The 46,612-nt window shown below is 36.9% G+C and carries 61 protein-coding genes and 1 pseudogene; 40 read left to right on the top strand and 22 right to left on the bottom strand.

Annotated elements, in window-relative coordinates:
• Positions 1–57 precede the first annotated feature (57 nt).
• The 17 genes from AAKU52_RS13020 to AAKU52_RS12940 all read right to left on the bottom strand — a co-directional run bounded on the left by AAKU52_RS13020 (position 58) and on the right by AAKU52_RS12940 (position 13,546).
• A complete protein-coding gene (locus AAKU52_RS13020; protein ID WP_354334157.1) occupies positions 58–282 on the bottom strand; it encodes a putative periplasmic lipoprotein in 225 nt (74 codons plus the stop codon).
• Between the two features lie 11 nt (positions 283–293).
• Positions 294–875: a conjugal transfer protein TraO gene (locus AAKU52_RS13015; protein WP_354334154.1), complete on the bottom strand. Its 582-nt coding sequence runs from the start codon at positions 873–875 to the stop codon at positions 294–296.
• A 4-nt stretch (positions 876–879) separates the two neighbouring features.
• Positions 880–1,797, bottom strand: coding sequence for a conjugative transposon protein TraN (traN, locus tag AAKU52_RS13010; protein WP_354334151.1), 918 nt, complete (start codon positions 1,795–1,797; stop codon positions 880–882).
• 18 nt (positions 1,798–1,815) lie between these two features.
• Positions 1,816–3,210 carry a conjugative transposon protein TraM gene (gene traM, locus AAKU52_RS13005; RefSeq protein ID WP_354334149.1) on the bottom strand — a complete coding sequence of 465 codons (1,395 nt, stop codon included), beginning with the start codon at positions 3,208–3,210 and terminating at the stop codon, positions 1,816–1,818.
• A gap of 10 nt (positions 3,211–3,220) precedes the next feature.
• Complete coding sequence (locus tag AAKU52_RS13000; protein ID WP_354334146.1) at positions 3,221–3,718, bottom strand: hypothetical protein; 498 nt, start codon at positions 3,716–3,718, stop codon at positions 3,221–3,223.
• Between the two features lie 3 nt (positions 3,719–3,721).
• Positions 3,722–4,339, bottom strand: a complete 618-nt coding sequence (gene traK / locus AAKU52_RS12995; RefSeq protein ID WP_354334144.1) for a conjugative transposon protein TraK — start codon at positions 4,337–4,339, stop codon at positions 3,722–3,724.
• A 17-nt stretch (positions 4,340–4,356) separates the two neighbouring features.
• Positions 4,357–5,604 carry a conjugative transposon protein TraJ gene (traJ, locus tag AAKU52_RS12990; RefSeq protein ID WP_354334142.1) on the bottom strand — a complete coding sequence of 416 codons (1,248 nt, stop codon included), beginning with the start codon at positions 5,602–5,604 and terminating at the stop codon, positions 4,357–4,359.
• Between the two features lie 12 nt (positions 5,605–5,616).
• Positions 5,617–6,258, bottom strand: a complete 642-nt coding sequence (locus AAKU52_RS12985) for a TerB family tellurite resistance protein (RefSeq protein ID WP_354334140.1) — start codon at positions 6,256–6,258, stop codon at positions 5,617–5,619.
• 10 nt (positions 6,259–6,268) lie between these two features.
• On the bottom strand, positions 6,269–6,904 hold the full coding sequence (locus AAKU52_RS12980; protein WP_354334138.1) for a hypothetical protein: 636 nt from the start codon (positions 6,902–6,904) through the stop codon (positions 6,269–6,271).
• A gap of 6 nt (positions 6,905–6,910) precedes the next feature.
• The gene (locus AAKU52_RS12975; RefSeq protein ID WP_354334136.1) at positions 6,911–7,600 is read right to left on the bottom strand and encodes a conjugal transfer protein TraI; all 690 of its coding nucleotides are present in this window, start codon (positions 7,598–7,600) and stop codon (positions 6,911–6,913) included.
• Between the two features lie 2 nt (positions 7,601–7,602).
• Positions 7,603–8,013, bottom strand: coding sequence for a hypothetical protein (locus tag AAKU52_RS12970; protein ID WP_354334135.1), 411 nt, complete (start codon positions 8,011–8,013; stop codon positions 7,603–7,605).
• 13 nt (positions 8,014–8,026) lie between these two features.
• Positions 8,027–10,552, bottom strand: a complete 2,526-nt coding sequence (locus AAKU52_RS12965; protein ID WP_354334133.1) for a TraG family conjugative transposon ATPase — start codon at positions 10,550–10,552, stop codon at positions 8,027–8,029.
• The gene (locus AAKU52_RS12960; RefSeq protein WP_354334131.1) at positions 10,545–10,880 is read right to left on the bottom strand and encodes a DUF4133 domain-containing protein; all 336 of its coding nucleotides are present in this window, start codon (positions 10,878–10,880) and stop codon (positions 10,545–10,547) included. The genes AAKU52_RS12965 and AAKU52_RS12960 overlap by 8 nt, the downstream gene beginning before the upstream one ends.
• Before the next feature lie 9 nt (positions 10,881–10,889).
• A complete protein-coding gene (locus AAKU52_RS12955) occupies positions 10,890–11,252 on the bottom strand; it encodes a DUF4134 domain-containing protein (protein ID WP_354334129.1) in 363 nt (120 codons plus the stop codon).
• A gap of 33 nt (positions 11,253–11,285) precedes the next feature.
• Complete coding sequence (locus AAKU52_RS12950; RefSeq protein WP_354334127.1) at positions 11,286–11,969, bottom strand: hypothetical protein; 684 nt, start codon at positions 11,967–11,969, stop codon at positions 11,286–11,288.
• A gap of 85 nt (positions 11,970–12,054) precedes the next feature.
• Positions 12,055–12,771: a DUF3408 domain-containing protein gene (locus tag AAKU52_RS12945; protein ID WP_354334125.1), complete on the bottom strand. Its 717-nt coding sequence runs from the start codon at positions 12,769–12,771 to the stop codon at positions 12,055–12,057.
• Positions 12,772–12,823: 52 nt separating this feature from the next.
• On the bottom strand, positions 12,824–13,546 hold the full coding sequence (locus AAKU52_RS12940; RefSeq protein WP_354334123.1) for a ParA family protein: 723 nt from the start codon (positions 13,544–13,546) through the stop codon (positions 12,824–12,826).
• A 781-nt stretch (positions 13,547–14,327) separates the two neighbouring features.
• Here AAKU52_RS12940 and AAKU52_RS12935 point away from each other — a divergent pair.
• From AAKU52_RS12935 to AAKU52_RS12915, 5 genes are read left to right on the top strand one after another with little or no spacing between them, the layout of a single operon-like run.
• On the top strand, positions 14,328–14,771 hold the full coding sequence (locus AAKU52_RS12935) for a plasmid mobilization protein (RefSeq protein ID WP_354334121.1): 444 nt from the start codon (positions 14,328–14,330) through the stop codon (positions 14,769–14,771).
• Complete coding sequence (locus tag AAKU52_RS12930) at positions 14,756–17,077, top strand: relaxase/mobilization nuclease domain-containing protein (protein WP_354334119.1); 2,322 nt, start codon at positions 14,756–14,758, stop codon at positions 17,075–17,077. Before AAKU52_RS12935 ends, AAKU52_RS12930 begins: the two co-directional genes overlap by 16 nt.
• Before the next feature lie 5 nt (positions 17,078–17,082).
• Entirely contained in the window at positions 17,083–17,541 is a 459-nt protein-coding gene (locus tag AAKU52_RS12925; protein WP_354334116.1) for a hypothetical protein, read from the top strand.
• An 11-nt stretch (positions 17,542–17,552) separates the two neighbouring features.
• Complete coding sequence (gene mobC, locus AAKU52_RS12920; RefSeq protein ID WP_354334113.1) at positions 17,553–19,538, top strand: conjugal transfer protein MobC; 1,986 nt, start codon at positions 17,553–17,555, stop codon at positions 19,536–19,538.
• 37 nt (positions 19,539–19,575) lie between these two features.
• Positions 19,576–20,139, top strand: a complete 564-nt coding sequence (locus AAKU52_RS12915) for a hypothetical protein (RefSeq protein ID WP_354334111.1) — start codon at positions 19,576–19,578, stop codon at positions 20,137–20,139.
• On the opposite strand, the gene AAKU52_RS12910 is transcribed toward AAKU52_RS12915, so the two are convergent.
• On the bottom strand, positions 20,136–20,882 hold the full coding sequence (locus AAKU52_RS12910) for a M23 family metallopeptidase (RefSeq protein ID WP_354334108.1): 747 nt from the start codon (positions 20,880–20,882) through the stop codon (positions 20,136–20,138). The genes AAKU52_RS12915 and AAKU52_RS12910 overlap by 4 nt on opposite strands.
• Positions 20,883–20,999: 117 nt before the next feature.
• Between AAKU52_RS12910 and AAKU52_RS12905 the strand changes: the two genes are divergently transcribed.
• The 16 genes and pseudogenes from AAKU52_RS12905 to AAKU52_RS12830 all read left to right on the top strand — a co-directional run bounded on the left by AAKU52_RS12905 (position 21,000) and on the right by AAKU52_RS12830 (position 33,064).
• A complete protein-coding gene (locus tag AAKU52_RS12905; protein ID WP_354334106.1) occupies positions 21,000–22,526 on the top strand; it encodes a DUF4099 domain-containing protein in 1,527 nt (508 codons plus the stop codon).
• 19 nt (positions 22,527–22,545) lie between these two features.
• Positions 22,546–23,166, top strand: coding sequence for a hypothetical protein (locus AAKU52_RS12900; protein ID WP_354334104.1), 621 nt, complete (start codon positions 22,546–22,548; stop codon positions 23,164–23,166).
• 28 nt (positions 23,167–23,194) lie between these two features.
• Positions 23,195–24,637, top strand: a complete 1,443-nt coding sequence (locus tag AAKU52_RS12895; RefSeq protein WP_354334101.1) for a toprim domain-containing protein — start codon at positions 23,195–23,197, stop codon at positions 24,635–24,637.
• A 319-nt stretch (positions 24,638–24,956) separates the two neighbouring features.
• Positions 24,957–25,328, top strand: a complete 372-nt coding sequence (locus AAKU52_RS12890; RefSeq protein ID WP_354334099.1) for a single-stranded DNA-binding protein — start codon at positions 24,957–24,959, stop codon at positions 25,326–25,328.
• Positions 25,329–25,375: 47 nt separating this feature from the next.
• Positions 25,376–25,915 (top strand): restriction endonuclease, encoded by a 540-nt coding sequence (locus AAKU52_RS12885; protein ID WP_354334097.1) that lies wholly within the window; start codon positions 25,376–25,378, stop codon positions 25,913–25,915.
• 171 nt (positions 25,916–26,086) lie between these two features.
• Positions 26,087–27,040 (top strand): ArdC family protein, encoded by a 954-nt coding sequence (locus AAKU52_RS12880; RefSeq protein WP_354334095.1) that lies wholly within the window; start codon positions 26,087–26,089, stop codon positions 27,038–27,040.
• A 579-nt stretch (positions 27,041–27,619) separates the two neighbouring features.
• A complete protein-coding gene (locus AAKU52_RS12875) occupies positions 27,620–27,955 on the top strand; it encodes a hypothetical protein (protein ID WP_354334093.1) in 336 nt (111 codons plus the stop codon).
• A gap of 52 nt (positions 27,956–28,007) precedes the next feature.
• On the top strand, positions 28,008–28,493 hold the full coding sequence (locus AAKU52_RS12870; protein ID WP_354334091.1) for a helix-turn-helix domain-containing protein: 486 nt from the start codon (positions 28,008–28,010) through the stop codon (positions 28,491–28,493).
• A gap of 18 nt (positions 28,494–28,511) precedes the next feature.
• A complete protein-coding gene (locus tag AAKU52_RS12865; RefSeq protein ID WP_354334089.1) occupies positions 28,512–28,736 on the top strand; it encodes a hypothetical protein in 225 nt (74 codons plus the stop codon).
• Between the two features lie 31 nt (positions 28,737–28,767).
• Positions 28,768–29,112, top strand: a complete 345-nt coding sequence (locus tag AAKU52_RS12860; RefSeq protein WP_354334088.1) for a hypothetical protein — start codon at positions 28,768–28,770, stop codon at positions 29,110–29,112.
• Positions 29,113–29,119: 7 nt separating this feature from the next.
• Complete coding sequence (locus AAKU52_RS12855) at positions 29,120–29,524, top strand: hypothetical protein (RefSeq protein ID WP_354334086.1); 405 nt, start codon at positions 29,120–29,122, stop codon at positions 29,522–29,524.
• A 10-nt stretch (positions 29,525–29,534) separates the two neighbouring features.
• Positions 29,535–31,201: pseudogene (gene topB / locus AAKU52_RS12850) on the top strand (DNA topoisomerase III); the annotation flags it as partial.
• Between the two features lie 120 nt (positions 31,202–31,321).
• Positions 31,322–31,645: a topoisomerase C-terminal repeat-containing protein gene (locus AAKU52_RS12845; RefSeq protein WP_354334159.1), complete on the top strand. Its 324-nt coding sequence runs from the start codon at positions 31,322–31,324 to the stop codon at positions 31,643–31,645.
• Positions 31,646–31,818: 173 nt separating this feature from the next.
• Complete coding sequence (locus tag AAKU52_RS12840) at positions 31,819–32,220, top strand: hypothetical protein (protein ID WP_354334084.1); 402 nt, start codon at positions 31,819–31,821, stop codon at positions 32,218–32,220.
• A gap of 2 nt (positions 32,221–32,222) precedes the next feature.
• Entirely contained in the window at positions 32,223–32,768 is a 546-nt protein-coding gene (locus tag AAKU52_RS12835) for a hypothetical protein (RefSeq protein ID WP_354334082.1), read from the top strand.
• A 38-nt stretch (positions 32,769–32,806) separates the two neighbouring features.
• Complete coding sequence (locus tag AAKU52_RS12830; protein ID WP_354334080.1) at positions 32,807–33,064, top strand: hypothetical protein; 258 nt, start codon at positions 32,807–32,809, stop codon at positions 33,062–33,064.
• Here the strand turns inward: AAKU52_RS12830 and AAKU52_RS12825 are convergent.
• A complete protein-coding gene (locus AAKU52_RS12825; protein WP_354334077.1) occupies positions 33,051–34,307 on the bottom strand; it encodes a Y-family DNA polymerase in 1,257 nt (418 codons plus the stop codon). The genes AAKU52_RS12830 and AAKU52_RS12825 overlap by 14 nt on opposite strands.
• On the bottom strand, positions 34,304–34,780 hold the full coding sequence (locus tag AAKU52_RS12820) for a LexA family protein (protein WP_354334075.1): 477 nt from the start codon (positions 34,778–34,780) through the stop codon (positions 34,304–34,306). The genes AAKU52_RS12825 and AAKU52_RS12820 overlap by 4 nt, the downstream gene beginning before the upstream one ends.
• A gap of 126 nt (positions 34,781–34,906) precedes the next feature.
• On the opposite strand from AAKU52_RS12820, the gene AAKU52_RS12815 reads away from it, so the two are divergent.
• The 19 genes from AAKU52_RS12815 to AAKU52_RS12725 all read left to right on the top strand — a co-directional run bounded on the left by AAKU52_RS12815 (position 34,907) and on the right by AAKU52_RS12725 (position 44,328).
• Entirely contained in the window at positions 34,907–35,134 is a 228-nt protein-coding gene (locus tag AAKU52_RS12815; protein ID WP_354334073.1) for a hypothetical protein, read from the top strand.
• Positions 35,131–35,364, top strand: a complete 234-nt coding sequence (locus AAKU52_RS12810) for a hypothetical protein (protein ID WP_354334071.1) — start codon at positions 35,131–35,133, stop codon at positions 35,362–35,364. The genes AAKU52_RS12815 and AAKU52_RS12810 overlap by 4 nt, the downstream gene beginning before the upstream one ends.
• A complete protein-coding gene (locus tag AAKU52_RS12805; RefSeq protein ID WP_354334069.1) occupies positions 35,365–35,643 on the top strand; it encodes a HigA family addiction module antitoxin in 279 nt (92 codons plus the stop codon).
• 1 nt (position 35,644) lies between these two features.
• On the top strand, positions 35,645–36,013 hold the full coding sequence (locus AAKU52_RS12800; protein ID WP_354334067.1) for a hypothetical protein: 369 nt from the start codon (positions 35,645–35,647) through the stop codon (positions 36,011–36,013).
• Positions 36,014–36,032: 19 nt separating this feature from the next.
• Complete coding sequence (locus AAKU52_RS12795; protein WP_354334066.1) at positions 36,033–36,389, top strand: hypothetical protein; 357 nt, start codon at positions 36,033–36,035, stop codon at positions 36,387–36,389.
• Between the two features lie 2 nt (positions 36,390–36,391).
• Complete coding sequence (locus AAKU52_RS12790; RefSeq protein ID WP_354334063.1) at positions 36,392–37,033, top strand: ATPase; 642 nt, start codon at positions 36,392–36,394, stop codon at positions 37,031–37,033.
• Positions 37,034–37,076: 43 nt separating this feature from the next.
• A complete protein-coding gene (locus AAKU52_RS12785) occupies positions 37,077–37,481 on the top strand; it encodes a hypothetical protein (RefSeq protein ID WP_354334061.1) in 405 nt (134 codons plus the stop codon).
• Positions 37,482–37,578: 97 nt separating this feature from the next.
• A complete protein-coding gene (locus AAKU52_RS12780) occupies positions 37,579–37,986 on the top strand; it encodes a hypothetical protein (protein WP_354334059.1) in 408 nt (135 codons plus the stop codon).
• A 4-nt stretch (positions 37,987–37,990) separates the two neighbouring features.
• On the top strand, positions 37,991–38,188 hold the full coding sequence (locus AAKU52_RS12775) for a hypothetical protein (RefSeq protein WP_354334057.1): 198 nt from the start codon (positions 37,991–37,993) through the stop codon (positions 38,186–38,188).
• A gap of 5 nt (positions 38,189–38,193) precedes the next feature.
• Positions 38,194–38,442: a hypothetical protein gene (locus AAKU52_RS12770; RefSeq protein WP_354334055.1), complete on the top strand. Its 249-nt coding sequence runs from the start codon at positions 38,194–38,196 to the stop codon at positions 38,440–38,442.
• Positions 38,439–38,933 (top strand): hypothetical protein, encoded by a 495-nt coding sequence (locus tag AAKU52_RS12765; protein WP_354334053.1) that lies wholly within the window; start codon positions 38,439–38,441, stop codon positions 38,931–38,933. The genes AAKU52_RS12770 and AAKU52_RS12765 overlap by 4 nt, the downstream gene beginning before the upstream one ends.
• 124 nt (positions 38,934–39,057) lie before the next feature.
• The gene (locus AAKU52_RS12760; RefSeq protein WP_354334051.1) at positions 39,058–39,246 is read left to right on the top strand and encodes a hypothetical protein; all 189 of its coding nucleotides are present in this window, start codon (positions 39,058–39,060) and stop codon (positions 39,244–39,246) included.
• Between the two features lie 170 nt (positions 39,247–39,416).
• A complete protein-coding gene (locus AAKU52_RS12755; RefSeq protein WP_354334049.1) occupies positions 39,417–39,593 on the top strand; it encodes a hypothetical protein in 177 nt (58 codons plus the stop codon).
• Between the two features lie 254 nt (positions 39,594–39,847).
• Entirely contained in the window at positions 39,848–40,342 is a 495-nt protein-coding gene (locus AAKU52_RS12750; protein ID WP_354334046.1) for a thermonuclease family protein, read from the top strand.
• A 20-nt stretch (positions 40,343–40,362) separates the two neighbouring features.
• Positions 40,363–40,989 (top strand): recombinase family protein, encoded by a 627-nt coding sequence (locus AAKU52_RS12745; protein WP_354334044.1) that lies wholly within the window; start codon positions 40,363–40,365, stop codon positions 40,987–40,989.
• Between the two features lie 355 nt (positions 40,990–41,344).
• Positions 41,345–41,923 carry a hypothetical protein gene (locus AAKU52_RS12740; RefSeq protein ID WP_354334042.1) on the top strand — a complete coding sequence of 193 codons (579 nt, stop codon included), beginning with the start codon at positions 41,345–41,347 and terminating at the stop codon, positions 41,921–41,923.
• 437 nt (positions 41,924–42,360) lie between these two features.
• Positions 42,361–42,726, top strand: coding sequence for a DUF6876 family protein (locus AAKU52_RS12735; protein ID WP_354334040.1), 366 nt, complete (start codon positions 42,361–42,363; stop codon positions 42,724–42,726).
• A gap of 123 nt (positions 42,727–42,849) precedes the next feature.
• A complete protein-coding gene (locus AAKU52_RS12730; RefSeq protein WP_354334038.1) occupies positions 42,850–43,116 on the top strand; it encodes a hypothetical protein in 267 nt (88 codons plus the stop codon).
• A 60-nt stretch (positions 43,117–43,176) separates the two neighbouring features.
• Positions 43,177–44,328, top strand: a complete 1,152-nt coding sequence (locus AAKU52_RS12725; RefSeq protein WP_354334036.1) for a hypothetical protein — start codon at positions 43,177–43,179, stop codon at positions 44,326–44,328.
• A gap of 1,328 nt (positions 44,329–45,656) precedes the next feature.
• On the opposite strand, the gene AAKU52_RS12720 is transcribed toward AAKU52_RS12725, so the two are convergent.
• Together AAKU52_RS12720 and AAKU52_RS12715 are read right to left on the bottom strand one after the other, a co-directional pair.
• A complete protein-coding gene (locus AAKU52_RS12720) occupies positions 45,657–46,067 on the bottom strand; it encodes a hypothetical protein (protein WP_354334034.1) in 411 nt (136 codons plus the stop codon).
• 162 nt (positions 46,068–46,229) lie between these two features.
• Positions 46,230–46,436: a hypothetical protein gene (locus AAKU52_RS12715; RefSeq protein ID WP_354334031.1), complete on the bottom strand. Its 207-nt coding sequence runs from the start codon at positions 46,434–46,436 to the stop codon at positions 46,230–46,232.
• Positions 46,437–46,612 lie beyond the last annotated feature (176 nt).

The raw sequence follows: 46,612 nt of genomic DNA, 5'->3' as shown, positions 1-46,612 counted from the left end.
TTGAACATTTTTTCTGCTTTGGTCATATTGATTGTTTTTTAAAAAGCAAATGTAGAGTCAAGTTGCCTTTAAAAAAATATGGACTTTGTGGGGCGCATACACCTGATAGGTCACCGGTTGATTTAAAGCAACACTATCTTTGCCGGCCTGGTCCTGCACATCGAATGTATAAACCGGTGTCTTTTCTGACTGGTTAACCGAATCATCGACACTAAGAAAATCGTTTTTTTTACAACCCAACAAGGTCATGGCTGCAATTAATAATATGAGTAAATTTTTCATAAATGGACAGATTAACGAGTTATAAGAATAAATTTAACCCCTATGCCTGCATTGAAATTAAACTTAGATACATCGCTTGATGGATACCAACGCTGTGTTGCTTTTGCCAGTAGTACAAAACGATCAGTAAGATAAAATTCAGTATCAAGGCCAATTAAAGCCCCATAAAGAAACTTATTATCCTGAGTGAGGGAAATGCCAGGGGCAACGGTGCGAACACCGTTGTTTATCTGCTCATAACCTACAGAAGCACCACCACCAAGATTGAAATATACATCAGAACCCTTATTGCTAAAAATTTCACCGAAATAAGAGAGATCACCAACGTATTGTTGAACGTTAACAAGTTTCAGGTCAGGGTCTGGACGGTAGTAACGCAAGGTTTGGGTATACCCATACTTCCAGTAATTACCTTTTTGATTAAATTTTGACAAGGCAATAGAGCCAAAATAACCTGCTTTATCTGTTTTTTCAAACTTAAAACGATCTAAAAAACCTGCGCTAATTTCTAATCCCGAAGTCCCAGGAATATGCCTTTGGGCAAAAGTCGATAAGGAAGCACATATAAGTGCTACTAATAATAGCTTTTTCATGTGCTTATAAAGATTTTTGTTCACGAGCCTGGACAATTACATCATTTGGAATAATCAGTTTTGAATGACGACCTCCGTTTTTCTCATAAAGCTCAACTACTAAATCTTTATCATCAGGTATAGTGAATTTTTGCATAGCAAATACCTTAGTGAGCTCTGTTTTACCAGTAATGGTTTGAGTTGGGTTAGATTCAAAAATGGCAGGAACCTCTATATCTTGTGTTGCAGTCCGTTTAACAAGCTTTTTATCCCTGATATAGAACTTTATAAAATCAATATCATAGTTGATATTGGTTCTGTTTTTAACGTACAATTGATAATAGATAACATTATCCTTAATGTAAATTCCACGCAAAGCAAATAAAATACCGTTTTGTTCTTCCCCTACTTTTTTAATGAAGCGAGGTTTTTTAGCGATAGCGCCAGTAATATTATTAAGCTGCGAATCAGAGACTTTTACATCTTCAAAAACAACATAAGAATTTTGACCAACTTGTCCGTTTGTTCCGTTAAAATTAACCGAACCGCCAGCGTGGTTTAATCCCTCCAGGTTTAGATTAATGGTCAGGTTTGTTGGATTTTTATTGTATTCTAAGAGGAATGTATAAATTTTACCATCACCGGTGATCACCGATAAATTCGTTTGCTCGAAATCTTCACGATCTGCTTTAACTCTTAAAACATTCTCTACACCATCGGCACGTTGAGCCAATACGTCAGCGCTGCCCCGGTCAACTGTTTTTACGGGAGTTGGGAAAATTATATTAGTGGTTTTATTATAGGCTATTTGCAGATAATAAGGTTTAAGAACAGTAACCGGGTTAATCGGTATTGTTTGGTCAGGAATCCGTGTGGTTTGTGAAAACACTTTACTTGTGCCAAGTAGAACGAATAAGACAATAAGGTGAACATAGCTTTTCATAATATGAGGATTGGAGATTTACAAATTTTGTTGTTGAGAATCCTGTAAAAGAACTTTGTAGTTAGCCTTTACATTAACTTTAATTAATTTTACTTTTTTGGTTAATAAGCCTTTTGCGCCTGAAACGGCAGTAGTGGCCATTTGGGTAGTTATTGAGGGGTCAATGGACATATATTCTACACCGTTTATACCAGAGGAAAGCGCATCTTTTGATGCATCCCTTTCAATGGCACCAGGTATATAAATTCCGTTCAGGCCATCCATATCATACACCATTAGTGAAACCGGATAAAGCGAGTTGCCATAACGAACAGAGTTAACAGCGATATTCAACCTTTCACCCTGAATGGTGGCCACACCATAGACGAAATTGTCTTTAGGTATACGTTGGCCGTTTAGATAAATATCTGTGATCAGTCGCATCTTTACTGTTGAACCTACTACCAATGTTTGATTTTGATGGATAACAGCTTGAACAGCGTTAGGCTCTGCGCTAGTTTCATTCCGATTTGCTAAACCATAGAAACCATTTCTTTTGGTATTTGCAGGAGCAGTAACAGCAAAAGTCTTACGACCTTTAGTCATGCTTTCAGGAGCCTGCATATTTTTATAGGAAGGTTTTTTTATTGTATCCTGTTGATCATTCTCATCATCAGTATACCGCTTATTTTGTCTAATGATGGAAACCTTACCATCATTTTTAGGAGTATTTACAGCGTAAACAGCACCCCTGTTTTGAATTGATTTTTCACGTAACCTTTCTCTAACACGACCGGGATTTTGTATATCCAAAATCTTCTCTAACATGCCATCCATTTGACGCATTTCAGGGTCAGGTTCTCCCGTTTCTGATTGCATTTGAGCAATCATGTTTGACAGTTGATCTACATTTCTATTTGCTTCGGCAGCAGCTTGATTTGTTTCTGCACCGGCATAAGGGTTACTGGACGCATAAGGAGCAGCCTGATCATTCTGCTCCAAGGTTTGATAAAGTTGATTAAGTTGCGCATTAACCTTTGCCTCATTAGGGTCTTTATACCCTTTTTCATAAGTAGGTGATGAATTTAAGCCAGGGCTTACCACGGCTGTCTGACCATATTCAGCTCCGGCAGCTAACCCAATTTGCTCTATACTAGAATCCCTTGGAGTTGTAATAGGGTCATCCCCTCTACGCTGTGCATTGGATTGAGCGTAAATAGACATTTTATCCGTTGGTACGTTAGTTTTCAAATTAGCACTCGGCAGATCGGTATTAATACCTTTATTCCGCACAACTTCGTCTTGTGCAGTTGCCGTTCCCCCATCCATTGACCAAAAAATTAAAGTGATAAATGGAAAGACGATAAAAGGCATAAGGGTCAACATTTTTCGTTTCCGTAGGAATTGCGTTGTTTTAGGGGTTGATGTAGCCATAGTAGTATATTTAAAATTTTGATTGAATAGATAAATTAGGTCTTAGAGCTTCCAGGGAATCAATTAACCCTGGCCTTGATTTGGAGATACTATCATATTTGGCCTTACCAGCCGGAGAATTTTTTAAACTATCTAAATAGTTGATAAACCTCAATACTCTTCTTTCCCTGGAATCAATTACATTGTTATCGGGCAGGGCAACACTACCAATATTACCAAATGATAGGTTTAATGATGTTGCTTGCTTTTTATCGTTAACCACATTATAGAATCCGTTAATTCCATCGACCATAAAATAGAGGCACAAAAGAGTTAAACTACCGAAGAAAATAAAGAAGTATATTTTTTTACGCTGCATAGTCAGTTGACTTTCTTTACGGCCTAAAGTGGTAGCAAAATGATATTTTGCATAATTCCAACTTCTGCCAAGCTTTTGAGCAAAATTGATTTTTGCTCGATCAACGAGCTTTACAACTTTACCTTCTTGACGATTTTTATCTTTGCTCATGACTTATCGTACAGCAGTATTTATATCGTTATTTTCAATGGTTGACCAGCGTTCAATTAGAAAACCATGTGAATTATTGTCTGACCGGTTAACGTTCCTTAAATAGCCCTCTGTGATCAGACTACGGGTCGTTACCGAAGTGGAACGTAGTAAAATCTGTTTGCCATAGAATTTGAATTTATATGGATAGTTGGCCATATCTACAGATATACTATCTGTGACAAGTGTCTGAGAAATGTTACTGGAAATTATATTAGTATAATATCCTTTTTCAGTAAGGTTGTCAAATTCCCTTTTTGCGGTTTCATCAGCTAAGTATAAAGCTTTCAATACCGACGCTTTTTGCTGACTTTCATCCGGGTCAAGGGTAAAGAAGTACTGATGAAAAGTTTTAATGTGATCTCTGGCCTCTACAGGTACATTATCTTTACGATCTCCTGCAACAGCTTCTAGAGCTTTACCATTGGCTAAAATGTATATACGGTTTTGACTGATATTCGTATAATCATAAGCTAAATAACTAACCCATCCGGCCAGTCCAAAGACGGCACAAATTGCAATTATGAAGAACAATCGCATCTTTTGGAATGAGGTTTCAATATTTTCGAGTTTTTTGAACATAGCGTTTTTTTTAAAATTTAACTTCTTAACTTATTAACCAAACTAGCACCTGCATGCCCCATTCTTGCACCGGCAGACTCATAGCCCCCACTTGCAGCGCCACCCTCACTATATCCACTACCTATATTTGATGCTGCACTTCCAATATTTGAAAGTGCCTGAGCGCCTCTGCCCATCGCAGCACTGCCCATTGCAGCACCGGCACCCATCGCAGCACCACCGGCAGCAGCAGCACCACCAACGGCAGCTCCACCCATTCTATTTGCAACACCAACAAAACCGTCACCTTGTCCACCGCCAGCAGTCATAATAAAATTAGATACTGAGGGAACTGATAAGTAACCGGCTATCCCAATACACATAAAAACCAGGTAGGCAAGATCAGTTTCAGAGAAGAATGTTTTACCGGCATTATTAACTTGCGAAAGATCAAGCTTCAACATGTTTTCCTGAATCTTACCTAAGATGGCACCAAAGATATTTGCAACCGGTAACCACAAAAAGTAATTCACGTACCTAGAAATCCACCCGGTTAATGTGGACTGAAAACCGTCAAAGACGGAGAAACCAAAGGCTAGTGGTCCGATAATAACCATGACTATCAAAAAGAAAGTTCGGACTGTGTTTATAATTAAGGAGGCAGCAGCATAAAGCACATTTAAAACCTCATGAATCCATTGTTTAATGGAATTTTTCATGTTATACTGCATTTTGGCCATCGCAAATTTTATGTCACTACCCATACCCATTGCAACATCAGGGTCTTGACCGGCAGCTTTCATATATTGTTCCCATTTACCGACATTACCCTCACCCTTATCGCCCACATACATTTGATAATCGTCAGTTTTCATCATTGCCTTTTCTTTTTCCAGTAATAGCTTTTCGATGGCCTTGTTTGAATCTGCAACCATATTATTCGTACCAACAGATATAGGCGTTAAAATACCATTGATCAGTCCTACGACCTGAGGGAAGATGAGAATTAAAAAAGCGATCACAAACGGTCTGAATAAAGGGAAAAAATCAATTGGTTCAGCGTTTGCAATATGTTTCCACACTCGGACACTAATATAAAATAGTGCTGCAAATCCGGCTATACCACGAGCAACGCCAATTAAGCTACTGCATAGGGGAAGCATTTCAGCATAAACATTATCTAATACTTTATTCATGCCTTGCAAGCTATTTGCCATGCCCTGAGCATGACAAGGGAATACGGCCACAAGTGTAAAAAAAGCAATAAGAGGGAGTATTTTTTTCATGAGTTTTTTTGTTTATCGTTCTGTACCATTTAGACCTTTTCTAACCTCTATATCTCCCTTTTCCTGCCCCCTTTGGAGTGCAAGCACCTTAGTGGAACCATTGAATTTTTTTAGAAAAAGAAATTTATCTTGTATATCTGCATAAATCCGATCAATGGCCTGGATACGCTCATCATCGGTCATTTGTGTTTTGTTTGCCGTAATGACCATTGTTAGTTCCTCAATATTTTCAGAACTTTTTTCAAGTAGATTGGAATAAACCCGACCCATATAACTCAGTTCTTTTTCATTAAAACGACCAGCTTTTTTGAATTGTAGAAAAGAGGATTTGTACTCCGAGAGTATCATAACCTGATAATTGATAATATCAGGTATCCTGCGATATTTTCTTACAGCCGGACTAACCGCCATAAGTCCGTTGATGAATGTATTATGCAAATTGAAATTGCCCGAGGCAACGTCTTTAATTTTATCATATCCGTTTTTTACAACCTGATAACCTTGTGTAACCTGGTTAAGCATTTTTTTGGATTGGTTGTACTTCTCCATTGTCGCTAATAGTTGTTCTGCCTCGCCTAACTGCGCTTTACTGTTAAAAGAAAAAACAGTTAAAAGCAAAACCACTAATCCTAAATATTTAAATGACCTCTTCATATTGACTGTTTTAATTGTATAAACCTTTTAAAGTACCAGTATCGCCCTTATCCCTTGCTCGTGACAAACACAGCATTCGTGTAGAATTGTTGAAGCTGACAATAAATGAGTACTTATCCTGATAGCCCTCATAAACCTTATCTATAACCTTTATACGCTGATCATCAGTCATTTCAATTTTATTGGAGGTGACAACCATTTCTAACTCATCAATTGCTTTGGAACACTCTTCCATCAGGTTAGTATATACACCCTCCACATATTTTTTTTCCTTAGTATCTAAATTTTTGTTTGTACTAAAATCTTTCTTTCCCCTGGTGTATTCTTTCATTATGGCCGATTGTAAATCCCCACAACCCTTGATCTTTGGGTATTTAGCAACACCAGGACTTACCGCCTTTAAAGAATTAAAATAGGTTGTGTGAAATCCGAACTCCCCTTTTCTGAGGTTATTCCATGTATTGGTGCCATCCTTATAAATTCCGTACCCTTGTTTTAAAACCTGCAAGTAGATTTGATTATTAGCAATGTTTTGCAGATTATATTTACGATAGGTCTTTTTCTGCCTCATAATCTCATCATAGGTTTGCCCATTTACAGAGCAAAAAGCAAAAACAAGAATGACAGCGATGCTTAAATTTTTCATAACCAATTATTTAATGCCGTAGTAAGCTTTCATTGTTTCAGTTTCATCTACCGTCCGTGACCTTTGAATACTCAATACCATATTGCGGTCTGTAAATTCCCTGAGATCAGAAAAGTTGACCTCCATTTTATCGGCTGCAGCATCAATAAGTTCGAGCCTTTTTCCATCTGACATTTGCGTTTGAAAGCTGCTTGATACAACTCTTAACTGTTCAAGATTTTTAACACTTTCATCAATGATACCGGTATATACGCTTTGCATATAGGTCAACTCATTTGCATTAAAATGTTTATCCCGGCTGATCAGTGACCAGGCTCTTTTGTATTCTGCTAAAATATTTACCTGATAGGTAGCAACATCTTTTACCCTTTTATACAGCGCAATTGAATTTCTTACAGTTTTAAGCTCATCATAGTATTTACCATATAGGTCTTTTTGCTTCTGACCCCACTCACTAATTTCAGTAAGCTTTAATTTGGCCATAGAGTTTTCTAATGCTTTTTGTGCATTCTGCAAAACCATCAGCCTGTTTTGAAGCCTTTGAAGCCTCAAATCCATCGCTTTAATCACCTTTTTAACCCCTGCCTTTATAATCTGAGCAAGACCGAAAGGATCTTGTGCATGTACGTTATTTGCCGGTACTGTGACTAGCAGCATACTGGCAAAGAGAATCGAAATTAGAAACGACCTTTTCATAGCTATTTGATTTTGGTGTATACTTTTTCAGGCTTATCTACTATGTAGAGCAATCCTTTATTAATATCAATTTTTAAGGAACCTCGTTGAGGATGAGAAATAGTAGTATCTATTTCATTATATACCCCTTGAAAAGACTGAAAACCACTAACCTTGTAAAAACCCCTTTCTTGTTCTCGCTTGCTGAAAAACCATTTATGATTTCCAACCTCAAAATTTTTATCTTTCCTAATAACCAAAATGGTATCACGATAAATCCAATCTTCCGTTGGCGCTTTCTCTTCACGGCTATATATCCCGGCTACTTGTTCAGTAATGGATGAAGAGCCGGTTACCTGATCACCGCCCGAGCCACAGGCTGAAAGCCCGAGAACGGCCATAAATAAAGCAGATAATTTAAGTACGTTTTTCATAGTTTATTCCTCCTTATTTTAAGGTGCCGTTTCTCATATCCGAAGCCATTTCTGAAATGGCTTTTTTCAAGTCACCGCCCCATCTTTTTTGATATTGCCATAATTTTACCTTTTCAGTCTGCTCAGTCGTATATGTTAAATACTCTTCCAGGCTTACTTCTGTACCATAGGCTTTAGCATAATCGCCTAGGATAATTGCGACTTCTTTATACTTCCTTTTTGGGTCGTTATTTTTATTAAGGGAAAGCACAATTGAGGCATGTTTATCATTTAATCCTAATAGCCTTTGAATATCACCGAACTTATTTTTGTACTTCGCCTGATCTAATAGTATTTTACAATCAGAGTTATTGATAATAGCCTCTTTAACGATCTCAGATGAAATAATATCCTCTACCTCCTGAGTTACTACGATAGCCTCACCGAAGAACTTACGGACGGTTTTAAACAGGTATTTGATGTACTCAGCAAAACCGGCTTTTGCAATGGCTTTCCAAGCCTCTTCAATCAGAATGATCTTGCGAATACCTTTTAACTTTCTCATTTTGGAAATAAAGACCTCCATAATGATCATGGTTACTACAGGGAAAAGTATGGCGTGATCTTTAATATTATCTAACTCAAAAACTATAAAGGGTTGAGCCAATAAATTCAAGTCCTCTTTTGCATTTAGCAGGTAATCAAATTCCCCACCTTTATAGTAAGGTTGCAGTACATACAGAAAAGTATCAATATCAAAATTACTTTCCTTTACATTTTCCTTTAATAGGTATGGTTTATATTCATTCTTTAGAAACTCATAAAAAGTATCAAAACAAGGGAAGATGCTTTTGTCATTGTCTATTTTTTCAAAGTAGATTTGTAAGGCGTTAGACAAGGCCACATATTCTGACCTGGAGCTTTTTTCATCGTCTTTTTTCCAAAGAACAAAGAGCAAGGTTTTAATGGTCTCCAATTTTTCTGTATCGAGACTATCCCCCTCCCCAATGTAAAAAGGGTTAAACTTGATAGGGTTTTCCTCTGTATAGGTAAAATAATAACCACCTACCAAATCGCATAAACCTTTATAGGAGTGACCAACGTCAACCAAAACACAATGGGCACCCTGCTCATAATAGCTTCGCATCATGTGATTGGTAAAAAAGGATTTACCCGAACCCGAAGGACCAACAATGAATTTGTTACGGTTGGTAACAATTCCTTTAATCATTGGTTCATCGGATATATCCACATCAACAGGCATACCCGATATGCGATCTACCATGCGTATGCCAACCCCAGGAATAGAAGTTTGGTAATTGGTTTCAAGATTTAAAAAGGTTGTTGACTGATCTAAAAAGATATCAAAAGTATCATTTGCAGGAAAATCACCCTCATTTCCGGGTAAACCACCCCAATAGATAGCACCAGGACACCAAGTTTCACGTTTTGGCGTAGCATCCATACTTGCAATAGCAGAGGACACCATATTATTTAAATCCTTTTGTTCCTCAACATTATTAGTCCAAACCATCAGGTTAAAATGAGCTTTAACCGGTAAACGCTGCGTTGACCTGGCTTCGTTGAGAAAACTGTTTACAGCATCCCGAGCAATACCGTTTTGCCTAGATTTTCCCGAAAGAGAATTTAACCTAAGTTGCTTGCGCTCCATGTTTCTTAAAGTAACCTCAGCATCATCAATGAATATAAATTGATTATAAATGTGATTACAGGGAAGCAGTAAGCCTATGGCAGATGCAAAACCAATGGAAAACCGGGTACGGTCAGTAGAAAGTTTATCATAGGTTAACCTACTTCCACAAGCAGGAGGCAAATTGTTAGCATCCCCCAGGGTATAAATTGTACAATAGTCATCACCAATTCTAAGATCAGGTTTAACCTGAACTTGCTTTATCGTTGGAACTTCATTTTCACGCATCAGGTATAAATACCTTTCTAACGTTCCTGCCTTTTCATTCTTAGAAAGAATTTCATCAGTAGTAAGTTGTTCCATTTTAATGAAACCAGTATCCTCTAATATTCTTTTAAATTGACCGATACTATCAAAGAACTCAGATTGCACACCTTTGTCTAAAACGTCCTGAGGAACTATGTTTTTACGTGTCAGGGTTGAAAAAACAGAGCTTGATATTTTGCGGTAAGCAGGTTTTTTGGTGATATAAATATAACAGGTATGGTATAAATATGGGCGCTCATTAAAGAAACGCTCACTTGATCTGCTAAGAAAGTCTTGACCTAATTTTTGATTTTGTGGTGCATCAAAACCAGTATGCTCATTAGAGTGATCTTTATCAAATTTCGCCTTATATGTCTCCTTAACGAACCAATCTTGTTTATGAAATACAGTGTGTTTTGGCAAATTTTTCATTGCTTTAATCCAAGCCTGATGAAAAGCTTCGTACTCGCTATTATCAAGGGTAAATATTTCAGGTAATGTCACCTTAAAACCAATGGTATAATCACCCATCTTAGAAATGATGGCATTATCCTGAACTCCCATAATAGGGAACACACTTTCAATATCAACTACATTACTCATTATCGGTGTTGTTTAAGTTAATAAAAAGGCTTCTTGACGAGCAATTAACGGCATCGGGCATTCTTCTTTGGGCAGCTTTTTTCATTAATCCATGCTCACCGTACTTGTCATTAAGCTTATAAATGAAGAAAAAAGCAAACGCACCTAATCCAAAAACAATGATGATGCAAATAAAAGTTGGCAACCCGATGCCATAGATGATTCCAAATAGGAACAAAAGACCAAGTATAGTTCCACCCATGTACCAAATATATTGCGCCCTTAAACCCAAAAATTCAATGGATTCATTAACGCCTTTGTTTATAGGATATACACTTGTTTCAGACATGATTGATTTTTATAAAAAGAAACCTCTTAAAATTTGGGCAACGACAACAAGGAAAATACATGAACCAAACCATGATGCAGCAACTTTTGCAGTATCCGGGTCACCTTGATTCCATTTGTTATAAACCTTTACCGCACCCACTAATCCGGCAACAGCTCCCACGGTGGTCACTAATTTAGTTCCATCATCAAAATAGCCTCTAACTTGTGATTCAGCAGCATTGATACCGCCATTACCATTACCGGCACCAGTTTGTGCCATAAGTACTGTAGTCGCGCAAACTAGGGCGATAGTAAAAGCAGCTTTGGCAATTTGTTCTTGCTTCGGGGAAAAACTGATTTTTCTGTTTCTAAGTTTTTTAGTTGTTTTCATTTTGAAAAAATTTGGGTGATTTATAAAGTTTGATTATTGAAAAAAGCTGGTGTTATTCCATAGATCAGCTACCTCTTTTTTGGTCACAACAGGCGCACCGGTTTGTTCAGTGGTAGATGATATATGTTCTGATAATTTATCTTTAAGCCCTGGACTTAAAGATTGGTGTGGTTCTAAAAGGAGTTTTAGACTTTCGGTCATACTAACCTTACCTAATTCCTCATCGCTTGCCTCATTAATGGTATTGTCTAAATTGTCTACGAGATCAGTAAGATCAGATACAGCAATGCTACTATCCAATACCGGCTCACTATCTTCTATATCTAAATCAATTTCTTCAAGGGTCTCAAAATGTGTTTCAGTTTCTTCAAACTCAGTTTCTATCTCAGCCCCTTGATCAGGGGAAGTGGGAACAACATAAGGAGCAGCCGGAGCAGTTGGAAGTTTTGGTTCAATAGGTTTATTAAAAGAAGTTTCGGGATTGATAGCCCTGTTAGGATTGGTTACTCCTAACAGGGAATTGTCCTGGACAATGGGTTGCGGGATTGCAACATTGTCAGATGTAGAAGTACGGTTTACTACGGGGACTTTTGATTTACCCCTTAAAATTGCATTAAGCTCATCACCATAATATTTAAACCCAATATATAGGTAATAAACAACGGTAATGATACAAACAGCGACAAAATACTGTGACCAACTGATAGAACTGAACATAGGTGGATGATTTTAAGGTTATAATATTTATTCATTAATCAACTTAATTGACAACAATAAAACTTCCCTCGGCCACCTATCTGTATTAACGTTCTAATTGTTTCAAATACTCTTTTAATTTCTCTTGCTGCAATTCTCTTATTACGTCCTCATGTTGTTCAAAATGAGCAGTAAGAACATTGTCGATATATGCAGTTAAGGATAATCCTTTACTACCCATTGTAGAGATGATATTTTCGATCTTCTCATGATAGGCAGTCCTTATATATATTGCCTTACCTTTTTGTACGCTCCTATTAGCTATTAAGAAACGTTGATAACCGGCTTTCTGTTTTTCTTTCTTAGTTGTACCGACAGATTGCTTATCAGTAGCAACTTCCTCATTTTTTTCATTTGGTGGAGAAACGGCCTCTATAGGTTGTTGTTCCTCTTTTTTAACAATTTCCTCAATTTTAGGAGTAGTCGTTATTTCCTCGGGTTCAGGGGCGTTTTTTTCATTCTCTTTTTCTTCCCCAGGAGAAACCGCCTTAACATTGTCGAAAGGTTCCCCCTCCCCTACTGTTTTTAATTCCTGTGGGTTGTTAACTTCCACCGAACCGGTATCACTTTTTTGATCAAGTTCTAAAGGTGATGGAACTACATTTACAGGCTCTTCTGCCTTATCATCGATAGGTGTAGCGTTTTGCCCCTCCATAATCGTTTGAATAGGTAATTTGTCTTTACGCAGTTTTAAAGCGTTACTTAAAATAGAGCTGGCCGAAGTCAAAGAACTATTGCTTTTATTTTTCTTATTGATGCTCATAACAAATATAATCGTTTTTTATTTGAAACTAAATACAAAAAAATTAAATATTTCAATTTTTTAATATCTTTTGACTTACCACGTTAATTAAAGTGCCTAAACCGGACGTTTGGTACTTTGTTGCTAACGGGAACAACGTACTACGGCAGATGCTGCGTTGATAGTCTACTCTATCGTCTACTAAAGCATCAAGAACTTTTATACCTTCCTCAATAAGGTTTGAGTGTACTTCTATAAAGAAATCCTTATTTGTTGTTTTCCGAATCTTATTCCAAAAAACATAGTATTCCTCTAACTTACTGCCCTTAGCTTCTAAAATATCATTTATTAAATAACTAATAAATTCCAAATTAGAGGTTAGGGAAAATTCTTCTGCTTCAAGAGGTGTAAAGACACAATCCACAGACATAAGGCATTCTTTATAACCAGTAACGTTTACTGAACCGGGAGTATCAATGATAATTACATCATACTCACCTGAGGCTCGGAGTGCTTCTAACTGTTTAGGAACATCAAGTAAGGTGGTTTGAATAATATCATAAGGAGCAACCCCTTGTTTTTCAAATCGCTGAGCGTTCTCCGGGTCATTGGCAAGGCGCTCTAATTCCTGATTACGAAATGTCCATAATGAATATTGAGGTGAATCGGAATCCATCAATAACACCCTTTTGCCAAGCGTGTAATGAATATAGCTTGCCGTGGCCGTTGCAACGGTAGTCTTACCCGTTCCACCTTTTTGACCAGCGAATGCTACCGCTCTTGTTTTTGTTGCCATATCAATTTATTTAAAGTTTAACCATTACAGTCTGATGTTTATCAGACCTAATATGTATCAGACTTAATATTTATTAGACCTGATATTTATCAAAGATAATGTTTATTAATCTTAATACATATTAATATTAATATTTATTAGACCTATTATTTATCAGAGTATCAAAGTTAATATATATCAGAGTATCAGAGTTAACATACATCAATCTATCAGAGGTATTATTTGTTAGACTATCAGAGTTAATATATATTAGAGTATCAGACCTGATAAGTATAAGACTATCAGAGTTAATATTTATCAGAGATAATAACATTATAACACAAATTCTATGGCAAAGAATGATAATCAAAAAACCTGCTAAAACAATATTTCGTCTGATAGGTATCAGACTTAATATTTATCAGACTATATCTGCTATTAATAAAAAATCCTTTCTACAGAAATGCTCGTTCGTCTGATAAACATCAGACTTAATAAACATCAGACTAGCTGCGCAATCTGCTATTCTTTCCCAAGTCTAACAATTCCCGGTTTTCAACCGGTTTTGTTCTCCAAGTGAAATTGTGCGCACTACCGTTGGCGCTAGAAAGAGGCGATTGCAAATAGTTTTGCATAAGCAAAAAGCAAGATGTATTTTTGTATGACAAAAAATCCTTGCCCAATTGTTGCCATGCAACAAAAGGGGGTTCAAATAGCCTCTAATCCTCGGAACTCGGATTGCCTGCTATTTGTATGGTATCTCGAAACTCGATACCATTAAAGGAAAAAAAGGACTGTACCTATGGAAAAAGAAAAAGATAGAAAAGAAATTAAAACAAGAGGTAGGCAGCCAATGGCTGAAATTGATAAAGCAACGGAAAGACTAAATCTCAGGCTAACAAAAAATGAAATGGCCATTTTAAAAAAGAGGTTGCAAACTACAGCTAATCTAAAGACGCTCACTGATCTTGCAAAAAATATAATTTTTGAAAGAAAGATAGTTGTTTATACCCGTGATAAAGACCTTGATATAACTATCAGAGAGATAGTAAAATTAAGAAATGAAATGAATGCAATTGGTAAAAACTTCAATCAAATTGCAAAACGTATCAATACATATAACGAACAGTTCTTATATAAAAAGGAATTTACAGAAATTGAAAAACACTTTGATAAATTCAAAGAATTGCAAATTAAATTAGTTTCATACTTTGATTTACTCGCAGACAAATGGTTGCAAAAATAACATTTGGTAAAAGCATTTCAGGTGTAATAAATTACAATGAAAAGAAAGTGAAGCAAGAAAAGGCAGATTTCTTTCATAGTGGAAATATGCCAAAAGACACAGATAATTTATCTTATATGGATAAGGTGGGAGTATTTGAAATGTTGATTTCAGAACAACCGAATGTTAAAACGAATGCTGTTCATATCGCCCTTGCGTTTGATAAATCAGAACATATAGATCAGTCTACACTTCGGGAGATTAGCGAAAAATACTTAGAGGGTATTGGTTTTGCAAATCAACCCTATTTGATATATCAGCATTATGATGCTGATCATCCCCATATTCATATTGTTACCACTAACTTAACTGATGAAAGGAAACGAATTGATCTGCACGATATAGGCCGTGTGAAATCAGAACCAATCAGAAAAAGTTTAGAAAAAGAATTTAACCTGGTAGTGGCCGAGGGAAGAACGGCTGTTAAAAAAGTCGGAGAGAGAATCCCGGTAGGGGATTATTCAAAGGCAGGAACAAAAGCTAAAATATCTGAAATTGTAAGTACAATTTCTAAAACCTTTGCCTACGCTTCTCTTGCAGAATATAACACCGTGCTTAAAAAGTATGGGGTAATGGCCGATCAGGGTACTGATGGCTCTAAAATGCGTGAAAACAAAGGTTTGGTTTATCGTTTACTTGATGATCATGGCGATATGTACGGCCATTCCATCAAAGCAAGTGCAATTTATGGCTCACCTACTATAAAAAACATTGAGGCCAAATTTGAAAAGAACAAGGTTCGTAAAGCCCAGGGCAAAACAACTATTAAAACGACCATTGATAATATACTCAAATCACATAAGCATATTGATCAGGATGGTTTTACAAAGGAATTAGCCTCTAAAAATATTGAAGCTGTATATCGGAAAAATAAAGATGGATTGTTATACGGAATGCAATTTATTGATCTAAGCAATAAAGTCATTTATAAGAGTTCTGAAATTGGCAAAGAATATTCACCGGCTCAATTGCTCACCAAACTGAGCAATTTCACAGTTACCAATAAACAGGAAAAACAGATGTCAAAAGCACTCGAGGCTTTTTACCGTCTTGTAAAACGTTCGGGTCCCGAATTTTTCTTTGAGAGTACTTTGATCAGGGCTTTGCCTGATCTGAAAATTGAAGCTGAAATTTCCCGGCTTGTACCATCGCTGCCAATTGATGCTATAAATATTATGGTAGCAGATTTCATTAAGAAAAAAACAGAACACTTGCCACAAATCGTTCACCAGGAACAATTAACCTTTAAAGACAGGGCAACTGCATTGCTCAGGTTCATCAACATGAAGCCTGGCCTTGATCTAAAGTCAAAGCTTATCTTCCTGTATTCAAATAATATTGAGATCAAGCAAGTAGGAAACGATATTGTATTAAATGACGATAGGGGTAAAGGGGTTCAGGTCAACATACCGGGAATGAACATCAAAGAACTATTCAAAACCTCTGAAAAACTCCAATATACACCAACACCGCAGGACAGGATACCTTTTACCATAACCGAGAAAAAAATATTTACCGACCTTGGCAAGGGTAACATCATACCTGATGATTATAAATATGCTACTGCATATAAAGTAAGTTTTCCGAGAATAAACACTTTTACCAACGAATCTGCGATGGCGCACATTCAGCAATCTTTAACAAGGAACTATTTACATGAAGTGCTGCCTAAGATAGATCACCAAAATGCCGGTACTTTGTTGGAGGAATTAACGAGCAGGGGTTTACTGGTAAAGAGAAATTCAGCAGGAAAGCTATTTGTAGGCTATTACAGGACTTCAAATGAAAACTACATTAAAGTACCTGATCAACTAAGCGAAGTGCTTAAAAAGGGAGGATACAACAGCGAGATAGAAAAGAAATTAAACGATTTGGTTTACTTTCAGAACGGAACCAGCGTTTCTTCACGTTACGACCTCATTGTAAAAGTCAAACAGTATCAAGATCAAGAGAAATTCGATGGCGTGAAAAACGTACTGAACAATATCAAGGCTAAAAATCCCGATTTGCACCAAATGTTAAAAGGTGTGGCAGACAAAATGTTTGTGGTAAAAGACAAAGAAGACCCTGAATTTGCATTGAAGAATAAATTTGATAAATTAGTTACGCAAATTATTTATAATGTTCTGGTCAATTATCCAAGCAAATCATTAACTCAAAATACTAATATAAACCATCAAAATATTAAAAACTACATTGATATAGAGGCAAACAAACTATTGAAATCAATTAAAAAACAAAATCCTACTAAAGGAAAATCAATCTAATTATTATGAATATTCAAGAAAGGTTAATGCAATTCCAGGATGAACTTTCTCAAAGAAAACACCTGATGGAGAACCGAATAAATATATTAAAAGAGGTCGGCTCTGATACAACCTCTGAGCGAATTGAGAAGCTCCTTTCTGCAAAAAAAGAGCTAAAAGATATTCAGGATCTTTTTTATGATTATTTCTATTATGAACTAACCAGTATACCGGAAGAACTTAGTACAAGTAATCTCCCTGCCAGTATCTCCTTAGACACGCTGCTTGAGGAAGATGAAAAAGGAAATGATAAAGCTGCAGTACAGATTAATCGCTCCGATCTTGAAACACCGGAAGATACTCAGTCTTTGGAAAATGGCGAGAACCAAGATCAGATAGCAAGGCCAAAACCTGACATGAAAAAAATAATAAGCAGGGTAACAGAACTAAGAGGAATCCACAACAAAGACCAAGACAATACTTAAAAAACCAAGCTATGGCAAACACCGGAGAGAACGAACAGGCATTAAGAAAAATTATTGACTTTACCCGATACGGAAGTATTATAGTACTTATTATACATTTTTACTTCTATCTGCATGAACCACTTGCAGAATTAGGCTGGACACATTCAGCAGTAGATAAGGTTATGCTGAAAGTAGGAAATACCGGAATCTTTACATCCATTTGGTATTCCAAGTTAATTACTTTTGGATTATTAGTTGTTTCCTTGTTAGGGGCAAAGGGTAAAAAAGACGAAAAATATCAAGTACAAACAATTGTGCTTTACATCACCTTTGGCCTAGTGCTTTTCTTTGGCTCAGTTTACATGCTTCATTTGGGTATGAATCAAAAAGTACTTGCCATAGCTTATGTTGCGGTAACTTCAATAGGTTGGATGCTCATCTTAACAGGAGGGAACATTTTAAGTAAATTACTTATAAATGCCCTGAGTAACGATGTATTTAATACAGACAATGAAACTTTTCCCCAGGAAGAAAGACTGCTTGAAAATGAATTTTCTGTAAATCTGCCAACCCGTTACAATCTTAAAGGTAAAATGCGCAGCGCATGGATAAATATTATAAACCCGTTTCGTGGTATTTTAGTAATCGGTAGTCCTGGTGCCGGTAAATCCTATTTTGCCATCAGGCATATTATTGAACAGCACATGAAAAAAGGTTTTTCCATGTTCATATATGATTTTAAGTTTGATGATCTTTCCCGTTTAGCCTACAATTTTTTAAATGCAAATATCGGAGCTTATCCGGTTAAACCTAAATTCTACATTATCAATTTCGATGATCTAACCCGGACGCACCGGTGCAACCCTTTGAATCCTGAAAGTATGACTGATATTACCGATGCTTCGGAATCAGCACAAACCATTATGCTAGGATTAAACAGGGAATGGATTAAGAAGCAAGGGGACTTCTTTGTAGAATCTCCGATCAACTTTGTAACGGCCATAATTTGGTTCCTTAGAAGATACAAGGGAGGTGTATATTGTACCCTTCCACACGTTATTGAGCTGATGCAAGTGGAATACAAAAAGTTGTTTCCAATCCTGGGAACAGAACCTGAAATTGAAGTATATATTAATCCTTTCTTATCGGCTTATTTAAACGGAGCAGCAGAACAGCTCGAGGGACAGATCGCAAGTGCAAAAATTGGTTTAGCCAGGTTATCCTCACCTCAATTATATTATGTTTTATCAGGGAATGATTTCACATTAGACATCAATGACCCGAAAGAACCAAAGATTGTGTGCATGGGAAACAACCCCCAAAAAACTCAGGTTTACGGTGCGGTATTAAGCCTTTATGTATCCAGGTTAATTAAGATTGTCAACCAAAAAAACAAACTTAAAAGCAGTTTGCTGTTTGATGAATTTCCAACAATATTTTTTAATGGTATTGACAGGTTGATAGCAACGGCCAGAAGTAACAAGGTTTCCACCACTTTAGCAGTTCAGGATAATAGCCAGCTTAAGAAAGATTATGGCCGTGATCAGGCCGATGTAATTATGTCAATTGTCGGAAACGTCATAGCAGGGCAGGCCACCGGTGAAACAGCAAAAAACCTTTCAGAACGTTTCGGCAAAATATTACAACATAGAAAATCAATAAGTGTGAATAGTAATGACACATCAGTATCCACTTCTACACAATTAGACTACGCAATTCCGGCATCAACCATCGCTAACCTTAGTTCAGGAGAGTTTGTGGGAACCGTTGCCGACAACCCCGAAGAGAAAATAAAGCTAAAGACTTTTCACTCTGCCATCATCAATGATCATGACGGAATCAAGGAACAAGACAGCAAATTTGTAGATATACCGCAGATTTCAACCATAACGCCCGAACAGGTACAAGCTATCTATTTATCAATTAAGAAAGATATTCAAAATATCGTTATTGAAAGATTAGATATAATTAACACGAACCCCGAGTTTGCTCATCTTTTGATCAAAGAAGCTTAGATTACCATAACTGTTATAAAAATGTTAATTTTGGAATATGGCTAAGACAAAAAAACCAAAATCGGCCGAGGAATCGAACGAAGATTTGGAAACAAATATTAGCGATGAAACAAAGCAGCCTGAGGAAATTAGTACAGAAAAGGATGGGGAGCTGCAATATATTTTTGGGTCACAATTAAGAAAAGTGCGCAAGAATTTTTTTGGTAACGAATCGCAACAAAAGCTAGGAAGTAAAATATTCGATAAATATCCACAAAACACCATGTTTCAATTGGAAGCTGGCAAAGGTTCTGTAATCAAAATTTTGAAATTATTAAGGTTCTACCATGAAAATGGTGTGAACTTAAATTTCCTTTTTAATGAGAATGCTGATGAAACTCAGATGTTAAATTTTAACCTGAATGCTAATGACACTTTATTTGCACAGTCAGTAATTGATAAATATGAAAACGGGATTAGAAACCTATTAAGGGCAAAAGATCACATTGAACTTGTCCTAGACAAAAACATATTAGATTTTCAGAAACACATTGCTTCAATCCAAACCGTTACAACGGTTGAAAGCATAGACCTGAATAAAAATAATAATAAGGAAACTTAAAAAAAAGATTGTTCTAAAAACCCATTACGGGAAACAGAATCTCTTTTTTTCTTAACAAGGGTATCAATCAACTGACCTGGTTTAATTACCGGGTCGGTTTTTTTTGCGACTAATGTTTTCTGCATTAATTCGATCTTCCTTTCCTTTAGGTATTGTTTGCTGCTGACGTAGCAAAAGGGGTAGGGGTTTATGGCTATTTTATCTTTACGAACCGCATAATGAACATGAACACCGGTAGCCTTTCCGGTAGCTCCTGCCAAACCAATGATTTGCCCTTTTTTAACATACTGACCTTTCTTTACAACGATGGCCGATAAATGACCGTAAAGGGTTTCAAATCCATTCGCATGATCAATGGTAATATAATGGCCATAGCCATTACGATCAAAACCCACACTCACTATGCCCGAGGCAGTCGAATAAACATTTTCAGCCAGGGCGCAGGGAATATCAATCGCATAATGGAATTTTTTAACATGATCAATTGGATGGTACAAATAACCAAAGCCTCTTCTGATCAGTGCGCTTGTAGTCTTGATTGGGAAAATAGAAGGAATGTAATTCCAATGCGGAGAATTAGAAGGCATGATACTCAGCAACCTTTGTAACTGATCATAATTCTTTGCAGTCCTGATGTACTGCATTTCTACTTCGGCACGGTCGATATTCATCTTTACCTTTTCCTGCCCATAGCTAAAACTGCTGAAAGCAATCAGAATTATTAATGTAATTAGTAGCTTCATTTTAAATAACTGTTTTAATAAGTTGAATTTACGAAAATTTTAAAATAAACCGCTTAAATATTGGCTTCTTTAATCAAATGTCCTTAACTTCCAACTAATATAAATAATAATCTATTTATGGCAACACAAAAGGAAATTCAAGAAACTGAAAAAAACCGCCTAGACAAGGCCGTAAATTCAAGACCTCAAAACGGTGATCAGACCTTTTCCGGATTATCTGAGGAAGAACAAAGCTTTGAAAAATCAAAAGGCGAAGCTTGGGAGCCGGTGTTACCCACACAAGGTGATGAACTGGATAGCTACGTGGCCAATGACGGTTTTTTATCTAATGAAGAACTAACAAGAGCCATCGAGGATGAATATATAGAACGTCAACAAATGTTGGAAAACCTGAAAACATCAACTGGCGAAAATATCGATAATGAATATCCCTTTTATGAAACTGTTAATCCAATAGAACAAATTATGACAAGCAAACCTGAAATTGAGGGCGTAACAAGTATTGACCCTAACGATTTATCCAAACTCACACTAGACCCATCTTATCTATTTGCTAAAGATGAAAGTGGCAATATTAAAGTTGTAAGCCAAGAACAGGACAGCAATAAAATGACTTTAAAGGATACCAAGCAAGAGGTAAGTTTAATGGGAGCCATTCCCAACATCTTCACTAATAAAGACGTTTTAGAGGCGTTTATGGAAAACTTCTCCAACGCAAAACAGGCCACAGACTATATGATAAATACAAGTGGCAATAAATTGAGCGAACTGGTAAGAGGGAAAGTTGACCTAATTATGGTCACCTCAAAAGATGGCTACGAAGCATCGCTGGATAAGGCAAAAGGAATGTTTAACACACAGGAAACCAATCAAGAAAATAAAGTTGGTGCCCAGGCATCAAATAAGGAGGATATTAAAATGGAAAACCAATTGAAAACAAAATTTAAAGAAAGTGACGTGAACTGGCAACAGCTCGAAAAAATAGGTGTCACTAAAGAACGCCTGGAAATCACAGGTCAATTAACAAAATACCTCAACGGAGAGCGTACAAATTTAATCGACCCAGCATCGCTGAAAGCAGGACATAAATATTTTTTAGAAAATACCCCTTTTGCTCTTCAATTGAAAGATGGTCCAAATGGACCGAGCAACCACATGCTTTTCAAAGAATCAAAGCTAAACATACCCGATCTGTACCAAGGTCAACAACTATCAGTAGCGGACAAAACCAACCTGATCACCAAAAACCATTTAGGCAAGTTGGTTGACATAAACGGTAAACCTCATTTTGTATCGATTGACAAGGAGCTTAACCAGTTGAGCCACCGCGAGGCCGATAGTATTAAAATCCCTTCTAAAATCAAACTTGCCAACGGAGCAGAAATCCTGCTAACAAAAGATCAGCAAAAAATACTTTCTGAGGGAAAACCTGCAATGATTGCAAACTTACAAGACAATAAAGGCCAGCCATACACCGGACACCTTATTGTTAATGCTGCCTCAGGAAAATTAGATGTAATGAAAGAGGTTGCCCCATCAATGACGCAAACCATTGCACACAACCAGGACAAGGAACAAGTGCTAAAAAATAACGAGGGCGCAAGAGTAAAGCAAACTCCAAAAGGTAATAAACTAGGTCTTTAACAAATCTAAATTGTAAGCTATGGAAACCCCAAAAGTAAAACCGCAAGAAGTAACCGAAAAAAAGTTTAACTATCCTTTGTCTGCTGCCGTAAAAAATGCACTGACCGGAGCAACCATTGAGGGCTACGACCCTGAAAAGAAAAACATTGAAGTTAGACTGGTCAATGCCACTTATCTAAAATTACAGGTTGCAGATAAAACCGCAGATTATTTAAAAAATAATCCTGAAATGCCAAAACTGCAAATCAAAGATGTTAAAGGCCACTCTTTGGAATTAGGCAAAACCTTTATCGAAATTACCCCGGATGCTGTAAAGTTCCTTAATGGTAAATTCATGGAGAAAAGCGTAAATATCCCTGAAAAATTGATGATCAACAAACAGGAGGTTACCTTGACACCTGAGCAGCGTAAAGAGTTAGGTACAGGAAAGCCGATTAACATCGGAACCATTGGCAAAGGAAAAGATGAAATATACCTGATGCTGAACCCAACTGAAGAAAAGAAAATTATCGTGCTTAATGCCAAATCAATTGCCCAACCCGTAGAGAAAGCCAATACCCAGGAAGCAGCAAAACAAGAGGAAGCCAAACAAGAGCCAAGAATTAAAAAAGAAGCTACCTCTAAAAAAGTAAGTATTTAATAACCCGTTTTTTTTTAACATTACCGCCATGCCAGATAATAGATCAGATCAAGAGAAGTTCCCCAACTCAAAGAAGTTTTCCGACTTCCGGGAAGAAATCTCAATCATTGAATTAGCCCAAAGTATAGGTTACTCTATGACAACCGCATGGGCAAAATCTAAACGAAGCGGTAATTTTCCCTGCTTAGAAAATCAAGCCGGTGACAGGATTTATATCAAGCATCCCCAGGACAACCAGCGAATGCGATTCCAAAATGTAGATATCAGCTCTGATGAGGGCGACATAGTTGCCTTTGTTAAAAATCGGATTGATACAGACTTTAAAAGCGTTAGAAATCAGTATTCTAATGAACTAGGTGCCATCAACGCTGTGCTTTACAATTACCTGAATATTCCCGAACAAACCCGTAATGAATACCGTAAGGTATCCACCGACGGTAATATTCTCAAAACCGGAACAAGTGACGAGGGCGTATTTAATAAAGAGCTTTTCCGCTTACATAAATTGACCGATACTGCCTGGTTAAACCATAGAGGAATTGATCAGGATACCCTTAAAGCAGAAATATTTAAGGATAAAATTTATAACATTCAAAACCCCATCATCCGTGATGGAGAATTTAAAGGCCATTCGAGTTTTATTAATACCGGCTTTCCTTATCAGGAAAGCTTAACCGGTAACATTGTCGGCCTGGAGGAAAGAAATTTTGATTTTAAAGGCCACGGTGTCAATTCTAATAAAAACGTTGGGGTGTGGTTTACAAATCCCCCAAATAAAATTGACAATGTGGTTTTAGTTGAAAGTGCCCTTGATGCCCTTTCTCATTACCAGTTAAAAAAGCCTGAAAATGTGATCTATTTTTCCTCAGGTGGCCAGTTGACGACCGAGCAGGTACAGACCATTAATAAAGTTTTAAAGGAAACTAAGATTCATACTGAAACTAAGATTTTGTTAGGCCATGATAAAGATAAAGATGGTGCGATGTACGATCTTAAATTTATAGCAGATATGGCAGCGTATAGGGTGCCGATGGTTAAGGCCGTGAGAGATAAGGATTTTGTGAAGTTGTCTTATGCGACTGAGAATAATGAGAAAATGACTGATTTCGCTAATAAATTAATGGCAAAGTTGATGGATTATAATAAGCCTGTGCAGGTGGAACTTAATAAGCTCGAGAGTAACCAGGCGAATGATCAGCAGGCCAAAGAGATTTTAGAGAAAAGTATGTACCGCTTTAATTTTGAAAAAGGAGTTTTTAAAGTTGAGATCCCGAGATCATATTATGCGATTAGCGATTTTAATAAGTCATTTTTAGAAGTTACCGGCCTAGAAAAAATTGTAAGCCTTGAAAAAGGTAAGGGCAATGACTGGAACGAAGATTTGATGAAAAATAAGTCCCAGGAAAAGATAGAAAATAATCAGCCTCAGCATGTGAAAAATGAGGTAAAAAATAAAGGAGCAAGATTGTAATGGCAAATAGGGGAAATGTTTTTTTTAGTTTTGGGCGTTACCCTAAGGGTCGTACCACCGCTTCGCTTTCCGGGGTGCGCTTCGCTTCCGTCCTAAGGGACAAATTTTTTTCAAAAATTCCCCTCCATGCTACTAACGCTTTAATTTTCAATATGGTAAACTATTCGTTTGGTTTATTCGTTGTGAATTTGGCTTTGCCTTTGAACAGCAGGGGTGAACATAGCGGGGCGGTACACCAGGTGTATCGCCCTATTTTTTTAACCTCCCGGTTTACCTACCAAAAATCAACAAATTTTCAATTTCTTAATCAACCATTTTTATGCAAACAATCGTAGGCAGACTAACGGCTAATGCCGAGGTCGCACACCTAGAGGGTGAGAAAACAGTAGTAAACTTTACAGTCGTAGTAAATGATTATTACAAGCCAAAAGGCTCAGAAGAATTAAAACAGGAAGCAACTTATTTTGAATGCGCTTACTGGCGAAATGCTCAGATCGCTGAAAAGCTTACCAAAGGCTCCATAGTGGAGGTGTCAGGTAAATTAGGGGCAAGAGGTTACATTGATTCAAAAAGCGATGTTAAAGCTGCTATAACCTTACGTGTAGATACAATAAAAATCCATCACAGGGCAACCCCTGATCAGCAGGAAACAGAAGAGCTGCCCGAGGTTTCAGACTTTAACCAAGGATAATATTTAAAGAGGCAAACGCCTCTTTTTTATTTAAACTACTATCTGCCATGAACATAAATTTTTTGATTGCAATCGGCTTTCTGATCTTCGGACTAATCCTAAAGTTGGTATTCCATACCACCAGTAAGCAGCGTAATCACCTGTATAAAATAAGATCAGCAGAAAGGGCATATAATAAGTTACAATCATTCACCGGTGAATATAGTTCCCAACAGATCATTACCTACCTAAGGAAAATTAATGCCTACGCTTTTGAAGAACTCGTTTTAACCGCCCTGGAACAAAAAGGCTACACCATCAACAGAAGTGATTCCTATTCAGGTGACGGTGGCTGTGATGGCCATTGCTATTTAGACGGTAAGCAATACCTATTGCAAATGAAAAGATATAGCAACACAGTAAGCGCAAAGCACTTAAATGATTTTAAAAATCTTATAGAAAAATCTAATGCCCAGGGCGGTTTTTTCGTCCATACCGGCAAGACCTCAGGGGTACAGTTTGCCAACTTCAAAAACTCATCCCTGCATATTATTTCAGGTCAACGCCTGATTGACTTAATCTTACAGCCTACACAGGTTAAACCCTAAACAGCACCCTCTTCTTACGGCCTACCGGTCATTCTAAGCTCTTTTTTTTACACTTTGGGAAGGAATATGAAATCTGAAAGTTGTTGAAAACTAGGCTCTTATAAACTTGCAATGTAACACTGTATTTCTTATCTTTATAGTACAATAATAAGGAAACAAAAAAACAAGGTTATGAAAGCAAACGACAAATTCAGCGAATTACAAGAAAAAGTAACTAATGAAATAGTAGCACTTTTAGAGAGCGGAACCGTAGCATGGCACAAACCCTGGACTTCTTACGGAATGCCACAAAATGCCTTTACACAGCGTAATTATGACGGTTTTAATGCCTTTTATTTAAACCTGATCACAATCAGCAAAAACTATTCTGCCCCTTATTTTATGACTTTTAAACAAGCATCTGAAAAAGGCGGTAACGTGCGCAAAGGTGAAAAAGGGTATCAGGTTGTTTTTTGGAAAATCCAACGTATTGTAAAAGGCACCACCACAGACACCACCACCGGAGAAGAAACCGACAACTTTTATAAAAAATTTACTCCTTTTGTTTGGACTGTTTTTAATATCGATCAAATTGAAAATATCAATATTGAACTTACAGCACCCGAAAGAGCAGATAATCAAATCTTAGATAATTGTCAGGTAATTATTGAAGATATGCCCAACCGCCCAAAATTACAAATCGGAGGAAATGAGGCTTTTTACCGTCCATCTACCGACACCGTACAAATGCCACAAATAGCAGATTTTGAAAGTTCAGCAGCCTATTATGGTACTGTATTCCATGAATTTGTACACAGCACCGGCCATAAATCACGCCTTAACCGTTTTGCAGAAAATGAAAGCCCTGCTTTTTTTGGAAGTCCTGAATATTCAAAAGAAGAATTAATGGCCGAGTTAGGAGCAGCTTTTTTATGCGCTCACACAGGTTTAATTAATAACACCATTCAAGGTTCAGCAGCTTATATAAAAGGATGGTTAAAAGCCCTTAAAAATGATAAAAGCCTAATTTTTACAGCAGCTAACAAAGCATCAAAAGCAGCAAATTATATAATAGGCTTAACCCCTGATCAACAAGAGCCGACAGAAGCAGAGCCAAGCAAGGAACCAATAAGGGCGGAGGTTTAAAACCTCCCCCAAATTTTTAAAATATCAACCTAAAAAATACAGCTATGAAAAATAAATTTCTTTCCAAATTAATGAGCATGAGTAGAGAGCAGCGAAAATAAAAATCCGGAGGCCACCTAAAACGTGTGCCTCACGGTTCAATTTAATACTATGGTATTTTTTCCCAAGGCGTAAAATTCGGCTGACAGCAATTCGGATTCCTTATCAGTTCTTCCAAATTGCTAAAACGTGCGATGCACGTAACATAACCTTTGGTAAGGCGTACCGCCTAAATTGACTGATAAGCTTACAGCAGCAAATCTGTATACAAATTTAAACCAGGATCTTCGATAAAATCGAGCTGCAGTAAAAAAAGGCAGTCACATTTGTATACAAAACAACCGGTCTAACCGGTGCAGCTCACCAGGCCAGGCCATCACCGGCCATACAATCTGTATACAGCAAATTAAACAATATTCTTACACAGCGGGAAAGGGGTTGTTCATTAAAAATGGTGGAGAAATAGAAAGATTAAAACTTTGACTGTAACACTATATACCTTATCTTTATACTAATAAAAGAAACCAAATACTTGCAATTATGATGAACCATAGCATTGAGATCGGAGAACTTATCAAGGTACTGGAAAGTAAAGGCATATACTATGAACTTACTGGTGAATGCACAAAGATTATCTGGTGTGGTAGCACCCCGGTTGCATTTGATACCTATTATGGTTTGGATTTAGGCATTCAGATTAAAGACGGAGTTTACGCCTGGTATTTAATTCGTGGAATTGAAAATAATTGTGCTAACGAATATTGGTTTAAACATCGATACAATGCAAACATCGGTCACAGCTTAAAAGGATGGAAAACAGGTTATAAAATAACTCAAAAGCTTGAATCCTTATTAGAGGTTAAGTTGGGAGTTTGATAATTGTCTTGTAACACTATATACCTTATCACTATTTCAATAAAAAAAGAGTATGGAACACGTATTAGAATATAAACATCTTATTTTGGCAGATAATCAATTTTTGAATTTTATGTCAATAGATGAACGTATCCGTACAGCAGGGCAGCTTATAATGGAGGGCGAAATAAGCACTTTTGAGGAACTCTTTAAATATGTACCTAAAACAGCATTAGCAGTTGCTTTATTTGGCAGTACAAGTAAATGGTACGAAACCAAATTTAAAGACCCCTATTTTTTCAGGGTAGGAGAGTTATTACAGCTTGCAGAGCTGATGAATATAGAAGCTCATCATCTGCTTGAGATCATGAAACCTAGTATTAAAGCAATCACCAACCGCAAATTTTCTGAAAAGCCAAAACCCCTTGATGAAGATGTAGAAAAACTACGAAAGAAAGCAAAAGAACTAAAAGATCAGGGATTGAAGAATAAAGAGATTTATGAAATGATGGGCATTTCCCGACAAACATTATACAGGTATTTAAACGATACCGATTAACAATTTAAACTTATAGCCATGTTAGCAATCAACTCAAATGGTGTCTTAGTAGACCAATATGCAAAGCAAAAATTTCTGCTTAAAAAATATAGCATTAATACCCTGGTGTTTGTGTGGAAAGCTTTTTTCAAGACCCTTGCCGTATTACTGAAATTGGGTGCATTCGTTTTAAAGATCGTTTCTTATATCTTTTTAGGTATGACTGCAATTCTGCTTTTACTCTTTGTAACCCGAAGAAGATAAGCCTATTATTTACGAACCAAAAATTAAGATTATGACAAAGACTGATTTGCCAAAGGCTATAAATTTAAGAGAACTGGATACAGATACCGCCACCGCCATTTTAGAGATACAAACCAATTTCCAAGATAGCGCAGCATCAAAGGCAGTAGTTCGGGCAGTAACTAAATATATGCCCCTTTATAACGAGAACCGAAATAATGAACAGATTATTAGAGATAAGAAAAATGAGATCAGGGGGCAGTCATTAACTCATAAAGCCGAGTTAGAAAAAAAGGATAAGGAAATACAGTTTTTAAAAGATACACTCTGGCAATACCTGCAAATAAAAAGTTCAGTTGAGCAGTTTGAAGAAAACGTGAAAAACATACTTAAATAGCTTTTATATGGATACTGAAAAAGCCCGGCAAGAAACAAAAATCATTATGAATTTCGATGATTATAAGCAAATCACATTCACGTTTTTAAGGATTTTTCTGCCTGTGGCAGTATTAGTAATCCTTATTGGAATGGTTCACCATCAATATTTAAATGTGGTAGATACTTACCAAGGTAAGCCAATATCAAAGCAAACAGAAATTGCCAAGGTAGTAGATAAGCTTTACCGGCCATCACAATTTGGAAGTGCTGAAAAATTTATTCTGGTATTAAGCACCCGTAACGGAAAAAACTATTCCATTAACGACCGACGGTTATTCGGGAAAGCAGAAAAAGGCGATAGCGTGTCAGTTACTTATGACGGTTATCAAAATATCCCTCATTATTTAGATGTAAAAAAGTTAACCAAATAATATACGCTCTATGAAAGTTGTAATTGCTGAAAAGCCAAGTGTGGCCAAAGAACTTGCAAAGGTTTTTGGTGCCACCAATCGTAAAGATGGATATTATGAAGGTTCAGGATATACCTTTACATGGGCGTTTGGTCACCTTATCCAACTTGCAAGCCCGGAAGCCTACGGCTTCACCGGATGGAAAAAAGAAAATTTACCGATGTTACCTGACCGCTTTAAATTGGCGGTTAGACAGGTAAAGGAAAAAGGAAAACTAAAAGACGACCCAGGAGTATTAAAGCAGCTCAATATTATCAAAACCCTTTTCCAAGAGGCTACAGAAATTATAGTGGCCACCGATGCAGGGCGAGAGGGAGAATTGATCTTTAGGTATATATACTACCATTTAAAAATCGTCAAACCATTTAAACGCCTTTGGATTTCCTCACAAACTGATGAGGCCATCAAGGAGGGTTTTAGGAATCTAAAACCCGGAACTGATTATGATACGCTTTTTTTCTCCGCTCAATGCCGGTCAGAATCTGACTGGATAGTAGGATTAAACGCAACCCAGGCATTAACTATTGCAGCCGGTAACAGTTCGGTTCTTTCTTTGGGCAGAGTGCAAACGCCTACTTTGGCCATGATCTGCTCACGGCACCAAGAGAATGTAAACTTTAAACCGCAAACTTATTTTCAGGTGTCAATTACCCTGGACAAAAACGGGCAATCTTTCAAAGCCTTGTCCGTAGATAATTTTGATACCAAAGAACAGGCCGAGCAAATTTTTAACCTTGTTAAAGATGTGAACACCGGCCACACCAACGGTGGAGCAATTGAAAATGTTGAAGTAAAGGCTAAAAAAGAGCAACCCCCTTTATTACATGATCTAAGCAGCTTACAGCAGGACGGGAACAGAAAGAAAGGATTTCAGCCGAGCAAACTTTAAACCTCGCTCAGAGCTTGTATGAGGCTAAATTAATAACCTACCCCCGTACCGGTAGCCGGTACATTGGTGATGATGTTTTTGCTCAGGTGCCGGATTTAATTCAAAAAATTACACCCAACCCTATATTTGGAAAATATGCAAAAGACCTTTTAAACCAACCTTTAAATAAAAGGAGCGTAAATGTAGCAAAGGTTACCGATCACCACGCCTTATTGCCAACAGGGCAAACACCGGCCAATCTTCCAGCAGATCAGCAAGCCATCTATGATATGATAGTAGGCCGAATGTTAGAGGCATTCAGCCCCGAATGTCTAAAGGAACTTACCAAGATCACTATTGAATCCGGTTCTTTGTTTATTACCAATGGTACAGTAATTCAATCCGCAGGATGGAGAGCCGTTTTTAATGAAACAGAGGAAAGCGCAGAAGAAGAAAACACCCTTTTACCCAAAGTAGTAGCAGGTGACCAGTTGCCGGTAACAGTAAAGAATTTACTAGAAAAGCAGACTAAACCAAAGCCCTTTTATAACGAAGCAAGCTTATTAAAAGCTATGGAAACCGCAGGAAAGGAAATCGAGGACGAAGAGCTGAGGCAGGCCATGAAAGAAACTGGTTTAGGAACACCGGCAACAAGAGCAAACATTATTGAAACGCTGATTAAAAGACAATATATCGTTAGAGAGAAGAAAAACCTTATTCCCTCATCAACTGGTTTGGCGGTCTATAGTCTTGTAAAAGATAAAACTATAGCACAGGCAGAACTTACCGGCTTATGGGAAAAAAGGTTAGAGCAAATCCGAACCGGAGCCAGCGTTTCAGAATTTAAGGCAGAAATACGAGAGTTTGCAAAAAGTATAACAGCCGAACTATTGGAAACAGGCAATAACATTTCATCTGTACTTCAAATCGCAGAGCAGGAGGGAAAGATCACCTGCCCCCTTTGCAAAAAAGGAGCAATCCGTTTCAATGAAAAATCTGCCGGATGCAGCGAATATAAAGCAGGATGCAAATTTGTTATTTGGCGTACCATCGCAGAGAAAAAATTATCCGATTCCCAAATAAAAAACCTGATAGAAAAAGGAAAAACCGGAACCATCAAAGGCTTTAAATCAAAGGCCGGTAAGTCCTTTGAGGCAGCCTTAACCTGGGCAGATAATAAAGTAGAATTTGTCTTTGAAAATGTTAAAAAATAACCTGTTCTGTATACATTAAAAAGCTCGAGCAACCGCCCGGCCTCCTGATCAGGAAGCGATATCAGGTGAGCAGCACAAAGCATTGTATACAGAACAGCATATAAATTTTCCGGAAGATCTGCAAAATGATCAACGCCAGGACAAAAATTGTATACAGTACTAACAAGAATAACATGAACGAAGAAAAAAGCATATTTGATTTTGACACCATAAAAGAATTTTCCGGCCTTATCACTAGAGAACCTTTTGATGATGAAGCAATGTTTATTGCCATACTTGATTCCCAAATAAATGAAATTTTGGAACAGGAGCCCAAGGGAAAATCGATCTTTTTAAGCGTAGAAGAAATAGAGGCAATCCAAAACAATGAGGCTTTATTATACGAGATCAAAAAGCAGACAAAGGTTTACGAATTTTCTAAACTGGATATAAAGCTTTTTGTAAGAAATATGATCAGCATAACCACCGATCAAGAAAACCGTTACCTTTTAAATTTTCCAATCCGCAGGTATATGACCAAAGGCCGTGAGGAAATTGCATTACTTGATGAACACGATAACTCTTTTATTATTTAACTATGATGCTGACCAACATACTTAACTTTCCTGTAAACCTGGACAAATTTAAAGACGTTGAAGTACCATCGTTATTTCAAACTTATTCAGGAAAACAGATTGACCTAAATAACATCAATCCTGATGATCTTATAATTGAAGATATTGCCGAAGCCCTGAGCAGATTGCCCAGATTTGTAGGACAGGCAAAAAGTGAAATTTCGGTAGGGGAACACAGCTTACACGTTTGCTATGAATCACCCGAAGAATTGAAATTAGAGGGGTTAATGGATGATACTTCGGAGTACTTGTTAAATGATATAGCCAAGCCGATTAAAAACCTGCTTCCCGACTACCAACACTATGAGCATTTATTAATGACCGCCCTTGCAGAGAAATTCAAATTTCAGTACCCAAAACCGGCCAGCATTAAGGATGCAGATATAAGAGTAGTTAAATATGAATGGCATCAGTATAAAATCAACCAACGCCCATCTGCTGATATCCCGGCACCGGAATTAATAAGGGATATTTTTTTAGAACAGTTTTACAAGTATGAACGGAAATAAGGAACACTAGTTTCTTTATTCCAAACGCCCTCAAAATTATGTGGTATTATAGACAACCAAATATAGAAAAGCATCCATTATTCTCTTCCCTACGCCATGAAGTAGTAATTGGCCTAATTCAATTGCTTATTGACAAAGACCTAATCCCTAAGGAAACAGCCGAGGGCATTTATCTATCCCCCACAATGCAGGATTACAGATCAGATGCTTTACCCCTTTATAACCGGTTAAACGAATTATCTCTTATAGAGTTGTTAACGTGGCTTAAAGCCAAAGGATATGTTAACCAATCTTAATAATATCGTTCTTATTGGTGGTGAAATGCTGAGTTAGCTTATCTGATTTGGCTTTCCAACCATGATTATAGCCCGTTGAAGCAAACCTTACCTTATCACGGCCATATCGGTCATTCATTTTATTTAAAGCGTCAGTAAGGGCAGCGTTTGCTTCTGTATTAGGGTTATTGAAAAGGTCTGTTTGAATGTTCCCCACAGGAACAATCCTTGATAAAAACACGCCCACCCTTTTGTAATTGTAACCCTTTTTGAAGATTTTTTTCAGCAGTAAGTTTGCCTCCTGTTTTAAAATTTGCAAGTGAAAAGTAGCCACCGGCAATTCAGTTTCCAAGCCACGGTAATATTGTGGCTCATCAACTGCAAAGGGGTTAGTTTGAACGAAAACATAAATTTGCTGACAGGCCAGACCTTGCACACGTAATTTATCATAACACCTGGACAGGTACACTTCCAAAGCTTCTTGTAATTGCCAAAGCTCAGTAACCTTAACCCCAAAACCCTTTGAACTGCCAATTCCCTTTTTATCAGGAACCTCATACTCAAATTCAATTTTTTGCTTGCCATTCAGCTCACACCATAACCGGTAACCTACCACAGTCATAAGCTTGTTAACCTCACCGCCAGTCATAAGGGAAAAATCATAAGCGGTTTTAATTCCCATAGCCAAAAGCTTCTGTTCATATTTGCTGCCTATTCCCCAAACGTCACCAACGGGCAGCCACTTTAACAACCGTATTCTATCCTGATCATCCTTAATCTGATAATATCCGTTATCAGTTTCTTTCTTTGCATACCTGGTCGCGGTTTTGGCCAGCGCCTTTGTTAGTGCAACTCCAAAGCTTACCGGTATACCGGTATACTGCAAAATTTTCTGTTTTGCATCAAGCATATATTCCCGTACATCAATGTACTTATGACTATAAAGATTTGCAAAAGCCTCATCTATGGAGTAAAACTCCATATCAGGGGTATAGGTGCCGAAAAGTTCCTGAATCCTTGCGCTCATATCACCATAAAGCGTATAATTTGATGATAGGGAAACAACCCCTAAATGGCCGTACAGCTTCATGACCATTCTTATATTGTCACCTCTTTTAATACCAATGGATTTTGCCTCTTTGCTCAGGGCAACCACCGTATGATCACCATTGCTTAAAATAACAACCGGCTTACCGATAAGTCCGGGCAAAAATACCCGTTCCACCGAAACATAAAAAGAATCGCAATCCGCATGAACTATCATATTGCTTTTTTAATACGTCCAAATCCACTTTTCGCTCGAGAGCGAACCTCCTTTATAACCTTTAACACTACGCCCCAAACAACCAGGTTGTCCGGGTCAGTCACCAACACCGGGGGATAGTGAGTGTTTTCAGATGTTAAATACAAATCATTGCCCACGTAATTAATCTTTTTGGCAGTAAAACCACCCTCATAAGTCATTACTATAATATCATCTTCTCTAGGTTTTAAAGAGCGATCAATAACCAATATATCACCCTCAAAAATATCTATGCCCTGCAAAGAAGTACCAACAGCCTTTCCGAAAAACGTAGCGGTAGGGTTACTGGTGAAGAAATCTGTAATAGATAACCGAACCTCAATTTCATCGGTGGCCGGTGATGGGAACCCACAACTTATGGCCGGAACTGCGGTAATCTCAGCATCAACAAATTGTGCAGCACTTTGCTCTAATAATAATATATGACCATCCATAGGTCAAAGGTATGAAATGCTAAGTATTTTAGCATTTAAAAATTAACATTGACCTCTTTAAGTATTTTCGTTTAAATGATTTTGTTTAAATGAAATTGTGTATATTTGAGTATAAACCAATTAGAAATGGAAAGAAAAACCGCCTATATAAGAGGGTTAGTAATGGTAGTCTTAGCAGCTCTGTCATTTTATATATTGTCATTCTTAAATGATGTTCCTTTGCGAGGTTTAAAGTGGAATATTATTTGGCTTAGTGGTATTGGCCTAGGAATAGTCGCAATATTTATAGGGTTCATTGCAGCCGTTAGAATTGCTACCCGAGGGTTATATGTTAATGAAAAAGATAAGTCATGATAAATGAATTAAGATTGGAACCGGTTAGAAAAAGGATGCAAAAGGTAGAGGGGAACATAACAAAGGCTTTCACCGAGCAGACCAGTTTAACACCGGCAGAGATAATGGAGGCTTACCCTTTTTCGTTGGGTTTTACGGTGCATACCCTCAGCCGTACCTTTCATGGGATGCTTACCTACTCAGGAAGAGTTAAGAAAAATAGTATAAACGAAGAAACCAGTTCTAAATAAATGAATACTCAAAATGTACAGGCCGATCATCCCGGAAGGATATTAGAGCAGATGATAATTGATAGGAAAATAGTACGTTCAAAAATGGCAATGGATATTGGAATGTATCCTACTCAGATCACAGATATAGTCAAAGGCCGTAAAGACATTTCCCCTGTAATTGCCCTGAGGCTAGAAAATGCTTTTGATCTCCCTGCCGAGTATTGGTTAGAGCAACAAATGAAATATGACCTTTTTAAAGAGAGGTTGAACCTGGAATCAAGTAAGATAAATCCGTAAAATGATTAAAGTAAAACACCCGGATGATAAATGTAACCAGTCACAAGCTGAGTTCCTGGACAACTGCCCAAAAGAACAAAGGCGTTACCATGAACTTATTTTTTGTTGCGGTAATGCTTCTTACCGGTATCATCAAAAAGCGGAAAACTTTAACCCGGTAGAACAGGATTATAAAGAATGGTTAGAGGGTTTACCTCCAAACATTCAAAAAGATATGATTGAAAGAGGTTTTGAGCAATGCAAAAGTATCTTGTCATTTAGTCGTTATGTAAATGAAAAAAACGATGTTGGCATGGAAGAATATATTAAAAACCTGATGGGCGAAGAATACCAGGAATATAAGGCGCTCCTAGGAAGTGAAAATAATTAACAACTAAATTTAATAAGCTATGTCATTAAAAGTAGTATTAGGCAAAGAAAAGGAACCAACAGGCGTTTTTATCGCCTTAGAGGATTGGAATAATCTTGCGCCCTCAGTTGATCATAACAGCGAACTATACCAGCTCATGGCCGGTCTTACTTTTAAATCTGTTTTTGAAATGAGTTTTGAAGAAATGGAGGCCAGAGCAAAACCGATCACCGAGAGGGCAAAAAAAATAGCTTGGGATAATGATTTGCCAATTTCATATAAAAATGAAGTATGCACCGAAGAGGGGATGATCATTAGAGAATACAAGGGAGGCGAGAAAGAATTAGTAAAGGTTAGTTTATTGGATGGAAGCGCTAAAAAGGTAAGAGGACTTTAATTATGCGCTTACCACAAGTATTTATGATTGCGGGTCCAAATGGTGCAGGAAAAAGTACCTATGCCGAAATGTTTGTAAAACCGGGCACAGTTCATTTTGATGGTGATAAGGTGTCTGCCCAATATCAAAAGAAATACCCAGGACTAGGCAGCAACGCACTAGAGGATGCAGTAAGCAACCACTTTATTAAGATAACGGAAAAAGCCATTGCAGAAAAAAAGGATTTTGCGTTTGAAACCAATTTTCGGGATAAAGATTTGATGCAGATTATTATTGATTTTAAAAAAGAGGGGTACGAGACTAATTTAATACATATCGCCTTGCGTTCACCAGATGAATCATTTGAAAGGGTTAACCTAAGAAAAAATTTAGGTGGCCACTCAGTCGATGCTTACAGCATCAAGCTGAATTTTGAGAAAGGAACAGAAAACTTAATCAAGTATGCCAGTCAGTTTGACCGCACAATAATATATGATAACTCACTAAACCAAAATGGCCTAACTCCGCTAATTATGATACAAAAGGGGGCAGTTTTACAAACTCGAAACCCAATGCCTGAACATCATAAACCACTAATAGCGGAAATAGTAAATAACCTACCGCCAAAACCAGAACAGACAAAAAAAAGGGGCTTAGGTCTTTAAAAACTAAACATATATATCTTAAAAACAATCTAAAATCAATCCTATGAAAAAGTACATCACGTTAATTTTAATCTTCACAGCATCAATTATTTTAGTTTCCAGTTGCAGCAAAAGTGATGAAGCCGAACCTGATCACGGTGGTTTGAAAGGTAAAAGCTCTTATAAAATCAGCTACAAATTAATTCTCCCTGCAAAGTTTGTCGGACAGGTCGTTTTTACAACACCCGAGGGTGCAGCCTCATCTAAAGACGATATTACCGGAACATGGACAAGCCAGGAATATACCTTTCTTCCTGAAACGGCAGCAGCCATTACAGCATCGGCAAGTGCAAGCGACAGTTCCACAGGAGAAATGACCATCCAAATCTTAGAAAGCGGAAAAGTGGTTAAAGAAGTTAAATCTTCCGGTGGCACCGTTTCAGGCACAGCGGATATCGCACTACAATAAGACATAAATTGAAAGAGGCTTAACCGCCTCTTTTGTATACCTTTTTTGTCCTGGAGAACCTGATCATATCCAGCTGCAGAGAAAAATAGAGTTAAAAATGTATACAAAGGTTAGCGCAGCTCACCCGATATCGCTTCCTGATCACGTGGCCGGTGGCTTAAATGAGCATTTCAACGTATACAAAAATGATTATTTCAAATGTTTGAAAATGGAAAACGAAAAAACAGGCGCAACCCTTGTTGCCACTACCACCGACCAAACGAAAGCTAAGAGAAAAAGGAAGCGTAAAAAAGGTGCATTAAGTATCCAAACACCCATTGATGCCCAACTTAAAAAAGTTAGAACGGAAACTGTTAACGTATCAACCCAGGTGCCCGTACATAGGAAAAAGAAAAAGGGTACACCAAAAAAGAAAATTGGATATAAACCTTTTACAGTTTTTAAAGAAACCGAAGGCGAAGAAGGCAATTATAGAAAGCTGATCTATAACTCACCAAAATATTAATCACATGGAAATAGCAGATGCAGACTTGACAGTCAGAGCAATGAACTCATTAAAGGGTGCAGAGATTTGGACGATTGAGCAAATTCAGGAAAGAGGCCGAACCAATTTCCTGCGCAGTAAGCTTACTTATGCTGTCAAATTAGAGGTGCTTAACTTTTTACATAAAAATCATTTGTATTTTTCTGACGATGAACCAATATAGAAATCATGTATAGAGTAATGGTTAACATTTTACTTGTCCTCAGCGCATTTTTACTGTGTAGTATTTATGGCCATGTGGATGGGGAGCCATCCATAATTAGATATGTTTTAATCGTCACCGGCATGATCATTCTATATATGATCATTGATTACATCAGGCATAAGCTAAAACAGAACAGGAATAAAGAGTTAATCAAAATCTTAGAAGACATAAAAAGTAAACTTCCTGATGAAAAGAATAACCGGAAATTATGAAAAACGACCAACCAATGAAGAGCGATAATTTAAACAATGACAATCCATCAGCAAAGAAAATCAAAAACTTGTTGATCAAAGCTGACGAAGAAGTCATTAATGAGTTCAAGATCATAGCATTTGATTATTATAAAAATACCAAGCAACTTTCCCTGTTTTCTTTCAGGCATTTCCTTGCCTTAGTTCTTTCTAACCTGGAAACTGATTTTAAAGCGAAGTACGGGAGTATTGAAGAACCTACGGAGGACTTCATTAAGTTTTACCAAAAAAGGGGAAATAAGGCTTCTATCGAATCGAGGGATATAAAGGTTATGGGTAATATTAGCTTTCTTTTCCCAATAAATTATGCTGATTTATATTACCGGATAATGCATACTTACTATATCAATGAAATATCTCATGTTTCGAGTTATTCAATATCCCAGTTTTTCTATTTTATCGTTGATTATATTAAACCTGCTGACCTAAAGTCCTGCGAAATTCACATCTAAAACGGAAACGAAAGGTTGATAGGAATAATTCTTATTCTTTCCCAAAGTGTATAAACCTTGCTTTTTAATAACGGTTTACGGATAACCGGAAATTTTTAGAAGTTAGCAATAGTATGTTTGAATTATGAGAAAAATCAAATTGGAACTTACTGAAAAGGACATTATAGATTTATCACAGGGGCTTATATTTGCCATGAAGGAATTAGAAAAGTACAAACAAGGAAGTGATAGGAAATTAGCTGATCGGCTTGATTTGCTTTTAAACTTTATTAGAAAAGAAGCCGGGGAAGTCACGAGTAAAGACCCAGGTTAAGAAAACACGGGGCAGGCCGGAAACCCTTAACCCTCAATTTTCATATTCCCTTTGAACTATGCGAACCTATAAAACATTTCTATCTCTTTGTAAAGGGTATATAAACGGTAAGAACCGCCCTTGACAAAGCGAAATCTTTTATTAACGGTGCAAATTCAAAATGTAATATTATGGAAAATCAAGAAAAAGCTACCGAAACATTCCAGTACCGAGTTTACGATGAAATGGGTTGTGAACATTTACTCTTCACCAATGATCTTAAAGAAGCCCAAGACAAAGCTTACAACCATCAATGTATCCTGCTTGATAATTTAACCAATAAAGTACTGAAAGACTATTCCTGTTAATTCCCATCTACTTCTATTAATGCCCTTATCAGGGCATTTTTTATGTTACAGGCTTGAGCAACAATGTTTTTATCAGAGGAATAAAAACGATGGTTTTGATGCACCACCGAAGAAAGGATGTTGTTATCACCAATTCATCAATAAACAGTTCATTATTTAGTTTACTTTGTTGTTTACCATGCGCAATTAGTTTACTATATTTACACTACCGTTAAAGTAAACTACAAAATTTGATACCGTGCAAGAATAGATTTATGAAAACAAGATACATCATCATTGCCCTTTTGCTTTTTGGCCTGAATGCTCAGGCGCAAGTCGCAACCATTACAGGCAGAGTTGTAGCCGTTGCAGACGGTGATACCTTTACGCTTTTAGTTAATGGTAACCGCCAACACAAAATACGCTTACACGGGATTGATTGCCCTGAAAAGAAACAAGATTTCGGGCAGGTTGCAAAAGATTTTACCAGTAAAAAGACTTTTGGTAAAACCATAACTGTAAAACCTACTGATACCGACAGATACGGCAGAACCATAGCAATTGTATTGCTTGCTGATCAGATCAGCTTAAATGAACTTTTGCTTAAAAATGGGTTGGCGTGGCATTATCTTCAATATGATAAAAACCCCAATTGGAATAAATTAGAACAATCTGCCAGAAAGAAGAAAGTAGGCTTATGGCAACAGCCTAACGCAGTTGCACCGTGGACTTTCAGGCATAATAAGCGAAATGCTTACAGTAAAAATTAAGAATTTAAAATAAAATAGTCATGATTTTTGGGTACGCAAGGGTTTCAACAGAGGAACAAAATTTAGAAGGTCAAAAAGCAGATTTAACAGCATTAGGATGCGAAAAGGTATTTTTTGAAAAGGTTTCTGGAAAGGATTTAAAAAGAGCAGAATTAAATAAATTAATAGATGTTTTACGGCCAAAAGATGTGCTTATAGTACAAAGATTAGATCGTCTGGCAAGAAGTTTAAAGGATTTAATATTTCTACTGGACGAGTTTTCAAAGCTTGAAATTGTATTAAAAGTTGGAAGTTTAAATTTAGATTTTTCAACAGCAGAAGGACGTTTTCTTGCAAGCATATTTGGGGCAGTATCAGAATTTGAAAGAGAATTAATGAGAGGTCGAACAAATGCAGGATTAGAATATGCAAGATCACAGGGACGAGTTGGAGGAAAGCCAAAAGGATTATCAGAAAGCGCACAAAAAGTAGCAAAACAGGCTTACGAATTACGATTAAAAGGACTATCAGTAGAGCAATTATTAAAAACAACGGAAGTAAAAAGCAAAAGAACTTTATATAAATACATAAGATTTGAAGCAGAACGACTAGCAATGCTAACAGGGAGAAAATTAGCAGATAATAGGCTAGAGTTACTCGATGAATAATAATTGCAAAATAGAGAATCTATAAATTCATTGAAATTTTTTGGACGTTGCCATGCTGGCCGTGCCCTTTCAGGGTACACTTCGTTTCCGTCCTTTGGACAAATTAATTCTTAATTTCCTTTCAGACCACTAACGCAGAAAAAGAACCTGCAATCTCCAATCATACCCCTGCCCAATATAGACCCGTGTCAAGGTTATTGACATACGACTTCTCATAACACCATAGTTTTTTATAATGCAAAGGTACGGCACCTGCTTTAGCTCAGTCAAGGGTATATAAACGGCTAAGGAGCCGCCCTTGACAGATCAGCAGATACCTTAAAGACCTGGCATTAAAAAACTAATATGTAATGTTATGGAAACTATGAAATTAGATCAATTAACCGAAACAGCTATCAAAGATTATATTGAGAAATATAACCTGGTTAAGTTTGAAAGAGAGCTACTGGATGAAGTTTTAGAAACAGTCCGGGAAAAGGATATTGACCGCCTTGCATGGTATGCAAGCTTTGGTAAAGATTTACGACACATCATTAATAACATCTATGCTTACCGTAGAGGTTTAAATTTTGGTTTCACAGAAATATCCTTTGATCAAAACGGTTGGATAAACCGAGCTGAGTTTTTAGATCGAGAAAACATCGTTTTAGCAAATAGCGAAATCCGACTTGGAAGAGGCAAAAACAACCTTTGGATTTATACCCTTGATTACAGTTTCGGAACCTGCGGTAGTGCAAGCCCACTAACTGTTTATGATAAACCATATCCTAACCGTGAAACGGCTCTTAACACCGCCTTAAATGAGCTTAAAGAGATTATGCAAGTCAAAGTTGGTAATACTGACAGAGGAAACTATAATCCCTCTATTATTGCTGCCACCATTACAGCAGTAACAACATATAAATACAAAGATTTACAAATGGCCTTGTTTTAAAGGCCATTTTTCTACTTACCGTTTGAACTCAGCAATGATTATGTATACAGATTAGGCGCAGGATCTGCGCGCAAATTCAAGCTGCAGTATTTTTTTCAAGTGAATTTGTATACAAACAGCAACCAGGCATCTTTCCGGAGCGGCCAGGTGTTACCCCTTGGCCACCTTAGACTGTATACACAAAATAAGGAGGGTTTAAAAAGGTTTGACCTACTTTAATACAATCAAATAGGGCAAGCAAAGGTAGCCTATTAGCCCTGAAATGGGACGCCATATCTCAAAAACCCTACCCTACAATGTAGTATAAAAAATTTGGGTATCCCTTTCGTTCCTCGGGAACCCTCCACAAATTTTATTATCTCCACATTGCCCTTATTCAGTTCTAAAGGCAGTAAGGCATCCATATTTAATTAATTATAACCTTTAAAATTAACATTATGGAACAGTCAAAAAGTTTAAGAAATCTTAATGACGAATTAGGGCATTTTTACGGTACTGAATCTTATTACCGACACGCCAGCCGGTTAGTATATACTGACGGTGTGCAACACGTTGCAGAAACCTTTGGGGCATATTGGCTACTTGATGAGATTTTATTTTTCATAACCCCTAAGTTCAAGGAACAAGAAGAATTTCAGGTTTGGAAACTGGAAAGGGAAATTGACAGTAAATTTAAAATTACTTGTGATGATGGAAATGGTAACATCTTAATGAGTAAAACCATCAGCTTTTCAGACTTTGATGCTGACATCGTTACCTTCTTCTTTGAAAACGATACGCTCTGTTTACCCTCAGAACGTTAATTAATCGCCATCCCTTGGGATGGCTTTTTTTTACTCTTACCTTAAATCAGGATAAAATGTTAAAAATAAATAATGTATTTAAATATATTATTTAGTATGTTTGGTTATACCTAAAGAAATCATATGATACCTACTGAGGACAGAATTGAATATGCAAGTTTAATGATCAGGGAAGGAAAAATTAAAACTGTAGAATCTTTGTATCAATTATTAACGAAAAAGGCCGTAGCTGAAATTTTAGGATTAAACATTACCCGTTTTACTAATGTGAAATCCCATCATCCCGGAGATTTTAAAATACGGGAAGTCAAGAAATTAAGTGAAGCTCTTAATGTTGATCTCATCCAAATGGTTCAACTCATTGACAACTCCCTTTTAAAAGCACAATAATATACAACTGAACGACCCTATAAATCAAACCACCTCTAACACTCTACTTCATAATTTGCTATGAAAAATACAGAAGAAGTATCCGTAATTAAAAATAACAGTAAGTTTAATTTCTTAGATAACCCTTTTACTAGGTTAGACAAAAATATGATGACCTCATCAGGATTGAGAAATCTCGAGGCTCAATTTGGGCAGCAAACAAAGTTGGTTCTTGATATTATGATCTTTATCGGAACCAGGTACAAGTCTAACATTTTCGGAATGTTAAATTTTACTTTAGATGATCTGGCCAAAGGAATTAATTCTGATAAACCAACCCTAAGCAAACGATTTGAACTGCCAAAGGGCACAAAGAATTATCCTGAAATTAATGGGGTAAAATTAGTATCTGTTTTAGATTACACCCTTTGGATGATGAAAACAAGGAGTTGGAATTATTCATCACCGGTTTATGATACTGTAAATGATGGGGTTCAGAAACTTCAAATCAAGGACGTTAAATTGCTCGAGAGCATATCTTTCAATTATGCCAGGGGTAACAACGAGATTAAATCTTATGAGATCAGGATTAATAATAATCTACCCTCCATTTTGGCCTCTAACTTTTGGGGTATAAACTATGAGGACTATTTCAATTTAGGCACCAAGAATAATAAATCACTTCATGCCCAGGCGCTGCATGTAAATATGTCTGCAAAAAAACAATCCGCTCAGTATAAAAATAAAGACAATCCTTTGCTTATCACTACCGTTGATGATCTCTGCGATGCTGCATTGATTAACATGGAGCAAAGACCAGCAGATAGAAAAAAGGTTGTTACCCGGCTTTTAGAGAAGCTTAAAAGTAAAACTAACCTGAATTTTGAGTACAGATATTTTTCAAAAGCTAAATACCGGGAAGATTATTGGGTAGAGCTAAAATTTGATACTGCCCTATTAAATGATAGCAACGAGGTAACTTTTCTTTTTATACTACACAAAGAGTGCTTATCATTTTACTTAAAATCTTATAATAAAGATGGGAAAAACGATGAACCTACAAGGTTTCAAAAATGGTTAACACATGAGGGAGTTGATACAAACGAAAAAATTAGGATTATTAAAGCAGCTTATAAAGGGGTCTTTAAAGATAAGCCACTACCTACAGATAACGAGTGTCTAAAGTTTATTTTAGAAGGAGCAGGAAAAGATACTTTCATTCAAAATGAATAGCGTTAATCTCAAATCCCTGAGGCGTTAATCTCAAATCCCTGAGCGTTAATCTCAAATCCCTGAGCGTTAATGCCAAATCCCTGTGCGTTAATCTCAAATCCCCGCTCATTGGTCTCAAATCCCTGTGCGTTAATCTCAAATCCCTGAGAAGGGTTGCGTTAATCTCAAATCCCTGAGGATTGAAACGGTAAATTGCGTTTCAATCCAATAGAGCTATTTTTATTTGGTTTGCGTTAATCTCAAATCCCCATATAAATACAACCAATTAGTTCTATTAATAGAGGGGCAAAAAAAACTAATCAGGGAAGTTATAATATGGTATTCGCCTACGGCTCATGGTTTATATAAATTAGATTGCGCACTAAAAACTGTTTTGAGCAGTTATAGGGGTTTATAAAAATGTTATGGATAATGTGTTACCAAACTAGATTTAAGAGCTTAAAACGCATCTAAATGTGATAAAAACAGATAATAAAGATACAATGGTTATCATCATGAACTTTATTACACTATGGGAAAGGAAATCTACAGAATTTCCTTTCTAAGCAGCAGTACAATAAAGAATGACCTTGACCACCTTTAAGGTGAATTAAACCCTTTAAAATGCCTAATTCTCATGCTGTAAAGCAAAAGAATGTCATAGATTAATAATAAGGTTTGAAACTATGCACACTTCGGGAATAATGGAGTTATGACAAACTAATGTTCGTTGCTAATCGTTAGATAATGAACGATATATTTCATTTAAATTTAAGAACTATGTACACGCAACTTTATTTTTTGGCATTGACGCTTTTTTTAATCGCCATACCCTGCAATTTTTTAATTGTGCTACACAGCAAAAAGCAGTTTTTAACCCTGGCCACATTCAGGAAAATTTCTTTTGTTGCCTTTTTTGCTTATGTAAGCGCATCTGCAACTTTATTCGCAAGTATGAATTAACGTATACATTTTAACACCGGTACAGCCACCGGCCAGCTCGAGCAGCTCGCCACCTGGTCAACACTATGTATACAAAAGTTCGCATCAAAAATGACGACTAAAACCCAACATTCTTAAATAGACCATTAATCAAGTGTTTTGTTATCTTCAAGTGCCTCTTTAAAGCCATGAAAGGAGCATTCCATAACTCTACATTAGTGCTGAAAAGTAAAAATGACGACTAAAACACAACTCTTTTTTAAACGGTAATTTAGAGGTGTTTCAAAATGACGACCAAAACCCAACTTTTTTATTCCGGCCACACTTCGGCCTGGTAAAAAATTGTATGCATAAAAAAAACAGCCATAAGCTGTTTTCTATCTAAGTGAATATCCAATCAGAATTTTTTAGCCAACAGTTGCTACATAACCGATATCCATCACAATCACGCTCAACACGAAAATATTTCCTACAATACCCTTTGCAATTACTTCACATTGTAAATCCAATGTATAAAAGGATAGCGAATCAGGTTCAACATGAAACCAGTTTGCCAGTGGTACATTATTGGAATCTAACCAATCAACCGCAAAATTAGAAAACGTAATCGTATCCCCTTTATCAAGATGTTTTAAGGTTTCAAAATCGGCAGGAACCGTGCTAAATTTTGGGTTGGTAAGAAGAACATTAAAATACTCATCCATACCCTTTAGTCCCATCGTTAATATCCTTTCGGATAATTCAGGAGCCAAATTCACTTCATTCTTTAATAGATCATCAATGTTTCTTACATCGGCAAATTTGATCAATGCTTTCATATTGTATACATATTTTGTCCAGGAATCCAAAAAATCCGGAAGATCTGCAACTGCAGCTGCTTGTTATTGTATACAATTTGAAAAGTCCCTGGCATTGGCCGGTTGCCCGATCAGCGCCAAGGACAAAATAAACTTCATTTGTGTGTATACAATTCCGGGGTATTAATAAATCTTTAAAGCTTTATTTTTAGTGTGCGACACTCCTTTACGGTCAGTAATGGTAAAGTCTAATTCAAAATCACCTCTGCGACCTGAAAAAGGTTCGTAAACAACATTGAATACACTCTTATCTTTAACAGAATCATAGTCAACCGTGATAAGCTCACCTTGTCTGTACTTATTACCATTGTACAGTAATGTACCATCCATTTGAGTATCGTCCGGTATCCAAGTAAGAGTATAACTTTGGCCAGATTGATAGAAATCTTGTTGTTTAATAAATACCTGATAGTATCCAGCCTACAAAGTACATCTTGACTAGCTGAATTCTCAGGGCTAGTTTTGCCTTCATGAATAATTTAGAAGAAAAACGCAGCGCGATGGTA

The organism is Pedobacter sp. CG_S7 (assembly GCF_040544395.1).
Classification (GTDB): domain Bacteria; phylum Bacteroidota; class Bacteroidia; order Sphingobacteriales; family Sphingobacteriaceae; genus Pedobacter.
This window is presented reverse-complemented; position numbering and strand designations above follow the sequence as displayed.

Bases quoted from the DNA above. Each gene is read 5' to 3' on its own strand.
- AAKU52_RS12825 (WP_354334077.1), bottom strand. From the start codon at position 34,307: ATGATAGTTCATGCGGATTGCGATTCTTTTTATGTTTCGGTGGAACGG.
- AAKU52_RS12820 (WP_354334075.1), bottom strand. From the start codon at position 34,780: ATGGATGGTCATATATTATTATTAGAGCAAAGTGCTGCACAATTTGTT.
- AAKU52_RS12970 (WP_354334135.1), bottom strand. From the start codon at position 8,013: ATGAAAAACGTACTTAAATTATCTGCTTTATTTATGGCCGTTCTCGGG.
- AAKU52_RS12980 (WP_354334138.1), bottom strand. From the start codon at position 6,904: ATGAAAAATTTAAGCATCGCTGTCATTCTTGTTTTTGCTTTTTGCTCT.
- AAKU52_RS12955 (WP_354334129.1), bottom strand. From the start codon at position 11,252: ATGAAAACAACTAAAAAACTTAGAAACAGAAAAATCAGTTTTTCCCCG.
- AAKU52_RS12865 (WP_354334089.1), top strand. From the start codon at position 28,512: ATGTTAGCAATCAACTCAAATGGTGTCTTAGTAGACCAATATGCAAAG.
- AAKU52_RS12720 (WP_354334034.1), bottom strand. From the start codon at position 46,067: ATGAAAGCATTGATCAAATTTGCCGATGTAAGAAACATTGATGATCTA.
- AAKU52_RS12830 (WP_354334080.1), top strand. From the start codon at position 32,807: ATGTGGTATTATAGACAACCAAATATAGAAAAGCATCCATTATTCTCT.
- traN (WP_354334151.1), bottom strand. From the start codon at position 1,797: ATGAAAAGCTATGTTCACCTTATTGTCTTATTCGTTCTACTTGGCACA.
- AAKU52_RS12790 (WP_354334063.1), top strand. From the start codon at position 36,392: ATGCGCTTACCACAAGTATTTATGATTGCGGGTCCAAATGGTGCAGGA.
- AAKU52_RS12895 (WP_354334101.1), top strand. From the start codon at position 23,195: ATGCCAGATAATAGATCAGATCAAGAGAAGTTCCCCAACTCAAAGAAG.
- AAKU52_RS12930 (WP_354334119.1), top strand. From the start codon at position 14,756: ATGGTTGCAAAAATAACATTTGGTAAAAGCATTTCAGGTGTAATAAAT.
- AAKU52_RS12925 (WP_354334116.1), top strand. From the start codon at position 17,083: ATGAATATTCAAGAAAGGTTAATGCAATTCCAGGATGAACTTTCTCAA.
- AAKU52_RS12985 (WP_354334140.1), bottom strand. From the start codon at position 6,258: ATGAAGAGGTCATTTAAATATTTAGGATTAGTGGTTTTGCTTTTAACT.
- AAKU52_RS12775 (WP_354334057.1), top strand. From the start codon at position 37,991: ATGGAAATAGCAGATGCAGACTTGACAGTCAGAGCAATGAACTCATTA.
- AAKU52_RS12885 (WP_354334097.1), top strand. From the start codon at position 25,376: ATGAACATAAATTTTTTGATTGCAATCGGCTTTCTGATCTTCGGACTA.
- AAKU52_RS12915 (WP_354334111.1), top strand. From the start codon at position 19,576: ATGGCTAAGACAAAAAAACCAAAATCGGCCGAGGAATCGAACGAAGAT.
- AAKU52_RS12745 (WP_354334044.1), top strand. From the start codon at position 40,363: ATGATTTTTGGGTACGCAAGGGTTTCAACAGAGGAACAAAATTTAGAA.
- AAKU52_RS12795 (WP_354334066.1), top strand. From the start codon at position 36,033: ATGTCATTAAAAGTAGTATTAGGCAAAGAAAAGGAACCAACAGGCGTT.
- AAKU52_RS13020 (WP_354334157.1), bottom strand. From the start codon at position 282: ATGAAAAATTTACTCATATTATTAATTGCAGCCATGACCTTGTTGGGT.
- AAKU52_RS12730 (WP_354334038.1), top strand. From the start codon at position 42,850: ATGATACCTACTGAGGACAGAATTGAATATGCAAGTTTAATGATCAGG.
- AAKU52_RS12870 (WP_354334091.1), top strand. From the start codon at position 28,008: ATGGAACACGTATTAGAATATAAACATCTTATTTTGGCAGATAATCAA.
- AAKU52_RS12780 (WP_354334059.1), top strand. From the start codon at position 37,579: ATGTATACAAAGGTTAGCGCAGCTCACCCGATATCGCTTCCTGATCAC.
- AAKU52_RS12835 (WP_354334082.1), top strand. From the start codon at position 32,223: ATGATGCTGACCAACATACTTAACTTTCCTGTAAACCTGGACAAATTT.
- AAKU52_RS12810 (WP_354334071.1), top strand. From the start codon at position 35,131: ATGATAAATGAATTAAGATTGGAACCGGTTAGAAAAAGGATGCAAAAG.
- AAKU52_RS12740 (WP_354334042.1), top strand. From the start codon at position 41,345: ATGGAAACTATGAAATTAGATCAATTAACCGAAACAGCTATCAAAGAT.
- AAKU52_RS12805 (WP_354334069.1), top strand. From the start codon at position 35,365: ATGAATACTCAAAATGTACAGGCCGATCATCCCGGAAGGATATTAGAG.
- AAKU52_RS13000 (WP_354334146.1), bottom strand. From the start codon at position 3,718: ATGAGCAAAGATAAAAATCGTCAAGAAGGTAAAGTTGTAAAGCTCGTT.
- AAKU52_RS12725 (WP_354334036.1), top strand. From the start codon at position 43,177: ATGAAAAATACAGAAGAAGTATCCGTAATTAAAAATAACAGTAAGTTT.
- AAKU52_RS12735 (WP_354334040.1), top strand. From the start codon at position 42,361: ATGGAACAGTCAAAAAGTTTAAGAAATCTTAATGACGAATTAGGGCAT.
- AAKU52_RS12910 (WP_354334108.1), bottom strand. From the start codon at position 20,882: ATGAAGCTACTAATTACATTAATAATTCTGATTGCTTTCAGCAGTTTT.
- traJ (WP_354334142.1), bottom strand. From the start codon at position 5,604: ATGAAAAAAATACTCCCTCTTATTGCTTTTTTTACACTTGTGGCCGTA.
- AAKU52_RS12840 (WP_354334084.1), top strand. From the start codon at position 31,819: ATGAACGAAGAAAAAAGCATATTTGATTTTGACACCATAAAAGAATTT.
- AAKU52_RS12960 (WP_354334131.1), bottom strand. From the start codon at position 10,880: ATGTCTGAAACAAGTGTATATCCTATAAACAAAGGCGTTAATGAATCC.
- traM (WP_354334149.1), bottom strand. From the start codon at position 3,210: ATGGCTACATCAACCCCTAAAACAACGCAATTCCTACGGAAACGAAAA.
- AAKU52_RS12905 (WP_354334106.1), top strand. From the start codon at position 21,000: ATGGCAACACAAAAGGAAATTCAAGAAACTGAAAAAAACCGCCTAGAC.
- AAKU52_RS12770 (WP_354334055.1), top strand. From the start codon at position 38,194: ATGTATAGAGTAATGGTTAACATTTTACTTGTCCTCAGCGCATTTTTA.
- AAKU52_RS12945 (WP_354334125.1), bottom strand. From the start codon at position 12,771: ATGAGCATCAATAAGAAAAATAAAAGCAATAGTTCTTTGACTTCGGCC.
- AAKU52_RS12935 (WP_354334121.1), top strand. From the start codon at position 14,328: ATGGAAAAAGAAAAAGATAGAAAAGAAATTAAAACAAGAGGTAGGCAG.
- AAKU52_RS12950 (WP_354334127.1), bottom strand. From the start codon at position 11,969: ATGTTCAGTTCTATCAGTTGGTCACAGTATTTTGTCGCTGTTTGTATC.
- AAKU52_RS12975 (WP_354334136.1), bottom strand. From the start codon at position 7,600: ATGAAAAGGTCGTTTCTAATTTCGATTCTCTTTGCCAGTATGCTGCTA.
- AAKU52_RS12755 (WP_354334049.1), top strand. From the start codon at position 39,417: ATGGAAAATCAAGAAAAAGCTACCGAAACATTCCAGTACCGAGTTTAC.
- AAKU52_RS12965 (WP_354334133.1), bottom strand. From the start codon at position 10,552: ATGAGTAATGTAGTTGATATTGAAAGTGTGTTCCCTATTATGGGAGTT.
- AAKU52_RS12715 (WP_354334031.1), bottom strand. From the start codon at position 46,436: ATGGATGGTACATTACTGTACAATGGTAATAAGTACAGACAAGGTGAG.
- AAKU52_RS12815 (WP_354334073.1), top strand. From the start codon at position 34,907: ATGGAAAGAAAAACCGCCTATATAAGAGGGTTAGTAATGGTAGTCTTA.
- AAKU52_RS12750 (WP_354334046.1), top strand. From the start codon at position 39,848: ATGAAAACAAGATACATCATCATTGCCCTTTTGCTTTTTGGCCTGAAT.
- mobC (WP_354334113.1), top strand. From the start codon at position 17,553: ATGGCAAACACCGGAGAGAACGAACAGGCATTAAGAAAAATTATTGAC.
- traK (WP_354334144.1), bottom strand. From the start codon at position 4,339: ATGTTCAAAAAACTCGAAAATATTGAAACCTCATTCCAAAAGATGCGA.
- AAKU52_RS12765 (WP_354334053.1), top strand. From the start codon at position 38,439: ATGAAAAACGACCAACCAATGAAGAGCGATAATTTAAACAATGACAAT.
- AAKU52_RS12760 (WP_354334051.1), top strand. From the start codon at position 39,058: ATGAGAAAAATCAAATTGGAACTTACTGAAAAGGACATTATAGATTTA.
- AAKU52_RS12900 (WP_354334104.1), top strand. From the start codon at position 22,546: ATGGAAACCCCAAAAGTAAAACCGCAAGAAGTAACCGAAAAAAAGTTT.
- AAKU52_RS12800 (WP_354334067.1), top strand. From the start codon at position 35,645: ATGATTAAAGTAAAACACCCGGATGATAAATGTAACCAGTCACAAGCT.
- AAKU52_RS13015 (WP_354334154.1), bottom strand. From the start codon at position 875: ATGAAAAAGCTATTATTAGTAGCACTTATATGTGCTTCCTTATCGACT.
- AAKU52_RS12855 (WP_354334086.1), top strand. From the start codon at position 29,120: ATGGATACTGAAAAAGCCCGGCAAGAAACAAAAATCATTATGAATTTC.
- AAKU52_RS12890 (WP_354334099.1), top strand. From the start codon at position 24,957: ATGCAAACAATCGTAGGCAGACTAACGGCTAATGCCGAGGTCGCACAC.
- AAKU52_RS12860 (WP_354334088.1), top strand. From the start codon at position 28,768: ATGACAAAGACTGATTTGCCAAAGGCTATAAATTTAAGAGAACTGGAT.
- AAKU52_RS12785 (WP_354334061.1), top strand. From the start codon at position 37,077: ATGAAAAAGTACATCACGTTAATTTTAATCTTCACAGCATCAATTATT.
- AAKU52_RS12880 (WP_354334095.1), top strand. From the start codon at position 26,087: ATGAAAGCAAACGACAAATTCAGCGAATTACAAGAAAAAGTAACTAAT.
- AAKU52_RS12940 (WP_354334123.1), bottom strand. From the start codon at position 13,546: ATGGCAACAAAAACAAGAGCGGTAGCATTCGCTGGTCAAAAAGGTGGA.
- AAKU52_RS12875 (WP_354334093.1), top strand. From the start codon at position 27,620: ATGATGAACCATAGCATTGAGATCGGAGAACTTATCAAGGTACTGGAA.